Origin of the sequence: Mesorhizobium sp. M1342, assembly GCF_040317955.1 — a bacterium.
GTDB lineage: Bacteria > Pseudomonadota > Alphaproteobacteria > Rhizobiales > Rhizobiaceae > Mesorhizobium.
In genome coordinates this window covers 1-56461 of sequence record NZ_JAMYLI010000028.1, presented here as the reverse complement: position 1 = coordinate 56461, position 56461 = coordinate 1, and the positions used below count along the sequence as shown (strand labels likewise).

The window sequence follows — 56461 nt, the reverse complement described above, 5'->3', positions numbered from 1 at the left end:
GCGTCCGGGCACACCGATCGAGAGCGAATTCCGCCACAACGTTTTGGGATCACCGCTCGATCCGCGCTACACGTTCGGCTCCTTCATCGAGGGACCGTCGAACCGGGTGGCCTTCGCCGCCGCCAAGGCAGTGGCGGAATCGCAATCGAGCGCGGTGCGCTTCAATCCGCTTTTCCTTCACGCAACCGTCGGGCTCGGCAAGACACATTTGCTGCAGGCCATCGCCGCGGAATCGCTGAAGCAGAACCCCAAGTCGCGCGTCGTCTATCTCACGGCCGAGTATTTCATGTGGCGCTTTGCCACCGCGATCCGCGACAACAACGCGCTGACGCTCAAGGAACAGCTGCGCGACATCGACCTGCTCATCATCGACGACATGCAGTTTCTGCAGGGCAAGTCGATCCAGCACGAATTCTGCCACCTCATCAACATGCTGCTCGACAGCGCCAAGCAGGTCGTCGTCGCCGCCGACCGGCCGCCATCGGAACTGGAATCGCTCGAACCGCGGGTCCGTTCGCGCCTCAATGGCGGTGTCGCGCTTGAAATGTCGGCGCCCGATTTCGCCATGCGCCTCGGCATGCTCAAATTGCGCCTTGCCACGGCCAGGAGCGACGACGCGTCGCTCGACATTTCGGAGGAGATCCTCAATCACGTCGCCCGCACCGTGACCGGCAGCGGACGCGAGCTGGAAGGCGCCTTCAATCAGCTTTTGTTCCGTCAATCCTTCGAGCCGCAGATCACCATCGACCGGATCGACGAAATCCTCGGCCACATCTATCGCACCGGCGAGCCGAAGCGTGTCCGTATTGAGGACATCCAGCGCATCGTGGCGCGTCACTACAATGTGTCGAAGACCGAATTGCTGTCCAACCGGCGCACGCGCACCATCGTCAAGCCGCGGCAGGTCGCCATGTACCTGTCGAAGGTGATGACGCCGCGCTCGCTGCCTGAGATCGGACGGCGTTTCGGCGGCCGCGATCACACCACGGTGCTGCATGCCGTGCGCAAGATCGAGGACCTTTCCGGCAACGACAACACGCTGGCGCAGGAACTTGAGCTTCTGAGGCGGTTGATCAACGACCAGGCCTGATCCTCCGGGGATGGCAGAGCCGGAACAATACCGGAATTCAATGGCTTGCCAGTGCGGCGCTGGGCCTGGATCGGGCTCGTGGCGCCGCCTGGGAGCGATCTGGATTTCGGTTTTACGACACTGGCTAGCGGACTTCGGGCGCGTTATCCCCAGAAAGCCCGCCTAGCCGGCCTGAACCGGTGGCGCGGGCTTGCGTTTGCTGGTTTTTTCCTGTCAGTTTACGCAGATTCTGAGCCTGTTCAGACCTTTCGCGGGACGCCGCCCACTGGTGACCCGTCATTCATTCAAGCGAGCCTGTTTCGTCATGCGTGTTATCCTGGAACGGTCAAATCTCCTGAAGTCGCTCAACCACGTCCATCGTGTGGTCGAGCGGCGAAACACCATACCGATCCTGTCCAACGTGCTGCTCAGCGCCGAAGGCGCCAGCCTTGAAATGAAGGCGACCGATCTCGACCTCGAGGTGACCGAAGCGACGCCCGCCAAGGTGGAGCGCGGCGGGGCGACGACAGTCCCGGCACATCTGCTCTACGACATCGTGCGCAAGCTTGCCGATGGCGCCGAGGTGATGCTGAAGACGGACGAGGACGGCAACGCCATGACGGTGACGTCTGGCCGCTCGAGCTTCCGCCTTCAGTGTCTGCCGCAATCCGACTTCCCGGAGCTCTCGGCCGGATCCTTCTCGCATATCTTCCGTCTCGACTCGGTTGCCCTGAAAGGCCTGATCGAGAAGACCCAATTCGCCATCTCCACCGAGGAGACGCGCTATTACCTGAACGGCATCTACCTGCACACGCATGAGGTCGGCGGCAAGCTGAAGCTGCGCTCGGTGGCGACCGACGGCCACCGCCTGGCGCGCGCCGAGATCGATGCGCCAGCGGGTTCCGAAGGCATGCCGGGCATCATCATTCCGCGCAAGACGGTGAGCGAGCTGCAGAAGCTCGTCGACGATCCGGATGTCGCGGTCACCACCGAACTGTCGGACACCAAAATCCGCTTCACCATCGGCAGCGTGGTTTTGACCTCGAAGCTGATCGACGGCACCTTCCCCGACTATCAGCGGGTCATTCCGACCGGCAACGACAAGAAGCTCATCATCGACCGCCAGAGTTTTGCCGCCGCCGTCGATCGCGTCTCGACCATCTCTTCCGAACGCGGCCGCGCGGTGAAGCTGTCGATCAGCGAGGGTCAGGTGACGCTTGCGGTCAACAATCCCGATTCAGGCAGCGCCACCGAAGAGCTGTCCGCCGACTATTCATCCGATCCGATCGAGATCGGCTTCAACGCCAAGTACCTGCTCGACGTTGCCGCGCAACTGACCGGCACGGAAGCCAAGTTCATGCTGGCCGACGCCGGTTCGCCGACGCTGATCCACGACATGGCCGACGAGACCGCACTCTATGTGCTGATGCCGATGCGGGTGTAGCGGCACGGTGTCAGCACTTCGGTCCTGTTGTGGACCGGCGGCAAGCGCGATATTTACGGCAACTCCTAGAGCAATTCCAGGAAAAGTGTGAAGCGGTTTTCCGTACGGAGTTGCGTCAAAACAAAGAGATAGAGCGGTCCTGCGTTTCCGTGAAACGATGGAGCGCTCTATAGGCGGATAGCGGTTGCCGGGACAGAACCATATAAGTAAGCTAACACTTACTAATTTCCGCAACTATGCGGCGCTGACGATCGATCTGGCGCCAGGTGCCGTGGTTTTTTCCGGCGACAACGGCGCCGGCAAGACCAATCTCCTCGAAGCGATCTCCTTTTTGACACCGGGGCGTGGCTTGCGCCGCGCCCCTTACGCGGATGTCGCACGCGAGGGCGGCGACGGCGGCTTTGCATTGCATGCCCGGCTCGACGGACCTGACGGCCAAGTCGAGATCGGAACAGGCATTTCCGGCGGCGACACCGCCGGCGAAGGCGGCAGGCGGGTGCGCATCAACGGAGCTCCGGCGCGTTCGGCCGAGGACATGCTGGAATGGCTGCGCGTGGTGTGGCTGACGCCGGCCATGGACGCGTTGTTCACCGGGCCGGCCGCGGATCGCCGGCGCTTTCTCGACCGGCTGGTGCTGGCGATCGATCCCGGCCACGGGCAACGTGCGATCGATTACGAGAAGGCGATGCGTGGCCGTAACCGCTTGCTTACTGAAGGCTCTCGAGACGACCGCTGGTTCGACGCAATCGAGACGCAGATGGCCGAAACCGGTGTGGCGATCGCCGCCGCGCGAGCCGAGATGGTGCGCCTTCTGACCGCCATGATCGACAGGCTGCCCGACACGGGGCCATTTCCGCAGGCCGATATTGGCCTTTCGGGAGACCTGGAAGCCGAAATTGCGACCGCGCCGGCAGTCGATGTCGAGGAGCGCTTCCGCCGAACCCTTGTCGAGGGTCGTGACCGCGATCGCGCTGCCGGGCGCACGCTCGAGGGCCCGCATCGTTCGGACCTGATGGTTCGGCACCGCCCCAAGGCGATGCCGGCCGAGCTTTGCTCGACAGGCGAGCAAAAGGCGCTGCTGGTCGGCATCGTGCTGTCGCATGCAAGGCTGACCGGCGAAATGTCGGGCATGACGCCGATCCTGCTGCTCGACGAGATCGCCGCGCATCTCGACAGCCGGCGCCGCACGGCGCTGTTTTCCATCCTGGAGGAACTGAACTGCCAGGCGTTCATGACAGGAACCGATGCTGCGCTGTTTTCCAGTCTCCAGGGACGCGCGCAATTCCTGACTGTCGACCATGGGACGGTTGGGCCAACCGAAGACCACTGACAAGGTTTTTCAGTCCCTGTATGATCAGGCAATGACCACTGCCGCCCTGACCGCAGACGAGATCGAACGCTATGCCCGCCACATCGTGCTGCCGGAGATCGGCGGAGCCGGCCAGCAAAGGCTGAAACAGGCCCGGGTGCTGGTCATCGGCGCTGGCGGGCTGGGCGCGCCGGTGCTTGAATATCTCGCCGCCGCCGGCGTCGGCACACTAGGCGTGGTCGATGACGACACCGTTTCGCTGTCCAATCTGCAGCGCCAGGTCATTCACGGTACCGACACTGTCGGCCTGCTGAAAACCGATAGCGCCAAGGCGGCAATCGTTCGCATCAATCCCAACACAATTGTTGAAGCGCACGCAATCCGGCTGACCACGGACAATGCGCCCGCCCTCGTCGCCCGCTATGACATCGTCGTCGACGGTTCCGACAATTTCGAAACGCGCTATGCCGTGGCCGATGCCTGCGCGAGCGAAGGCAAGCCGCTGGTGCATGCCGCCGTCGGACGCTTCGATGGTTCGGTAACGGTGCTGAAGCCATTCGAAGACGGCAAGGACGGCAAACCCAATCCAGGCTATCGCGATCTGTTTCCCGAGGCGCCGCCGCCGGGCCTGGTGCCGTCCTGCGCCGAAGCCGGCGTGCTTGGCGCGCTGACCGGCGTCGTCGGCACGCTGCAGGCCATGGAGGCGATCAAGCTGATCACCGGCGTCGGCGAACCGCTGGTCGGCCGGCTGCTGCTCTATGACGGGCTGGCGGCGCGCTTCGACACCATCCGCTACAAGAGAAGCTGAATTCTTGGACCGGATCGAAGCTGCCTCCATCACGCGGATCCCGACCGATTTCGACCGCTGGGACGATGTGCTCGCATTGATCATGCGCGCTTTCGCCTCGATGGACGGCGTCATCGACCCGCCCTCCTCGGCCCACCTTTTGACCACCGACACTCTGCGGGACAAGGCGCGGTGGGAGACCGGCTTCGTGGCGCTCAAGGGCGATCGGATCGTCGGCTGCGTCTTTGCCCTTGAAAAGGTGACAGAGTTCTATGTCGGCAAGCTCGCGGTCGCGCCGGACTGCCAGGGACAAGGCATTGGCCGGCGGCTGATGCAGGCGGTCGAAGACCTTGCCCGCAGCCGCGGCAAGGCGGCAATCGAGCTTCAGACGCGGATCGAGCTGACCGGGAATCATGCGGCCTTTGCTCGCCTCGGCTTTCGCGAAACTGAACGGACGGCGCACGAGGGCTATGCCAGGCCGACCTCGATCACCATGCGCAAAGCTATCCCGTAAGGTTTATCTTACGGTTTGTGGGCCGCGACAGCGTCAGGTCCTGAGCGGCAGCACGCGGTCTGGTGGGCGGTGGCCGTCAACGAAGGCGCGGATATTGATGATGACCTTTTCACCCATGTCGATGCGGCCCTCGAGCGTCGCCGAGCCCATATGCGGCAAAAGCACGACCTTGTTCTTGGCGGCGAGCTTCAGCAGCTTGCTGTTCAAGGCCGGCTCATGCTCGTAGACATCGAGCCCGGCGCCGGCGATCTTGCCGTCCTGGATCAGCTTGACCAGCGCTTCCTCGTCGATGATGTCGCCACGTGCGGTGTTGACGACATAGGCAGTCGGCTGCAGCAGCGCCAGCCGCCGCGCCGAAAGCAGATGGAAGGTTGCCGGCGTCGAGGGACAGTTGACCGAGATGATATCCATGCGGGCCAGCATCTGGTCGAGGCTTTCCCAATAGGTCGCCTCCAACCCGTCTTCCACGGCCGGCAGCACGCGGTGGCGATTGTGATAATGGATCGACAGTCCGAAGGCCTTGGCCCGCCTGGCGACGGCGGTGCCGATGCGGCCCATGCCGACAATGCCGAGCCGCTTGCCCCAGATGCGCCGGCCCAGCATCCAGGTCGGCGACCAGCCGGCCCATTTCTTGTCACCGGTGAGCACATTGGCGCCTTCCGCCAGCCGCCGCGGCACCGCCAGCATCAGCGCCATGGTCATGTCGGCGGTGTCCTCGGTCAGGACATTCGGCGTGTTGGTGACGGTGATGCCCCTCTTGGCCGCGGCCGCGACATCGATCTTGTCGACGCCATTGCCAAAATTCGCGATCAGTTTGAGGTTGTCGCCGGCCTGGGCGATCAGTGCGGCGTCGATCTGGTCGGTTACCGTCGGCACCAGCACGTCGGCCTCCTTGACCGCCGCGACCAGTTCCGGCTGCGTCATCGGCCGGTCCTCGACATTCAGCCTTGCGTCGAACAACTCGCGCATGCGGGTCTCGACGGGGTCGGGCAGCTTTCGCGTGATGACGACGAGAGGCTTCTTTTTGCCTGCCATTGTTTCCCTCTCGAGTACTTGCCGCAATTCCGAACGCAAAACCGCTTCACACTTTTGCTGGAATTGCTTCTAACCCGATCTCGTTGAGACCTCTTTAACCAAGACCGGCGAAACTGAAAGCCGGTCGCGGTGCCGATTACTCCCTGTAACAAGCGGTGCCGCCGAAGACAAAGAAAAAGGGGCGCCGAGGCCGATGGGCAAGCGCCGAAAGGAATGAAAGTGTCTGGTTTCGCGTCGCTTCGCCTGACCCTCAGCGCAGCATTTCTCGGCGCTCTGCTTTATTCTCCGCTTGCGGGCGCGCAGAGTGCCGCAGCACCTGCCCAGGGCGTCGTCACGCTTGGTCCGAGCGGCCTGCCGCTGCCGCGCTTCGTCAGCCTGAAATCCGGCCGCGTCAACTCGCGCGTCGGTCCCGGGGCCAACTACTCGGTCGACTGGATGTATATGAAGGCCGGCCTGCCGATGGAGATCATCCAGGAATTCGACACATGGCGCCGCGTGCGCGATGCCGATGGTTCGGAAGGCTGGATCAACCAGTCGCTGCTTTCCGGCCGACGCACGGCAATCGTCGCACCATGGCAGCGCGGCAAGGGCGCCCAGATCGACCTTCTCAACAGTCCCGACAAGGACGCAAGAGTGGTCGCGATGATTGAACCTGGCGTCATGGGTACGATCAAATCCTGCGACGGCCAGTGGTGCGAAATGACGTTCGACGGCCACACCGGCTGGCTTGCCCAGTCGGTTGTCTGGGGCGCCTATCCCGGCGAACGGGTCAAGGACTGACAACTTCATCGCGAGGCTCGGAAGAACTCGGGATCAGAAATAGGCCGGCAATCACGGATACGGCAACAAGGTGCTTGCGCCTCCGCTTCATCAAACTCAATTGCAGCATTGTCATTCACGCCGCCGATCGCTCGCGTCCGTTGCGAATGCGGCAGCGATTGCGCCTCTCAGCGGGTTGCTCAACCGTGTCAGGAGCGTAATCCGGCTGGCTGGCAAATCCGGCAATCCATGCGACCGGTTCAGTATCACGCAATCGGCCGGTACCTGGCTCTGCCCGATCGCCGCCACTCCCAAGCCCGCGCTGGCGGCCGATTGCAACGCAGTCACCGAACCGCCGGTGAAGGCGAGGCGCCAGGCGGTATTGCTGCCATCGAGCGCGCGTTCCGCTGCCAGTCGGACGGTGCAGGATCCGGGCAATGCCAACAGCGGCAACGCGGCAGACGACCGCCAGACGTCAGGCGACCTTGCACACCAGACAAGCTGGTCTCGGTAGAGCGGGATGCCCTGGCGCCGGCTGATATCCATGCGCACGACGGCAAAATCGGCCTTGCCTGCGTCGTAGCGGGCCTGCATCTCGGCTGAGAGACCCACCGACACTTCCAGCAGCAATTCCGGAAAGACTTGGCTCAGACGCCCAAACGCCGACTCCAGAAGCGCACCGGCGGCGTGATCGCCGATGGCCGCCCGGAGCGTGGTGGTTTGCGTGCCAGCATCGAATGTAGCCACGGCCCGGTCATGAGCCTCGAGGACCTGCCGCGCCGAAGCAAGGAACCGCGCGCCTTCGGGCGTCAGCGAAACCGCGCGCGGCGTCCGCGCCAGGAGACGCCGCTCCATCGCTTGCTCGAGCTTGCGGACCCGCAGGCTGATCGCCGACTGGGTGGTCCCGAGAAGATCGGCCGCGGTGGTGAAGCTCTCGCAGTCGGCAACAAGCACGAAGCTGCGAAGCTGTTCGATGGCAAGATGCTTCATTTCGTACTCATATCATAGAGACAGCTACTATGACATTTCCAAATGCTCCTCGTCGAGTCATATGGATTCCGACGAAGCACGGCGGTTGCCGGCTGACCCGGAAGGAGAATGATTAGATGTCTCGCCTATCGCCAATAAACGAAGATTCCGACACGGAAGCCGGCAAGCTTCTGGCGGAAACGCGACGCCAGCTCGGACGCGTCCCGAACCTCTATCGCGTCCTGGCCAACTCTCCGGTCGCCCTCAAAGGTTATCTGCAATTTCGCGAGTCGCTGCAGAGCGGCCGTCTCAGTTCGAAATTGCGCGAGCAGATCGCCCTGATAACTGCTGAGGTGAACCGCTGCGAATACTGCGTTTCGGCCCACGCATTTCGCGGATCCAAGATCGGCATCTCCGATACGGAATTGGAGCTAAATCGCAGGGGCGATTCAAGCGATGCCAGAGTGGCGGCCACGCTGGCGTTGGCTGCGGATGTGGCGCGTAGCCGCGGAGCCGTCACCGACCAGGCATTCGGCGCCGCCAGGGCCGCGGGGCTCGACGACGAGGAACTGGCAGAGGTGATCGCGCATGTCGCACTCAACTTCTATTCCAACATCCTCAATCACTTCGCCCAGCCAGAACTCGACTTTCCACGGACAGTGCTTCTCAATGACTGACCTCGTGACCCTCGATCCGAGTTCGATGGCGACCATTCCGCGTCACCAGATCGTCGTTTCCTCCAGCTATGGTTTCGATGAGACACTGCAACGGCTTCGCGACGCCATCGCTGCTGCCGAGCTATGGATCATCCATGAGATCGATCCGCAGGCCCTGCTCAGGAAAGGCGGGATCTCCACCATTCGGCTCCGTCAACTGCTTTGGTTCCACCCGCGATACATGGCGCGCCTGTTGCTGACCGATCCTGGCGCCGTGCCCGAAGCGCCGTTCAAGTTCGTGGTCAGCGAACAAGCAGCCGGCGTGACGGTCTGCGCCTTGAACCCGATTTTGGTGTTCTCGCCATATCCCCGGCTTTTTGGTCTCGCCCATGAACTGTTCGACGCGACGGAGCGAATGCTCGAGACGGTTTCCACGATGCCGGTGTCGGGAGGCGATATCTAGCGGAGCCATGAGCGGTCCGGCCGCCTGCATCAGGCGTGGTCATCTAGTCCCGATGCGGCCGAGATGGTGTCCGGAAAGCCGGTCGACAGCTTCAGGCCATAGCCCAGCGCACGGTCGATGGCGATGTGGGCGATCCAGATCAGCAACCGCCATCGCATTGCCCCACATGTGCCCGGCGAGCAGCAACAGCGCGGGCACGGTCAGGGGGCCTCGCCGGTCATTCGCGGCGTTTGGGGCGCAGCCTCACCACGATGTCGACATTGGCGATCTCCATCCCTTCCGGAGGCTCCGGCAGGTTGGCAACCGTCACCGGACCGCTGTCGATGTCGAATATGCGGTTTTCGCCTTCGATGTAGAAATGGTGGTGGTCGGAGGTATTGGTGTCGAAATAGGTTTTCGCGCCCTCGACGGCGAGGATGCGCAAAAGTCCCGCCTGGGTAAACTGGTGAAGGGCATTGTAGACGGTGGCCAGCGACACCGGCACGCCGGCGGCAACCGCCTCCTCGTGCAGTTCCTCGGCCGACAGATGCCGGTCGCCCTTGGCGAAAAGCAGATCGGCCAGCGCAATGCGCTGACGCGTCGGCCTCAGGCCGGCTTCACGGACCCGCTTGTCCACAGCGACATTTTCCTTCCGGCCGTCCAGGTCCATCTTCTCGTCGAACCCCACAGTTCCGCCCCAAGACACGCCCAGAATGGCAAAAAAATGAACGTCTGCCGAAACCGGACCTCTCAGGACATATATTCTGTCGTCCGAATGCGATCAATAGCGCGCATTGACCCAGGCAGACGAGCAGGCTAAGCGCAAACGCCGGTTTCCGGCCTGAAACAGATTGTGTTAGGAAACCAACGACAAGGGCACCCGATAGCCCGGAACGATATGGGATGAGATTGATGGCGGGTAAATCCAGCTACGAGTACGACGAATTGCTGGCCTGCGCCCGCGGCGAACTGTTCGGACCGGGCAACGCCCAGCTTCCTTATCCGCCGATGCTGATGTTCGACCGCATCACCGAGATCAGCGAGACGGGCGGCGCCTTCGAGAAGGGTTTCATCCGCGCGGAGTTCGACATCAAGCCGGACCTGTGGTTCTTTGCCTGCCATTTCATCGGCAATCCGATCATGCCGGGGTGCCTCGGCCTCGACGCCATGTGGCAATTGACGGGCTTCTATCTTGGCTGGCTGGGCGAACCCGGCAAGGGGATGGCGCTGTCGACCGGTGAAGTGAAATTCAAGGGCATGGTCACGCCCTCGGTGAAGAAGGTCGAATATGGCATCGACTTCAAGCGCGTGATGCGGGGCCGGCTGGTGCTCGGCATCGCCGATGGCTGGCTGAAGGCGGATGGCGAACCCATATACGCGGCAACGGATTTGAAAGTCGGTCTGTCCAAGCAGTCGGCGGTTGGCTGACCGGCATCCCTGGCCAGCTCTCTGGCCAGCATCCCTGGAAGGAGTTGCGAATGAGACGTGTCGTAGTCACAGGCATCGGCGTTGTGTCGTCGATCGGCAACAATGCCAACGAGGTGCAGACCTCTCTGCATGACGCCAAATCCGGCATCAGCTTCTCCGATTCCTTCGCCGAACACGGCTTCCGTTGCCAGGTCTGGGGAGCGCCGACGCTCGATCCATCGGCCATGATCGACCGCCGTGCGATGCGCTTCCTGAGCCAGGGGGCTGCCTGGAACCATGTCGCCATGGATCAGGCGATCGCGGATGCGGGCCTCGGCGAGAGCGACATCACCAATGAGCGCACCGGCATCGTCATGGGATCGGGCGGACCATCCACCCGCACCATCGTCGAAGCTGCCGAAACGACGCTGAAGAATGGCAGTCCCAAGCGCATCGGTCCGTTCGCGGTGCCGAAGGCAATGTCATCAACCGCATCGGCAACGCTTGCCACCTGGTTCAAGATCCACGGCGTCAACTACTCGATCTCGTCGGCCTGTTCGACCTCGGCGCACTGCATCGGCAATGGCTACGAATTGATCCAGTGGGGCAAGCAGGACATCATCTTTGCCGGCGGCCACGAGGATCTCGACTGGACGATGTCGGACCTGTTCGACGCCATGGGCGCGATGTCGTCGAAATTCAACGACAAGGCATCGACCGCTTCCCGCGCCTATGACGCCAATCGCGACGGCTTCGTCATCGCTGGCGGCGCCGGGGTGCTGGTGCTGGAAGAGCTTGAGCATGCCAAGGCGCGCGGCGCCAAGATCTATGCCGAGATCGTCGGCTATGGCGCGACGTCGGATGGCTACGACATGGTTGCTCCTTCAGGCGAGGGCGCGGTCCGCTGCATGCGCCAGGCGCTGGCCACGGTTTCCACACCGGTCGACTACATCAACACCCATGGCACCTCGACGCCGGTGGGAGATTCCAAGGAAATGGGAGCGATCCGCGAGGTGTTCGGCCCAGAGATGCCGTATATCACCTCGACGAAGTCGCTGACCGGCCATTCGCTGGGCGCGGCCGGCGTGCAGGAATCCATCTATTCGATCCTGATGATGCAGGGCGGCTTCATCGGCGAAAGCGCCCATATCGAGACCCTCGACCCCGAATTCGAGGGCATGCCGATCGTGCGAAAGCGCATCGACGACGCCAGGATCGATACTGTCTTGTCCAATTCGTTCGGCTTCGGCGGCACCAACGCCACGCTCGTTTTCCAGCGCTATTCCGCATAAGGATTTGCCGGCCATGGACGGATTGATGAAGGGCAAGCGCGGGCTTGTCATGGGTGTCGCCAACGATCATTCGATCGCTTGGGGAATTGCCCGGAAATTGTCCGAACATGGGGCGGAACTCGCCTTCACCTATCAGGGCGATGCCTTCGGACGCCGGGTCAAGCCGCTGGCCGACAAGCTCGGCGCCTCGCTGGTGGTGCCGTGCGACGTCGAGGACAGCGCTTCGGTCGCCGCCACATTCGAGACCCTGGGCAAGGAATGGGGCGGGCTGGATTTCATCGTCCACGCCATCGGCTTTTCCGACAAAAACGAGTTGAAAGGCCTCTACGCCGACACCAGCCGGGACAATTTCGTCCGTACCATGGTGATCTCTTGCTACTCCTTCACCGAGGTCGCCCGCCATGCAGCCACCTTGATGCAGGACGGCGGATCGATGATCACGCTGACCTATGCGGGCTCCGTCCGCGTCATGCCGAACTACAATGTCATGGGCGTCGCCAAGGCAGGGCTGGAGGCGAGTGTCCGCTACCTCGCCAACGATTACGGTCCGCGTGGCATCAGGGTGAACGGCATATCGGCTGGACCCGTGCGCACGCTCGCCGGCGCCGGTATTTCCGATGCGCGCCATATGTTCTCCTACCAGCAGCGAAACTCGCCGCTGCGCCGCACGGTGACCATCGACGAGGTCGGCGGCTCGGCACTTTATCTGTTGTCGGATCTGTCTTCCGGGGTTACCGGCGAGATCCACTATGTCGATTCCGGCTATCACATCGTTTCCATGCCGACACTCGACGAATTGAAGCAGACCGACGGCGGACGAGACTAACGCCTGTCGCCCAAAGGTGCGCGGCGGTTTTGGAATGGCGACATTTGAAGACACGAAGCTTAAAGCGCGCCAACTGAATCCGTTTCAGCGCCAGGCGTATTGATCCGCTCAAGAAATACTTTCGGTCCAATAAAATTGGATTCATTCGCGGAAACTCATTTTAAGGAGATATCCGCTAGAAAGCCCCGTACTCAGGGGAACTTTCAATGCTCGCCGTCAGCAACCCGAAGCGAACACCGGTGTTCCGACTGCTCACCATAGCGAGTTCGGGTCTCGGCAGTTTCGTCCTCGGGCTCTGGGGCTTGAAGCTCGGTCTCGGCGATGGTTTTGCCGGCATCTCCGCGGATATGATGGTCTCGGTGATGGCCGCTCTTTGCGCACTGGCGGCCTCGGTCGCCGCGATGTCCTTTTTCGCCGGCGTCGATGAATCGGCGGATTTCGTCTTCACGGAAACCCATTTCGACAAGCTGACCGGCCTGGTGGCACGCCCGGCGATGGTCGGCAAGATTGCCGAGGCGGCATGCGCGACCAGCCGGACCGGCGAGCCGATGTTCCTCATCGATATCGACATTGACCGCTTCAAGCAGATCAATGACGCCATCGGCTACAGCCAGGGCGACGAGTTGATCCGCGCCTTCACCAAGCGCTTAAAGACGTGCGTGCCGCCGCGCGCTCTGATCGGACGCATCGGCGCCGGTGAATTCGCGATCCTGCTGCCCGACAATCAGGTGTCCGGATCGCTGGAAAGCACCGTCGAGAGGCTCATCGACGAGATGATGGAGCCCTATGATCTCGGTACGCACCTGCAATCGGTCAGCCTGTCGGTCGGCATCGTGGCGATGCCAAAGGACGGCGTCGATCCGGTCCTCATCCTGCGCCGCTCCAATCTGGCGCTGCAGAACGCGCGCGCCAGCGGCGTCGGCAACTGGTCGGTCTTCCATGCCGAAATGGGCAGGGTCGCCGACCATCGCCAATGGATCGAATCCGAACTGCATATAGCCTTCGAGCGTGGTGACTTCGACCTTCATTACCAGCCGCAGCTCGATCTCCCGACCGGCCGCATCGTCGGGTATGAAGCGCTTATCCGCTGGCGGCATCCGGAACGCGGCATGATCCCGCCGATGGAGTTCATTCCGATCGCCGAGGAAACCGGCATGATCGGCCCGATCGGCGAATGGGTGCTGCGCAAAGCCTGCAGCGACGCACAGCATCTGCCCGATGATTGCTTCGTCGCCGTCAACATCTCGCCCGTCCAGTTCATGACCAAGGACTTCGTCGGCATCGTGCGCGACACTATGACGAGCACCGGCATCAAGCCGTCGCGGCTGGAGCTGGAAGTGACCGAGACGGCGATGATGCAGGACCGCGACCGCGCCGCCGCCATCCTGAAGGAGCTTGCGGATATGGGCATCTCGGTCGCCGTCGACGATTTCGGTACCGGCTATTCCAATTTGAGCTACCTGATCGATTTCTCATTCGGCAAGCTGAAGATCGACCGGTCCTTCGTCAGCCGCCTCGACACCGATTCCAGCTCCGGCGCTGTCGTCTCGACCATCGTCGGGCTTTCGCGCGCGCTCGGCGTCAGCATCATTGCCGAAGGCGTCGAGACCGAAAGCCAGGCGACGCTGCTCAGGGCGGCCGGCTGCGAGGTGGTGCAAGGCTATCTTTACGGCAGGCCCGCCCCCCTCAAGATCAGGGTCGGCGACGTGCATGTCACCGATGAGGTCCGGCGCGTCGCCAATCTGCATTGAGTGCGACGCGATGCCTGCTTCTGTCTGAGCATGATCTTTTCCGAAAACCGGTATCCACTTTTCGGGATCATGCTTCAACGACGAGCGGAAAGCACCTTGAACATGCCGTCGCGGGCGAGTTCGGCATGGCTCGAAAAGGCAGCCGCCAGGATCGGCTCATAGGGAAGCTGACGGTTGGCGACCATGAGCAGCCGCCCACCCGGCTTCAAGGCCTTGGCCGCCGCGCGGATCATGCCGGCGCCGATCTCCGGCTCGGCCGCCCGGCTGCGATGAAAGGGCGGGTTCATCGCAATCGCGTCGTAGCGCTTCTCGACTGGTTCCTTCAACAGATCGATCCAGAAGAAATTCCTGGCGATCGACTGGCCGACTCCTGCCAGATTGAGCTTTGCGGCTTCGAGCGAGGCGAAATCGGCCTCATAGAGGTCGAGCGCCTGAACGCCGGGGGAGCAGGCGGCGATCTCGGCAGCCAGATACCCCCAGCCGGCGCAGAAATCGGCAACGCTGCCCCGCAGATCATTGGGCAGGTTCTCGACCAGCAATTTGGAGCCGGTATCGATCCGGTCGAAGGAAAACATGCCGGGCGCGGTGCGGAACCGGTTTTCAACCAGCAGAGCGGGATTGGCGGCGCGCAGTTCTTCCGCGACGGCGAGATCCGCGGGACGGCGTAACCAGAAGGCGATGCCGTGATATTTCGGCAGATGGCCCTCAAGGGGGACAAGTTCGTCAACGCGCTTGCGCAGGCTGGCAATGCCGTCATCCTTGCCGCCGGCAATGACGACCAAGGCGCCAGGCGCCACGCGCTCAAGCGCATCGGCGATGCGCACCTCGTTCAGGCCGCGATGCCGGCCGGCCAGCACAAGTGCCATATCGAAGCCGCCGCCTTCCGGTTGCGCGGTGACGCCGGAGGCCTGCAACGCACGAAAATCCGGCCGGAAGCCTTGCACGAGGTGAAGCGTCGCCTCGAAGCCTTCAGGCAGGCGAAATCCTGGCTCAGCGCCGAGAAACAGCACGCGCTCGCCCTTTACCGGCAAAGCAACAGCCTCGGCCTCAAAGGGATGGAAAAGCGTCTTCAACGGCTCGGCGGACATTGTTCGATCTCGACCTGTCTAGACGATCTGAAAGTGAAAACGGAGCTAAAATGAAAACGGGCGCGACATAAGCCGCGCCCGTTTCGATTCATGGTCTCAGACCAATCAGGCGGCGTTTTCTTCGCCTTCGGTCTTCTTGTCGCGGGCGAGTTCCTTGCCGGTGGCCTGGTCGACGACCTTCATCGACAGGCGGACCTTGCCGCGCTCGTCGAAGCCCATCAGCTTGACCCAGACCTTATCGCCTTCCTTGACCACGTCCGAGGTCTTGGCGACCCGGTCGTTGGCAAGCTGCGAGATGTGGACGAGGCCATCACGCGGACCGAAGAAGTTGACGAAAGCGCCGAAGTCCGCGGTCTTGACGACCGTACCTTCGTAAATCTCGCCGACTTCCGGCTCGGCGACGATGGTGTGGATCCACTTCTTCGCCGCCTCGATCTCCTTGGCGTTGGACGAAGCGATCTTGACCGTGCCGTCGTCCTCGATGTTGATCTTGGCGCCGGTCTTTTCGACGATCTCGCGGATGACCTTGCCGCCCGAGCCGATCACGTCACGGATCTTGTCGGTCGGGATGTGCATCACTTCGATGCGCGGTGCGAACTCACCCAGTTCCGAACGCGCGCCGGTCAGAGCATGCGCCATCTCGCCGAGGATGTGCTGGCGGCCATCCTTGGCCTGGTCCAGCGCGATCTTCATGATCTCCTCGGTGATGCCTTCGATCTTGATATCCATCTGCAGCGAGGTGATGCCGCTGGCGGTGCCGGCGACCTTGAAGTCCATATCGCCGAGGTGATCTTCGTCACCGAGGATGTCGGAGAGAACGGCGAAACGCTCGCCTTCCTTGATCAGGCCCATGGCGATACCGGCGACGGGCTTGGCCAGCGGCACGCCGGCATCCATCAGCGCCAGCGAGGTGCCGCAGACAGTGGCCATCGACGACGAACCGTTGGACTCGGTGATCTCCGAGACGACGCGCAGCGTGTAGGGGAACTGGTCAGCGCTCGGCAGCATCGGGCGAATGGCGCGCCAGGCGAGCTTGCCATGGCCGATTTCGCGACGACCCGGCGAACCCATGCGGCCGGTCTCACCGACGGAATAGGGGGGGAAGTTGTAGTGAAGGAGGAACTTCTCCTTGTACATGCCGGTCAGCGAATCGACATACTGCTCGTCCTCGCCGGTGCCGAGCGTGGCAACGACCAGCGCCTGGGTCTCGCCGCGGGTGAACAGCGCCGAACCGTGGGTGCGCGGCAGAACGCCGACTTCGGAGACGATCTTGCGAACCGTGCTCAGGTCGCGGCCATCGATGCGCGAACCGGTATCGAGGATGTTCCAGCGAACCACCTTGGCCTGGAGTTCCTTGAACACGCTGCCGATCTGCTCGGAAGTGTATTTGGCGTCTTCACCTTCGGCCGGGGCAAACGCTGCCTTGACCTTCGCCTTGACGGCGTCGACGGCGGCGTAACGCTTCTGCTTGTCGACGTTCTTGTAGGCATTGCTGAGTTCGTCGCCGACGATCTTCAGCATCTCGGCTTCAAGCGCGGAATAGTCCGGCGCGGTGAAGTCGCGCGGCTCCTTGGCGGCAACTTCGGCCAGCTTGATGATGGCGTCGATAACCGGCTGGAAGCCCTTGTGGCCGAACATGACCGCGCCGAGCATCAGCTCTTCGCCGAGTTCCTTGGCTTCGGACTCGACCATCAGCACGGCATCTGTGGTGCCGGCGACGATCAGATCGAGCTTCGATTCCTGCATCTCGTCGACATGCGGGTTGAGCACATATTCGCCGTTGATATAGCCGACGCGAGCGCCGCCGATCGGGCCCATGAAGGGAACGCCGGAGAGCGTCAGGGCGGCCGAAGTGGCAACGATCGACAGGATGTCCGGATCGTTCTCGAGATCGTGCTGGACGACGGTGACGACGATCTGGGTGTCGTTCTTGTAGCCGGAGGCGAAGAGCGGGCGGATCGGGCGGTCGATGAGGCGGGAAACCAGCGTTTCCTTCTCGCTCGGACGGCCTTCACGCTTGAAATAGCCACCCGGGATCTTGCCGGCGGCGTAGGTCTTTTCCTGGTAGTTGACGGTCAGCGGGAAGAAATCGAGGCCGGGCTTCGGCTCCTTCATCGAAACGACGGTGGCGAGAACCTTGGTCTCGCCGTAGGTGGCGAGCACCGCGCCGTCAGCCTGGCGTGCGATCTTGCCGGTTTCGAGGATGAGCGGACGGCCGCCCCATTCGATTTCCACTTTGTGGTGATTGAACATGTCTTGTCCTTAATATGAGGAAAGGGCCGCGCCGTTTCACGGTGCGCGGATGCCCTTTCCCTGGCTTCCTTTCTCGGGCAGCCACGGGCAAGACAACGGGAAGCTCGGGTGATTTCGGCGCGGTGCGCGCGCGAGCGTCCTGCAATCCTGCCCCATGACCGTCCATGGGCGGTTTCGAGTGCCCTCTGCACGATCGAAACCGGGTCTGGCCAGTCGATGCGACTGGCAGAATGCGCGACCGGCGGGCTCTCCTTCGAAAGCCCGCCGGTCAATTCGTCAACGGCGCAGACCGAGCTTCTCGATCAGCGTCTGGTAGCGCGCGTCGTCCTTGCGCTTGAGATAATCAAGCAGGCTGCGGCGCTGGGAGACGAGAGCAAGCAGACCACGGCGGGAATGGTTATCCTTCTTGTGGTCCTTGAAATGGTCGGTCAGGTTCTTGATGCGCTCGGAAAGGATGGCCACCTGGACTTCCGGAGACCCGGTATCGCCCTTGGCGGTTGCGAATTCACCCATCAATTCCTGTTTGCGCTCGGCAGTAATCGACATCGTGTTTTTCCTTATCTGTTTGAGGAAACGGGTCGCCCTCAGCCGGGATGTCGTCCAGCAGGGGCCGGTGCAAGCAAAACGTCATAGCGCTATGCTGCGGCGCATATAGTGCAATTCCCCGGAAAACACCAGCCCAATTCACAAGCCGGCTTTTCAGGCTAAAATGGCAGGTTTTAGCCTTGTCAAAGCCATTTCTTCCATTTGAAGAAGGCGATCAGCCCGAACGCGACAAGCGCCATGAACAGCAGCGACAAGGGATAGCCATAATAGGCCTTCAGTTCCGGCATGTTCCAGGGCGAAGACTCCGGATCGAAATTCATGCCCCAGATGCCGACCAGGAAGGTGAGCGGCATGAAGATGACCGAGACGATGGTGAGATAGCTGATGACGTCGTTGGTGCGCGCCTGGCTCAGCGACAGGTGCATCTCGATCAGGCCGGTCAGCATGTCGCGCTGGGTTTCGACCAGCTCGATCAACCGTAGCGCATGGTCGAGCGTGTCGTTGAGGAAGATCTTGGTCTCGGCCTTCACATAGGGCACATCGTTGCGGATCAGCGTCGCCAGCGCATCGCGCATCGGCCACAGCACGCCTTTCAGCACGTTGGCGTCGCGCCGCAATTCATGCAGCTGCCGCATCTGATGCTTGTGCGGCGAATGCAGCATCTGGTCCTCGATGCTGTCGACCGTATCGCCGGCGGCCTCGATCGGCGGAAAGTAGCTGTCGACGATGGCGTCGATCAGCGCATAGGCGAGGTAATCGGCACCGCGGGCGCGCAACCGGTTGGGCGCTGAGCTTTCGATGCGCTTGCGCACGGGATCGAACGGATCGCCTTCACGCTCCTGGAAGGTGACGACGAAATTATTGCCGAAGAAGACGGCGATCTGCTCATAGCGGTGCGAGGCGACGTCGTCGATCATCCTGACGACGACGAAGGCATGATCCTCGAAAAAGTCGACCTTCGGCCGCTGGCCGGTGTTGACGACGTCCTCCAGCGCCAGCGGATGCAGGCTGAAAATGCGGCCGATCTCCTCGATCAGCGGGATGTTGGCGAGGCCGGTACAATCGAGCCAGATAACCGGCCACTTGTCGCAATGGGTGTTGAGGTCGTCGATGCTGGCATTTTCGATAGTCTTGAATTTTTCGGGCGAGATCAGCGTCAGCCTGAGTTCGCTGCGCCGCGCCGAGGGATCGGCGATCAGCGTGCCGGGCGACGCACCGACCGGCGGCCGCCGCGTTTTCACTGGTGCCCGCGTCTTCACGGTCTCAGCCTTTGCCATATGCCCCTCGTGCGAGTCCTCGCCTCGACATTAGACGACAGGAGTCACCCGGCAAAGACCCGCTTGGGCTTGAACATGCCTTGCTCGATGGCACCGATGGCGACCAGCTTGCCGCGCGCCGTGGCGCAGGCTTCCTCGGCTACCACCGGTGCATCACGGCCGCGGATGATGACTGGATTGCCGAGGCGGACCTTGGTCGCCGCATCGTCGCTGATGGCGATCTGCGGCAGGCAGTCAAGGGCGGCCGATGTATCGACCAGAAGCGCATCGATGGCGTCGAAGTCGATTGGTACTTCCACCTTGTCGACAGCCTCTGTCGTGTCAGCGGCTTCCGTTGCGTCCGTGACGTCCGTCGTGCTGTCTTCGTCCTGGACACCGAAACGGGCGGCTTCCAGTTCGGCAATGGTGACGAAATCCTCCGCCGTGAACGGCTCGACCTCGACCCGGCGCAATTCGGAAATGTGGCCGAAACAGCCGATGTCGCGGCCCATGTCGCGGGCCAGCGCGCGCACATAGGTGCCCTTGCCGCATTCGACCTCGAAAACGGTATGGTCGGCGCCATGCTCGACAACGTCCAGACGGCCGATCTCGATCTCGCGCGCGGGTATGTCGACTGTCGCGCCGTCGCGGGCCAGATCATAGGCACGCTCGCCCGCGATCTTGATGGCCGAGAATTGCGGCGGCGTCTGCATGATGACGCCAGTGTATTTCGGCAGCAGGGCGAGCACTTGGGCTTGCGACGGGCGCAGGTCGGACTCTTTCGTCACCGGACCTTCGAGGTCATCGGTGGAGCGCTCCTGCCCCCAGGCAACGGTGAAGCGATAGATCTTTGCGCCGTCCTGCACGTAGGGAACGGTCTTGGTGGCCTCGCCAAGCGCGATCGGCAGCATACCGGACGCCAGCGGGTCGAGCGTGCCGGCATGGCCGGCCTTTTCGGCCTGGAACAGCCATTTGATCTTGGAGACGGCTTCGGTCGAGCCCATGCCGACCGGCTTGTCCAGGATCAGCCAGCCCGAGATCGGCCGGCCCTTCTTCTTGCCGCGGCGCGCCACTATTCGGTGTCCTTGTTGTCGTCTTTGCCCTGATCCGCGTTTTCCTGGTCCTCAGGACCCAGATCGCGCGCCACTTCAGGTGACTTCAACAGGTCATTGATCCTGGCAAAATTGTCGAAGGAGGTGTCGAGCTTGAAGCGGAACTCCGGCATGAACTTCATCTGCCGCAGCGCGCCGGAGACACGGCCACGGACGAATTTCGCATGCTTGTTCAGCGCCTCGACCACCGCATCGGTATCCTTGGCGCCGAGCGGCGAGACGAAAGCGGTAGCGACCTTCAAATCGGGCGACATGCGCACTTCCGAGACCGACACCACGGTGTTCTCGATCAGCGGATCGATGATCTCGCCGCGCTGCAGGGTTTCGGATAGCGCATGGCGCACCTGTTCGGCGACGCGCAGCATGCGCTGGGATGGGCTGGATGTGGTTGGACGGGGCATTTTTCTCTATCCTGAAAGCGTGAGGCGCGGGATGGGACCGTGCCGCATGTCTCATATGGGTCGTTCTCAATAGACCTCGGGCGGCGGCCTCTCGGCCACCGCCCGGTATGGACAAGTCACTCGAACTCAGAGTGTCCGGGTCACCATCTCGACGCGGAAGCACTCGATGACGTCGCCGACTCGCATGTCCTCGTAGTTCTGGAAGGCCATGCCGCATTCCTGGCCGCCGGGGACTTCCGAAACTTCGTCCTTGAAGCGCTTCAGCGTCTTCAGCGTGCCTTCGTGGATGACGACGTTGTCGCGGATCAGGCGCACGCCCGCACCACGCTCGACCTTGCCTTCGGTGACACGGCAGCCGGCGATCTTGCCGACCTTGGTGATGTCGAAGATCTCGAGGATCTGCGCGTTGCCGATGAAGGTCTCGCGACGCTCCGGCGACAGCAGGCCCGACAGAGCCGCCTTCACGTCATCCACAAGGTTGTAGATGATCGAGTAATAGCGAATCTCGATGCCAGCCGCCGCTGCAGCGGCACGTGCCTGGACGTTGGCGCGAACGTTGAAGCCGATGATCGCGGCACCCGAAGTCTCGGCCAGCGACACGTCGCTTTCGGTGATGGCGCCGGCGCCGGCATGGACGATGCGCGCACGCACCTCGTCGGTGCCGAGCTTGTCGAGCGCGGCGTTGATCGCCTCGATCGAGCCCTGCACGTCGCCCTTGATGACCAGCGGGAATTCCTTCAGCCCGCTTGTCTGCAATTGCGACATCATCTGCTCGAGCGAACCGCGCTGGCCGGCATGCTTGGCAACCGCCTTCTCGCGCGCCAGACGCTGGCGGTATTCGGTGATCTCGCGGGCACGGGCCTCGTTGTTGACCACGGCGAAGCGGTCGCCGGCCTGCGGGGTGCCCTGCAAGCCAAGCACTTCCACCGGCATCGCCGGCGGCGCTTCCTTGATCTGCACGCCACGGTCGTTGACCAGCGCGCGCACCCGGCCCCATTCGTTGCCGGCAACAAGGATGTCGCCCGGCATCAGCGTGCCGGTCTGCACCAGCACGGTGGCAACGGGACCACGGCCCTTGTCGAGCTGGGCTTCGATGACGACACCCTCGGCGGTACGATCCGGATTGGCCTTCAGGTCGAGAATTTCGGCCTGCAGCAGGATCGCCTCGAGCAATTTGTCGAGATTGGTGCCCTTGGTCGCCGACACTTCGACGTCCAGAACTTCACCGCCCATGGATTCGACGAAGACCTCGTGGCGCAGCAGTTCGGAGCGCACTTTCTGCGGATCGGCATCATGCTTGTCGATCTTGTTGATCGCCACGATGATCGGAACGCCGGCCGCCTTGGCATGGCTGATCGATTCGATCGTCTGGGGCATGACGCTGTCATCGGCCGCAACCACCAGGATGGCGATGTCGGTCGCCTGGGCGCCACGAGCACGCATCGCCGTGAAGGCGGCGTGGCCGGGCGTGTCGATGAAGGTGATCTTGTGACCGTTCTTCTCGACCTGGTAGGCGCCGATGTGCTGGGTGATGCCGCCGGCTTCGCCGGAGACGACATTGGCGTTGCGGATCGCGTCGAGCAGCGAGGTCTTGCCGTGATCGACGTGACCCATGATCGTCACGACCGGCGGACGCGAAACCAGGTCCTCGGCACTGTCGGCGATGTTGAACAGGCCTTCCTCGATGTCGGACTCGGCGACGCGGCGGACCGTGTGGCCGAATTCGGTGGCAACCAGCTCGGCCGTGTCGGCGTCGATGACGTCGCCCGGCTTCAGGATCTGGCCCTGCTTCATGAAGAACTTGACCAGGTCGACCGCGCGCTCGGACATGCGTTGCGCCAGTTCCTGGATGGTGATGGTCTCTGGCAGGATCACTTCGCGCATGACTTTCTCGCGCGGCTCATTGTGCATCGCGCGCTTGAATTTTTCCTGGCGGCGACGCATCGACGACAGCGACCGGGCTCGCGCGTCTTCGTCGGACAATGCTGAATTCAGCGTCAGCTTGCCGCGGCGGCGGTCTTCCTCGGCCTTGGTCGGCTTGGCCGGACGCGCCACTTCGGGCGTGACCGGACGGCGCACCGGGGCGCCGGCACCAACACGTTTCGGCTTGGCCACTTCCTCGTCATCGACTGTTGCCAGTTCGGCGGCCAATGGCGCGCGTCGACGGGCCTCTTCCTCAGCCCGACGGCGGGATTCTGCCTCGGTCTGCAACCGCGCCTCTTCCTCGGCCTGGCGGCGTGCGGATTCATCGCGTTCGCGCTTGCGGCGCTCTTCGTCCTCGGCGCGACGCTTGGCATCCTCGGCGGCGCGCTGGCGGTCCTCGACCTCGCGAACCTTCGAGCCCTCGAGCGCCCTGCGGCGCGCTTCCATTTCACTGCGCGACAGTTCGTTCAGCACCATACCGCTGCGTTCGACCGGGGCCGGCGGCGGTGGTGGCGCCTTCGGTGCTTCCGGCACGACGACGGGTGCGGCCACGACCGCCGGCTTCGGTGTGAAGACGGGGGCGGCAACAGGCTCCGGCTTGTCGCCGGGCATCGAGAACTTGCGCTTCTTGGTTTCGACGACGACCTGCTTGGTGCGGCCGTGCGAGAAGTTCTGGCGCACAGTGCCCTGTTCCATACCGGGGCGCTTCAGCGTCAAGGTCTTCTTCGGCGTCACACTCAGCGTATTGTCGTCACCCGATTTCGTATCGCTCATTCCATATCCTCTGCGGCATCATCTTCGTCAGCAACAGCCGCAAGCATTGCCAGATCGTCCGGGGAACCGCCCCGATACCGGTCGAGCGCAACCATGCGCTTCTGGACCGCCCTGCCCGCGTCTCCCGCGAGAACGGCAGCATGTATCACATTTGCACCCCCCAATGCCAAGCTCAACTCGGCCTCGGAGAAAAGTTTGTAGGCAAGGATAGCGGGCCCGCCGAGATGGACTGTCGCCCGTCGCGCCTGGCTGATCTTGCGCACGCCGTCGTCGGACGCCTCGGTCGCGTGGAGCACGAAAAGCGCCAATCCACCGCGGACAGCACTTTCGACCTTGGTGGCACCCAGCGAAATTGCGCCTGCCTTGCGGGCAAGACCAAGCATGCCCAGAGCGTGCCTGGAAAGTAGCCCGTCGATCATGCCGCCAAGATCGGGCGGCACGACCACCTGTGCCTTGAAGGCGCGGGCAAAGAGGTTCTTCGCCGCAGCCTTGTCGATATGTAGGCGGTCGGCGCTCACCCAGCAACCGCGGCCGGGCAGATTTCTCTTGATGTCGGGAACGACGGCCGAATCCGGGCCGACGACAAACCGGATCAGATCATCCGGTTCGGCTTGTTTGCGCGTAACGATGCAGGTGCGATCGTTCATCTCGTCCAAGGGCGGGTTCGGTGCGATGCGGTTTCACCTCACGCACCAACGGCTTCGTCAGCCGAGACTTCTTCGGCTGCAAGCTCGTCTTCGGTGATCCAGCCGGCCTTGAGGCGGGCGGCCAGAACCATTTGTTCGGCGTCTGCGCGGGTCACGCCATGATTGGCCAGCACGCCCGGATAGACCTTGGTCTCACCGTCCTTGCGTTCCTTCCAGCCGGTCAGGTCGTCGGCGGCATAGCCGGCGAAATCCTCGATCGTCTTCACGCCGTCCTCGCCAAGCGTCACCATCATGGCGGTGGTGACGCCGGGGATTTCGCGCAATTCGTCCGAAACACCAAGCGCCTTGCGCTTGTCATCGTGCTCGGCCTCGATCTTCTCCAGATATTCGCGAGCGCGGGTCTGGATTTCCGAAGCGGTGTCCTCGTCGAAACCGTCGATCGAGGCGATCTCGCCGGAATCGACATAAGCGACTTCCTCAACGCTGGTGAAGCCTTCGGAGGCCAGCACCTGGCCGACCATCTCGTCGACGTCGAGGGCTTCCATGAACAGCGACGAACGCTCGACGAATTCCTTCTGGCGGCGCTCGGATTCTTCGGCCTCGGTGAGGATGTCGATATCCCAACCGGTCAGCTGCGAAGCGAGACGCACGTTCTGGCCGCGGCGGCCGATGGCCAGCGACAGCTGGTCGTCGGGAACCACGACTTCGATGCGTTCGGCATCCTCGTCGAGCACGACCTTGGCGACTTCCGCCGGCTGCAGCGCGTTGACGATGAAGGACGCCGCCGAAGGCGACCACGGAATGATGTCGATCTTCTCGCCCTGCAATTCGCCGACGACGGCCTGGACGCGGCTACCGCGCATGCCGACGCAGGCACCGACCGGATCGATCGAGCTGTCGCGCGAGATGACGGCGATCTTGGCGCGCGAACCTGGGTCGCGGGCGACCGATTTGATCTCGATGATGCCGTCATAGATTTCCGGCACTTCCATGGTGAACAACTTGGCCATGAACTGCGGATGGGTACGCGACAGGAAAATCTGCGGGCCGCGCTGCTCGCGGCGCACATCGTAGACATAGGCGCGGACGCGGTCGCCATATTTGTAGTTCTCGCGCGGGATCAGCTCATCGCGGCGGATGATCGCTTCGCCGCGGCCGAGATCGACGATGACGTTGCCGTATTCGACGCGCTTGACGGTACCGTTGACGATCTCGCCGATGCGGTCCTTGTACTCGTCATACTGGCGGTCGCGTTCGGCCTCGCGGACCTTCTGCACGATGACCTGCTTGGCCGACTGGGCGGCGATGCGGCCGAAATCCATGGGCGGCAGCTGTTCGGCGATGAAGTCGCCGAGCTGAGCGTCGGGATTGCGCTCGCGCGCCGAGGAAATGGCGATCTGCGTGGCGTAGTCATCGACCTTCTCGACGACTTCCATCAGCCGCTGCAGCTTCATCTCACCGGTGTTCGGGTTGATGTCGGCGCGGATGTTGGTCTCCTGACCGTAACGCGAGCGCGCCGCCTTCTGGATCGCATCGGCCATGGCGGCGATGACGATCGACTTGTCGATCGACTTTTCACGCGCGACCGCGTCGGCGATCTGCAGCAATTCAAGTCTGTTGGCGCTTACAACCATCGTTTTTCTCCCGAGCCTGTTTGCCGGACCTTTGCGCCCGGCAGCTCAATCATAGTTCCTGTTCGTGTTCTTCCGTGGCGTCCGCTTCCGCACCCGACTCGTCGTCGTCCGGTTCGCCGCGGCGTTTCTTGGCTTCCTTGCGCGCCCTGTTGTCCTTCGACAGGGCATCGCGGATAAGATCGTCTGTCAGGATCAAGCGCACATCGGCAATCGCATCATAGGGGACGCGCACCGTCGGCTCCTCGCCATAGGCGGCCTTGTCGCGCTCGATCAGCACATCGTCTTCGCCGGCTTCGGCGATCTTGCCCTTGAAGCGCTTGCGGTCGGCGACGACCATCGATGTTTCCATCTTCACCAGATGGCCCGTCCAGGTCGTGAAATCCGATTTACGGACCAGCGGCCGGTCGATGCCGGGCGACGAGACTTCAAGATGATAGGCCTTTTCAATCGGATCGTCGACGTCGAGCGCCGGCGACACCGCGCGGCTGACCTCTTCGCAATCCTCGACGGTCATGGTGCCGTCCTCGCGTTCGGCCATGATCTGCAGCGTCAGCCCGTTCTGGCCCGACAGATGCACCCGCACGAGGCGGAAGCCGATGCCACGCAGGACCGGCTGGACGATCAGCGCGATGCGCGCATCGATGCCGCTTTCGCGGATGATGCGATCGTCGCCCTCGCTTGCCGTTGCAGTCATTGAAGCCCTGTCGTTCTACCAAGTTATCGGCAGGTAATAAAAAAGAGCGGGACCGGGTGGACCCACTCTTCGTCATACCGACCAAGAATTTGAGGCTGATATAAACGATCATGGCCTGTGTTTCAAGCCCGCTGTGCTGGTCGGGCAACGCCGCCATCGAGGCGGCCCGCGCCAGCGTTGCATGGGGCGCATGGCGCCTATGCGGCGATACCCATGGGATCGGCGCCGAAACGCACCTATTTATGTTGCGCCGCACAAATGTGGCCGTGCGTCACACGTGCGCGAAAGGACATGATCATGAGCAATCGCAAGATATTTTCTGCAATAGGCGACTTCTTCACCGTATTCGGCAGCGCCGTGGCCGCTTCACGGGCCGTGGAAGCCGGTCGCAGGCCGCGCGCCGACGACCTGCGCAACCTCGGCGTCGAGCCTGCCGCCTTCGATCGCATCGGCCGCCGCTTCTAGCTTTGACGCAATTCCGGACGGAAAACCGTTTCACACCTTTCCTGGAATTGCTCTAAGACCGCGAGCCTATTTCCGAATGAAGGTAAGATAGGCCGGCCGCCGGCCCTCACGAATGGCCTTGGCCTCGTAACGGGTGCCCGGCCAGCCTTCGTAGGGCCGGTGCCAGTCCGCCGCCTCGCAAGCCTGCCATGCGAACGCGCCATGCGCGCGGCAATGCAGCAGGGTCCAGTTGACATAGGTGTCGATGTCGGACGCAAAGCGGAATTTTGAACCAGGCTTCAGCACACGCGCGAACCGCCCGAGATTGACCGGGCTGACGAAGCGCCGCTTCCAGTGTTTCTTCTTCGGCCAAGGATCGGGATAGAGCAGATCGATGCCGTCGAGCGAGGCTTGCGGCAGCCAGTCGAGCAGCCTTGTGGCGTCGTCGTCATAAACCCGCAAATTGGCGAGCGGTTTCTCGCGCACCGCCATCATCATCTTGGCCATGCCGTTGACGAAGGGCTCGACGCCGATAAAGCCGATCGCTGGGGCCTCGGTCGCACGATGCAGGAGATGCTCGCCACCGCCGAAGCCAATCTCGAGGCGAACCGCGCGGACATCCGTCTCAAACAAAGCGCTGAGATCAGCCGGCAGCTCGGCCGCCAGATCGAGCCGATATGTGCCGAAGCCGCTTTCCAGCGCGGCCGCCTGCTGCGGGCGCATGGTCTTGCCGCGCCGGCGACCGAAAAAGGCTTCGGTCGCGCGGCTTGGTCTGTCCTTCGGATCCATGGCGGGACTTTGCGGTGCCGCTGTCAGGCGGCGACCGCGTCCTTGAGCGCCTTGGCGAGATCGGTCTTTTCCCAGGAGAAAGACCCATCGCGGCCGGCCTTGCGGCCGAAATGGCCGTAGGACGACGTCTTGGCGTAGATCGGTTTGTTGAGATCGAGGTGACGGCGGATGCCCGACGGCGACAGATCCATCACCGTGCGCAACGCGTCCTCGAGCTTTGCCTCGTCGACCTTGCCGGTACCGTGCAAGTCGACATAGACCGACAGCGGCTGAGCAACGCCGATGGCGTAGGAAAGCTGGATGGTGCAGCGGTCGGCGAGTTTCGCCGCCACGACGTTCTTGGCCAGGTAGCGCGCCGCATAGGCCGCCGAACGATCCACCTTGGTGGTGTCCTTGCCGGAGAAGGCGCCGCCGCCATGGGGTGCGGCACCACCATAGGTGTCGACGATGATCTTGCGGCCGGTCAGTCCGGCATCGCCGTCCGGCCCGCCAATGACGAACTTGCCGGTCGGATTGATGTACCACATGCAATCGTCGGCGATCTTGAGGTCGCCCAGCGCCTCTCGGATATAGGGTTCGACGACCTTGCGGACCTTCTTCGAATCCCAGCTCGCATCGAGATGCTGTGTGGACAGCACGATCTGCGTCGCCTCGGCGGCCTTGCCGTCGACATAGCGAACGGTGACTTGGCTCTTGGCATCCGGCCCGAGCTTGCCGGCTTCACCGCTGCCTTCGTGACGGGCGGCAGCCAGCAGTTCGAGGATCTTGTGGCTGTAGTAGATCGGCGCCGGCATCAGATCCGGCGTCTCGCGACAGGCGTAACCGAACATGATGCCCTGGTCGCCGGCACCCTCTTCGCCCTGACGGTCGGAGGCATTGTCGACGCCCTGGCCGATGTCAGGCGACTGGCCGTGCAGCAGAACCTCGATCTTCGCCGTTTTCCAATGAAAGCCGGCCTGCTCGTAGCCGATTTCGCGGATCGCCTTGCGGGCGACCGATTTGAACTTGGCCGGATTGACGACCGAATGCCCGGCGGCATCCTTGAGAATATTGCCGGCCTTGTCCCGCTTGAGCAACGTGTCGGGAACACGCACTTCGCCGGCGATCACGACACGGTTGGTGGTGGCCAGCGTCTCGCAGGCGACACGGACTTTCCACGGGTCCATGCCGGTCTTCTTGGCTTCGCGATACACCAGATCGACGATCTCGTCGGAAATCCGGTCACAGACTTTGTCGGGATGGCCCTCGGCAACGGATTCCGAGGTAAAGAAGTAGTTCTGCCGCGTCACGGGTGTCCCCTCTTGAAAAACGATCGGCAGGCTGCCGATTTTGGCGCGCCACGTGTTAGCGGGGCGAAGCGCCGCTCGTCAAGCGGTGCTTCGGTTCTGGCATGATGTCGATGCAGTTATCTTGTGCCACCGGCGGCAAGACGCCGCCAGTCCTGGCGTGATTGCCGATCAGTCGGGATCGTCGGTGGAGAGGGACTTGACCAGGTCTATGATCCTGCGGCGCACCTTGGCGTCCGCGATCTTGACAAAGGCCCGGTTGAGCTGGAGTCCTTCGGGACTGCCGCAGAATTCGACGGCGAAAGCCATCGACGCGTCCTCGGCAAATCCGCGGCCCGCCACGGGCTCCTGGCCGGGCGCATCCTCGAAAAAGAAGGCGACAGGCACGCCGAGTATGGACGCTATCGCCTGCAATCGGCTGGCGCCGACGCGGTTGGTGCCTTTTTCATATTTCTGAATCTGTTGAAATGTGATGCCGAGGTTTTCTCCCAGCTTTTCCTGGCTCATTCCCAGCATGTTGCGGCGAAGCCGGATGCGACTGCCAACATGGATGTCGATCGGATTCGGTTTCTTCTTGTTGTCTTCTGTCATTTTTTCCTCGCCGAATTTTTTCGGCTTTCTCTATTTTTTTCCTGCCCAAACAAAGCCGGAGGCAACTGCCCCAACAGAACGATCCACCGGCTTCGAGAAATTTTCAGGCACTTACAGTATGAGTTTCTAATGTGTGGGCTGTCAATTCACCCGTAGCCTTTGCCTTACGTTCAACAGCGCTGCCCCAACGGCAAACAGCAACATGATCAGCATTCCGTTAATGCGCCGTTGGCCGGGAGATATGAGCGCCTGTCCGGAAATCGGTATGTGGGCGTCGATGGCGCCGCGTGCGTCGATCGCAAGCGCATCGACGATGCGCCCACGCGGATCGACGACGGCCGAGATGCCGTTGTTGGCAGCACGCACCAATGGCAATCCATTTTCCACCGCACGGATCTGGGCCTGCCTGAAATGCTGATACGGACCCGGCGTGTCGCCGAACCACGCATCGTTGGTAACGTTCACAATAAGCTGCGCTGACGCAGCGTCAACTGCCACAAGATCGGGAAAGATCACCTCATAACAGATAAATGGCAGCGCACGGATGCCATCGGGCAGCGTGATGGCGTGGCGCTCATTGCCGGCCGCGAAACTCATCGGCCCGGCAACCAGTTGCTCGATGCCGAAACGCTGGAGCAGATCGGCGAAAGGCAGGTATTCGCCGAACGGCACCAGGTGAACCTTGTCGACGGCGTCAGCGATTTCACCCTTGTCGTCGATCGCCACCACGGAGTTGTAGTAACGGCTGTCGGCATTCGCGGCCGAACCGCCTTCCTCGCGAACGACGCCGGCAATCAGCATCTGGCCGGGTCCGAGCATGTCCCCCAGCGCCGTCAATGCGTCCGGACGCTCGGTGAAGAGGAACGGCACCGAGGTTTCGGGCCACAAGATCAGTTGCGGCTTTTGATGGCCTGGGTCCGGCGCCTTGGCCGAGAGCCCCACCAGGACCGCGAAGATGCGGTCGCGCACCGAGGCATCCCATTTTTCCGACAGGTCAACGGCCGGCTGGACGATGCGGACATCCAGGCTGCGTGAAGCTGGCGGTTCGGGAGCGGCAAGCCTGACATAGCCGAAGCCGACATGGGCGGCGGCGAGCACGACAAACAGTGCCGCGCCGAGGCGCAGATGCCGACGTGCCGCCAGCAGTGCCGGCAATGCGAAGACGAACACCGCGAGCGCGTTCATGCCGATCATGCCCGTCACCGAGACGCTCTGCATCAGCAGCGGCACGGGCATGGCCGCGTAGCCGACGGCATTCCAGGGAAAACCGGTGAACAGGAAATCGCGCAGCCATTCCGCCAGGCCGAAGCCGAAGGCAAGGGCGGCGATGCGGCCAATGTCGTTGCTCCACAGCAGCCGGGCAACGATTGCCGCAAAGCCGTAGAAAAAGGCGAGCATGAAAGGAATGCCGACCACCGCGAAGGGAAGCGCCCAGGCAAAACTGTCGGCCTCGACCAGCAGCGCCGAGCCGATCCACCAGAGGCCGGCGAGGAAATAGCCGAAACCGAACCACCAACCGACGGCGAAAGCCGGCCGCAGGCGCTGGAACAGGCTGCCGGAAGCTTCGCCGGTGGCGCCGTCGAGCAGCCAGACCAGCAGCGGAAACGAGACGAAACAGGCGGCGAAGAAATCGTAAGGCGCCTGCCCAAGCACGGCAAAAGCGCCTGCGAGAAACGCCACGAGCGCACGCCGCCAACCCCAAAGCAGAATTATCCGGCCGGTGAGGCGCTCCATGCATACTTCCGAGTCGCGAATCAGGACACAAGATTTAACAGGCTGCGCTCCGCGCTCCAAACGGCGGATGGGCTGGCTGAGATGCACAGCTTCGGCCCTGCCCTACCGGTGCCAACCCTCGATTTGGACGCCGCCCAGCCGCTCGGCCTCCTCGCGCGGAACCGAACGAATGGTCTGTGTGAAGGTCCAGACATGGCCCTCGGGGTCGCGTGCACGATACTGGCGCTCGCCGTAGAACTGATCCGCCGGCTCCTGGATTATATCAGCGTCGACCGCCCGCGCCTGCTCGCAATGCGCATCCAGGCCGCGCTTCAGCCTGACATAGATCGACTGCGTGTTCTTGCCCAAGACCGAAGCCGGGCTGGCAACATAATCGCTCCATTCGGAATCGACGATGATGTAGCTGTCGCCGAACCGCATCTCTGCATGGACGAGTTTTCCCTCGGCATCGCTGACCACCATGCTGCGCTCAAAGCCAAATGCTGCTTCAAGCCAGTCCAGCGCGGCACGAGGGTCCTTGTAGAAGACACCGGACCCCAGACTTGGATGCTTGAAGGGGTCCTCGACCGCCATCCCTAAGCGCCTGGATTCTGGTTTTGCCGCATGATGTTCATTCGAAAAGTCTGCAACTTTTCGGCATCATGCTTAAGCCCTGGTTTTGCCGCATGATGTTCATCCAAAAAGTCTGCAACTTTTCGGCATCATGCTTACGCCTGTTCGGTGCGCGCGGTGGCGCGCCGGCGGCGCTCACCCTTCTGGCTCTGCACGATGCGCACGCGCTTGACGCGGCGCGGATCGGCGTCGAGGACGTGGAACTCGAAGCCGGGTATGGCCTGCACCACCTCGCCGCGGGCCGGAACACGGCCAAGCGTGTTGAAAATCATGCCGCCGATCGTGTCGACATATTCGCCATGTTCACCGGCGGCGAAATCCCCGCCGATCATCTTGGCGACGTCGTCGATCTCGGCCTTGCCGTCGACGATGAACACGCCGTCGCCGCTCTGGGTGATCATCGGCTCGTCGTCGTCATGCTCGTCCTCGATGTCGCCGACCACCATCTCGACGATGTCTTCCAGCGAGGCGAGGCCGTCGGTGCCGCCATATTCGTCGATGACCAGCGCCATCTGGGTGCGCGTCGTCTGCATGCGGCCCATCAGGTCGGAGGCAAGCATCGACGGCGGCACGAACAGCACCGGGCGGATCAGATTGAGGTCGCCAATGGTGCGTGCGAGGTCGACCTGGGCAAGATCGAGAACCGTGGCAGCGGGGGTTTTCCTGGTCGTGCGGCCCTTCTTGACGCGCGCGATCTTGGTGATGTGGGCCAGCACGTCACGGATATGGACCATGCCGCGCGGATCATCGAGCGTCTCGGAATAGACCGGCATGCGCGAATGGCCGGATTGTTCGAAAGTGCCCAGGAGATCGCCGAGCGTCGTCGTGATTTCGACCCCCTGAATGTCGGCGCGCGGTACCATGACGTCCTCGACGCGCACTTCGCGCAGCCGCAGGATGTTGTTGAGCATGGCGCGTTCGCCGGGCGAGAAGGCGCCGGCATCGCTCGTCGTCTCGGCTAGCGCGCCGGCAATTTCCTCACGCAGGCTGGTTCCGTTGCGTTGCCTGAACAGGCCCAGAACGCGGTCGAACATTGAGGGACCGGCAGGCAACGTCTCGCTGGCAGCGCTGGCAGCGCTGCCAGCACCGGCAGCAGCAGAGGTACTGCTAGCGCCAGACGTAACGGTACTCGGACTTGATCCCTCTTCCGACGTGTCGGAAGCCTTGTTCGCACTGCCGGCGTCGGGGCGGGCGGCAGTCTCTGGTTTGTCGTTCATCGTCGTCCGGTCAATTGATCAGATGTAGTTACGCGTAGGGGTCGGGAATGGCAAGCCTTGCAAGCGCCGCGCGTTCGACGGCTTCCATCGCCTCGGCCTCGGCCTCGGTCTCGTGATCGTAGCCCAGCAAATGCAGCAGGCCGTGGATGACGAGATGGGTGATATGGTTCTCGACCGGCTTGTCTTCCAGTGCCGCTTCATGGGCGACCGTTTCGGCGGCCAGCACGATGTCGCCCAGCATCGGCGGCAACGGACCGCCTTGCGCAAACGGAAAAGCCGGGAAAGACAAGACGTTGGTCGGCTTGTCCTTGCCGCGCCAGCCGGCATTGAGGAGCTGGACATGGGCGTCGTCGGTAAAAACGAGGCTGAGTTCGGAACGGCCCGCCACGCCGGTTTCGGCAAAAGCCGCCTTGACCGCGCCATCGACCAGCCGCGTCAGGCTTACCTCGTCGGGCCAGTTGCCCGCCTCAACCGATATGTCGATGTCGACGGGAACATTCCCGTCGCCGGATATTATGTCCTCAGGCATGAAGCCGCATCGTCAACATCAATTCTCGGCGCCGAGGCCGCGCGCCAGCTTGGCGTCCCGGTCGTAGGCCCTGACGATTTCCGCCACCAGTGGATGGCGGACCACATCGCCGTCGTTGAAGCGCACGGTGACCGCGCCCGCCACACCGTCCAGCACGCGCAAGGCTTCGACCAGGCCCGATTTGGTGTTGGAGGGAAGGTCGATCTGGGTCGGGTCGCCGGTGACGATCATGCGCGAATTTTCGCCCAGACGCGTCAGGAACATCTTCATCTGCATCGGCGTGGTGTTCTGCGCCTCGTCGAGGATGACGGCGGCATGCGCCAGCGTGCGGCCGCGCATGAAGGCGAGCGGCGCGATCTCGATCACTTCGGCGGCAATGGCGCGCTCAACCTTGTCGGCGGGCATCATGTCGTAGAGCGCATCATAGAGCGGCCGCAGATAGGGATCGACCTTCTCCTTCATGTCGCCGGGCAGGAAGCCCAGCCGTTCGCCGGCCTCGACCGCAGGCCGCGAGAGAATGATGCGCTCGACCATGCCGCGCTCGAGCAGCATCGCCGCATGCGCCACCGCCAGATAGGTCTTGCCGGTGCCGGCCGGGCCGATGCCGAACACCAGTTCCGACCGTTCCAGCGCCCGCATATAGGCGTCCTGGTTGAGTGAACGGGCATAGATCGTCTTCTTGCGGGTGGCGATCTGGGCGGCGGAAACCTTGCCCTTACGCTCCAGCGTCGGCAGGGTCAGCTGATCGTCGGCGGCAATCGCCATGCGCACGGCGCCATCGACGTCGGACTGGCCGATATCGACGCCCTTCTGGAGAATGCCGTAGAGATTGTCGAGCGCGCGGCGCGCCTGCTCGGCGGCCGACGCCGAACCCTTGATGGTCAGCTGGTTGCCGCGTGAGCGGATGTCGACGCCAAGCTTCTGCTCCAGCCTGGCGAGGTTTTCGTCGAACTGACCATAAAGGGCGCTGGCAAGCTTGTTGTTGTCGAAAGTCAGAACGATGTGCGCCATGTCAGAAGCCCCAGATGCCGGTACCGGGGGCAGGTTCTTCAGCTCTGCTGCGCTCAACCGTCTCTCCTCATCTGCCGAGACCCTCAGGCCAATTCGGCGAACAGGCTATTGTAGCCCGTCTTCGTGATTCGCACCTGGATAATGTCACCGATTTCGCCGGCCTTTTCATCAACAATAACCGGCTGCAGCCAAGGTGAGCGGCCAACCTTCTGGCCGGCCTGACGGCCGGGCTTCTCGATCAGCGTGTCGATGGTGCTTCCAACGAGGCTCAAGCCGAAATCCTGCTGCTGCTTCACAAGCAGAGCCTGCAGCCGCTGCAAGCGCTCGTCCTTGACCGTTTCGGGCACATGATCGGACATTTCGGCGCCCGGCGTGCCGGGGCGCGGCGAATATTTGAACGAGAAGGCCGAGGCGTAATTCACCTGACGCACCAACTCCATCGTCGCCTCGAAATCCGCTTCTGTCTCGCCGGGGAAGCCAACGATGAAGTCGCCGGAGAGCGCGATGTCAGGCCGCGCGGCACGGATACGGTCGAGCAGCGCCAGATAATCCCTCGCCGTGTGCCGGCGATTCATCGCCTTGAGGATGCGGTCGGAGCCGGATTGCACCGGAAGATGCAGATAGGGCATCAACGCCGGCAGATCGCGATGGGCCGCTATCAGTTCGTCATCCATGTCGCGCGGGTGGCTGGTGGTGTAGCGCAGACGCGCCAGCCCGGGGATTTCGGCCAGCCTGAAGAGCAGGCGGCCAAGGCCCCACTCCTCGGTCTTGCCCCCTTTGGCCTCGCCCCGGCCATGCCAGGCATTGACGTTCTGGCCAAGCAGCGTCACTTCGCGCACGCCGGCTTCGGCCAGGCGCTCAGCCTCCGCGACAATCTGCGCCACCGGCCGGGAGACTTCGGAGCCCCTTGTGTAGGGCACAACGCAGAAGGTGCAGAACTTGTCGCAGCCTTCCTGCACGGTGAGGAAGGCGGTGACGCCGCGCTTGATGACCTCGGCGCGCTTGGGCTGCGGCAGATGCTCGAACTTGTCCTCGATGGCGTAGTCGGTCTCGACGATCTTTTCGCCGCCGCGCACCCGCGCCAGCACGTCCGGGAGCCGGTGATAGGTCTGCGGACCGATGACCAGGTCGACGGCAGGCGAACGGCGGATGATCTCGGCGCCTTCGGCCTGCGCCACGCAGCCGGCGACGCCGACCAGCATCTCACGGCCGGCCAGGGCACGCTCGGCTTTCATGTCGCGGATACGGCCGAGCTCGGAATAGACCTTTTCGGCCGCCTTCTCCCTGATATGACAGGTGTTCAGCAACACCAGGTCGGCCTCGCCAATGGCATCGGTCGCGGAATAGCCGTCGGCAGCCAGCGCATCGGCCATACGCTGTGAATCATAGACATTCATCTGGCAGCCATAGGTCTTGATGAAGACTTTTCTCGCTGCCGCGGGAAGCACCGCCGGCTGTCCAGCCGTAGTGCCGATGTCGTCGCTTTCTATCGTGTTCAAGTCCATAAGGCGGCTTCTAACGCCTTTCCGTGACAAAAAACAGACGATTCTCGGCGCGCCAGCAAGGGCATGCCGGAGCTACCGGCTCGGCCGCGGGTCGGCAAGCGCCGCCTGCATCATCTCACGCACCTGGCTTTCCATCAGTTTCGACGTCTCCTTGCGGTTCGAACCCTTGGAAAAGGCGATTGCCTCGCCGAAATGCACCTCGACGTCGAGCGCGCCCTCAGCGAGCAATACCTTGAGATGCGGCATCAGATCCTCATCGCCGATCCAGGCGGCAAGCGGGCGATGCCGGCGGCCGAGCGGCACGCCGTGCAGACGCGTATAGGCGATCGCCACCGGCTGGATGAACACCTGTTCCGCCGCGCCTTCGGAAATCGCCATCGAGGCGGCGCCGAACAGCGTGCTCTTGAACGGCAGGACCATATTGCCGTCGCCGGTCGAGCCCTCGGCAAACAGCACCATCGCATCGCCCTTGGCCATGCGGCTGGCAATCTCGCTTGCCTGGTCGCCCGACGATCGCTTGCGCTCGCGCTCGATGAACACGGTGCGCTGCAGCTTCGACAGCATGCCGATCAGCGGCCAGCCTTCCATATCCGCCCTGGCGATGAACTTTACGTCGGCAAAAGAGCCGAGCACCATGATGTCGGTCCAGGAGATGTGATTGGACGCAACCAGCAGCGGGCGCTTGTCGGACAGCGTTCCCTTGACATGGATGCGCATGCCGAGCGCCCTGACGATCAGCCTGTGCCAGATCTTGAGGATGAAGGTTTCCGGCCACCAGCCGGTCTTCATCGACAGGATCTGTAACGGCACGAGGACCAGCGAACCGGCGACAACGAGGCCCAGCGCCAGGAAAATCCTGATTTTCTTGATCATCGCCTCATCCCGGCCGTGTCGCTAGCGAAGATCGCGGCGCATGACAAGCGCGCCGGTCGGTCCGTGTTCGGCCGATCTGTAGTAATTCGGCCGCTTGCCGACCTCATGGAAGCCCAGCCGACGATAAAGCGCGATCGCCGCGACATTGGTCTCATCGACCTCGAGGAACAGCGCTTCGGCGCGCTGCGCGTGCAGTTCGCGCAACACCGCGTCCATCAATTGCCAGCCCAACCCCTGGCGACGATGCGATCGCGCCACCGCGACGGTCAGGATCTCGCCCTCGCCTGCCGCAAGCCTCGCCAGCACGAAGCCGACGGGCGGCTTGGAGCCCTGCCCGGTTTCGCGCGCGGCATAGCCGAACACGGTGTCCTGTTCGAGCAGGGCGGCGAATTCGCCATCGGTCCAGGGGCGGACAAAGTCCTCGCGATGCAGCAGCGAGACCGCCGGACTGTCGGCGATCCTCAGCGGCTCGAGCGCGTAGTCCCGGCGGCGTGGTTGGAGAAAAGGTATGCGCATTTATCTTTCTTGCCTTGATAGAATAAAGCCAGCCTGCGGCTTGGCGTCGGCGCCGCGCATATAGAGTGGTTTCGGCCGTTCGCCTGCGCCCTTGGCGGCAGCCAGGCGGGCGTAGGTGACAATGTCGGCGGTGGCTGTCCGAGGGCCGACATCAAATTCGCGCCCGGCCGATGCGCTGATGAGCGCTGCCGCGGTGCCGGCAAGCACCGGAGACGTTTCCATCGCCATGGCCACCACGTCAGCCAGCGTGGCCACGGCCGGACCGTAAGCCAAGGCTGACGTTTCGTCGTAAAAGGCGGCGTGGATCTCCTCACGGCCGGCATCGAGCGCCGCCAGCACGGCGCGACCGGGAAATGCGGCTGCTGCTTCGGCGGCCAGCGCCTCCAGGGTCGTCACCCCGATCGCCGGTATCTTCAGCGCCAGCGCCAGGCCACGCGCGGTCGAGACGCCGACCCGCAGACCGGTGAAGGAACCGGGGCCGACAGAGACGGCAATGGCGCCAAGACCGGCATAGTCGGTTGCGCTTGCCTCCAGCGCTTCGGCTGTGACCGCCATCAGGTGCTCGGCATGGCCCTTGCCGAGATCGAGCACCGAGCGGCCAAGCTCCCGCTTCGCCACAGCATCATAGACGCAAGCGGCGCAAAGGTTGGCGGCACAGTCGATGGCAAGCAATTTCATGAGGCAACCGGTTCGAAAAACAATTCCCTGTGCCCGCCACGGCCCGCCACCGCAAGGGGATAGTGCATAATTCGTTAAACGGCTTCGCTGGTAGACTATGCGGCCTGTTCGATGCGCAGCATGTGGTTGTCCCAGACATAGTCCGGTTCGGAGCGTGTCGCGCCGCTGCCCTCGACGATCTCGCCGGCGCCGGTGGTGGCCATGAAGCCGGTTCCATCGGGGGCCACGCCGCAGACCTCGACCAACGCGCTGTTCGCAACGACCCGGCCGCTGGCCGCATCGATCACGACAAGCGAGTTGCCTTCCGGCGAGGAAACGGCGACGGTTCCGGCAGCCCGATTGGCCGCGACCGAGCCTATGTAGTTGCGGAAGCCGGACAAAACGTCCTGCGGCATGTCGAGCAACTGCAGATCCTTGCCGCGCGCGGCGCGACCGACCAGCAATGGACGATCGCTGCCCGGTCCCCGGTACTGGCAGCCGAACCAGACGGTTCCGGCCGGATCGGTGTCCATGTGGCGGATCGACAGCTGATGCAGTGCGGCCGGCAATTCGTGTTTCTCGATGACATAGCCGGTGACGCGGTCGATCAGCACATAGGACGGCTTCATGGTGGCGATGTTGAGCTCGGCGCGGCCGTAGTCCGGATGGGTCTCGATGCCGCCATTGGCAACAGCGATCGTCCTGCCGTCGCCCAGCAGCAGAAGCTCGTGCGGACCCATGCCGTAGGTCGGGAACTCACTGATGCGGCTGAATTTCGCCCGCGCGTCGTAGACGCCGACGACGCCGGCAGCATTCTCGAAGTCGTTTTCGGTGGCATAAAGCAGCGCCCCGTCGGGCGAGAACACGCCATGGCCGAAGAAATGCCGGCCGGCGATGCTGGCGATGGTCAGCGGCGCGTCACGGCCCGAGTGATCGAAAACCACGGCGAAGGTGCCGGGCTGACGCGCGAAGACCACCGAGCGTTTCGATATGGGATCGAAGGTGACATCGTGGCCGCGATCGGGCAGGTCGATCGCATGCAGGAGCTTGCCGGCCTCGGACAGGACGGCAGCGCCAAAGCTGCCGTCGCGTTTGACGAAAGCGGTGGCGAAGACGGCGTCGGCCGCAAGCGTCGTTGCCCAGGCCGACGGCGCCATTGCCGCGGCAAAGCCGATACCCGCAGCCCTCAGGAAATCGCGGCGATCGATGAGGGAGGTTTTCAAGAGACTATCCTCCCCTGCACTGGCTCGCTCCAGGACACGGTGATTATTACGGATCGGAGCTGACGCTTGGCACCTACCGATTCTTGGAATGATCCATCGCAGACATTGGAAGTTGGCCGACGCCTCCGGAACTTCGTCATCCACGGGCGGAGCAGGAGCGAAGCTCCGTCGCGGAGACCCGAGGATCCATGCCGTGACCTTGACCGTCGGGTGCAACGGAGCAAAATTCTGGACCGCGGCAGCGCTTTGAAGTCGCGGCATGGATCCCGGGGTCTGCGCTGCGTCGCTTCGCTCCTTGCTTCGCCCCAGGATGACGAAGCTATGGGCGTTTCGGCCAATCTCAAGGTCATGCTCAGTCCCCATCCAGCGACGAGAAGCCGGCGGTCAGGCCGAATTCAGCGGTCAACCTGGTGCCGATCAAGGTCGACAGGCTGGAGGTGATCAGCGCGAAATGGTCGAGTTTGTCACGCAGTGTCGGATCGGCGAGCGCCTTGTCGATCGGGCCCTGAATGGACTTTGCGGTGGCGACACCGTTGACCAATTGGATATGGATCGATTGGGCCATCCAGCGCGCATCGGGCGGCAGGGCGTCGCCAAGCTTCGAGGCCTGGAACAGCGTGTCGATGCCGGAGAGATTTCCAGCCAGCGAATTGGTGGTGTTTTGCGAGCGCCAGTAGATCGCCTGTTTCGGCTTGTCCGCATCCGGCTTGCCGCCGAAAAACCCTTTCAGGCGCACGTCGCGGACCATTTCCAGCTCATTGATGAAGACGCCGACCAGTTCGGTCACCGCTTCGTTGCCGTCGCGGTAGAGCGGGTTCTGCGGCCCCGGATTGGCCCAAAGGGCTGGAAAGCCGTCCGGCTTGTTCCAGGCGGCGCTGACCTCGCCGGCCATGGTTTCGATGTTGCCGGCAACAGCAGTGCCATAAGCGCAGCGGTAGGGATCATCCTTGCCGGCAAGTGCATCGGCGCCGTCGCCGTAAAGAACGAATTCGAGCGCGCCCAGCCCCTGCATGGCAACGCTCTTGCCAGCCAGTTGTGCCGGATCGGTCGCGGTCGGATCCTTGTCGGACAGCGCCGCCTGTACCTGTTTCAGGCCGATGCTCTTGCGATCCGGCCAGAACAGCATGCGTTCCAGCCGGTTGTTCTCCTTGATCGGTCCGAAGGCGATGATTTCGGCTGACGACCAGGCATAGACGGTGGCGGAGAATTCGGCGCGTGCGGCATCGAGTTCTCCTTGCGAGGGCGCTTCGCAGAGCTTGTGCATCGCTTTCGTCAAGGCTTCCGCATGCTGATGCAGGCCGGCATAGGCCGGGCGGACAAAGCCATCGATCGCCCGCTGGATGATGTCGGAGGCTTTGACCGCCGCCGACGCCGGGACGACGCCCAGCAGAGCCAGCGGAAGAACGAGAAACAATGCAGAGCGCTTGAACATCACAGTGCCTCCAGGAATTTGAGCAGCGCATTGCGGTCGGCCGCATTGGCTGCGGCAAAGCGGTCGCGCGCTTTCTGCGCCTCGCCGCCATGCCACAGGATCGCCTCGGTCAAGCTGCGCGCGCGCCCGTCATGCAGGAAGAAGGAATTGCCGTTGACCGTCTCGGTCAGACCGATGCCCCACAGCGGCGGCGTGCGCCATTCATTGCCCGTCGCATCTCCCACGGCCTGGCCGTCGGCCAGATCAGGCCCCATGTCGTGCAGCAGGAAGTCGGAATAGGGCCAGATCAGTTGGAAGGCCTGCGCCTTGTGGGCCGTGCCGCGACGGGTGACGAATTTCGGCGTATGGCAGGCGATGCAGCCGATCTCGTAGAAGATTTTCTTGCCAATGAGCACCTGCGGCGTGTCGAGGTCGCGGCGCGCCGGCACGGCCAGGTTCTGCGAATAGAAGGTGACGAGATCCATCACCGGCGGCGGCGCCTCGACCGGGCCAAGACGCTGCTGCACGCCGTTCGGCATGGCGATGCATTTTGCCTCCGCAGCAGTGCAATCGCCCCAATGCTTCGGCTCTTCGGGCGTCGAGATGCCGATGTCGCCGGCAAAGGCATCCGCTGCCTGCTGGCGGATCGACGCGGTCTGCGCCTTCCAGCCGAAGCGGCCGAGCGTCAGTTCCCCGCTCAAGCCATCGCGCACGATGTTCGGCCTGCCGGAAATGCCGTCGCCGTCCCTGTCGTCCGGATCGGCGTGGGCGAGAATATCAGCCGGCGCGATCTGTTCGATCAGGCCCAGGCCGATCATCGGCGGCGTCAGGCGCGGCGACAGCGTGGTGCGTGGGTCAAGCGGCCCGTAGCCAAGGCCGTCAACCGAATAGCTCGGTTTGCGCAAGGAGATCACTGTGCCGTCCGTCAGCTCCACCTTACGTTCCTGATAGTCGATGTGCATCCCGCCTTCACCGGGCAGGCCGGGCACGGCGAGCTCCTGCAATTGCCTGCCATAGACCGGGTCGGGGAAGTTAGGCACCTCGTGGTCGGCAAGCGCCTCCCTCTCTTGCGCGCTGCTGGCGTCGCGGGCCAGCCGAAGGAACATCGACGTGGTGCCGGCGTCGCCTTGCGGCGGGCGGCCGCGGCCATCCTTCAGATGGCAGTTCTGGCAGGCGCGTTCGTTGAACAGCGGGCCGAGCCCGTCCGAAGCCTGCGTCGAGGATGGCGACGAGACCCAATTCTTGCGGAAAAGGGCATTGCCGAGCTTGAAGTCGCCCTCTTCCTCGAAGGTGATGTTGGCCGAGGATTGCGAGAAGGAATCGCGGCTGACGTCCTTTCGGGACGTGCCGGCGCCACCTTGCATCAGTTCGAACTGCTCTGGCCTGGAAAAATCCGTGGTCGGCCTGGTGACGGCGATGACGCGCGCCTGATCCTTCGCATTGAGGTCGGTGCGCGTGACGGCGAGGCCGGCTGGCTGAATATCACCCGCCATCGCCGAAGAGGTGAGTGCCAACACGAGCATGACATAGTGCCGACGCGCCAATCCGGCTGACGTCTTTGGAAGGGACGGCGAGCCATCGGCCCGCCGCGAGCGGCGCACGAATTCTAGCAGGCGCCGCATTCCCGCATGCCCTTACTCCGCCTCGTCCGCCGATGCGGCGTTGAGCTGGCCGTATTTCTCCTCGCCGATCGAGGCAAGCAGGTCGAGTTGCGTCTCGAGAAAGTCGATGTGGCCCTCCTCGTCGGCGAGCAATTCCTCGAACAGCTTCATCGTCACGTAGTCGCCGGCGTCGTTGCAGATTTCGCGCGAACGCTTGTAAGCGGTACGTGCGTCATATTCGCCGGCAAGGTCGGATTCGAGCACTTCCTTGACGTTCTGCCCGATGCGCAGCGGCGCCACGGACTGCAGGTTCGGATGGCCTTCGAGGAAGATGATGCGGGCGACGAGTTTGTCGGCATGGTGCATCTCCTCGATCGATTCCGCCCGCTCCTTCTTTGCCAGCTTGGCGTATCCCCAGTCCTCAAGCAGACGGAAATGCACCCAGTACTGATTGACGGCCCCGAGTTCCAGAAAAAGGGCCTCGTTAAGCCGCTCGATGATCTGCGGATCGCCTTTCATGAATTCTGCTCCCGTATTGGACGCGCAGGCCTCTGACGCGATCCAGGTGTGAAACGACATCCACGCCGCTCGCCTCCGAGCGGGCGTGGTAATTTTCGGTGACCCGAATGATCGTTTCCACCACATTTGGGAAGCAGCCGCAACAGCGACCGCGCTTTTGCATGGCATGATAGATCTTCGCCGGCACGATCAGCTGCCAGGGATCCTGGTCCAGCAGCCCGACGATCGTCTGCTCGATCTCCTTCTCGGTGATGATATTGCAATGACAAATCAGCATTGGCTTGCTCGGCTGGCTGACGGCGTCTCCCGCGCCGTGTGGCTTGATTTTCTAGCGGAGGCCGTTCCAGAGCCGGTTTTCCGGCTCCCGGATCAGTCACCTGTCTTTCGACCCTTACTTGAACACCTTGTCCGGCGCGTCGAGGCTATCGGACCCTTCGAAGGCGATGGTGCTGAGCTTCAAGGAGCCGACGGCGCGCTCAATCGACTTGGTCTGATCGATCAGCGCATCGATCGCCGCCTGCACGGTGGCGTTGCCCTCAATGTTGCCCTCGGCGATCTGCTGGTCATAGGCCTCGCCGGCCAGTGCACGCGCCTTGATCGCCTCCATCTTGGCGACCGAAACATCGAGCTTGTCAGACAGTTCCTTGTCGATCGCCGGATCGGCCGCCTTCACCATATCGGCCACCGAGGGACCCGAAACGACGGTGCCGTCGAGACGCGTGTAGCTCGCATGATAGGCCGCGCGAATGCCGATGGCGTCGTAGAGATGCGAATTGTACGTGTTGTCGGAGAAGCAATCGTGCTCCTCTTCCGGATCATGCAGCAGCAGGCCGAGCTTGATGCGCTCGCCGGCCAGTTCGCCGTAGGACAGCGAGCCCATGCCGGTGAAGATGGTCGAGATCGCCGTGTTCGGCTCGCCATCGACGAGAGCCTTGCGGGCGGCGCCGTCTTCCTTCCAGTTGCCGACCATCTCCTGAAGATCCGAAACCAGAAGGTCGCTGGCCGATTTCAGATACTCGGCGCGGCGATCGCAATTGCCGCCGGTGCAGTTCTGGAGGTCGTAGTCGGTATAGGGGCGCTCGCCGGCACCCGGCCCGGTGCCATGCAGGTCCTGGCCCCAGAGCAGGAATTCGATGGCGTGGTAGCCGGTGGCGACATTGGCCTCGATGCCGCCGGCTCCCTGCAGCGTGCCGGAGAGGAATTCCGGCGAAAGCTTCGATGCATCGACCTTCTTGCCGTTGATCTCGATCTCCTTGTTGGCGATCACATTGGCCGTGTAGAGCGCATTCGCGTCCGATTCGGTGCCGTAGCTCTTGGCGACGTAGTCGATCAAACCTTCATCCAGCGGCCAGGAATTCACCTTGCCTTCCCAGTCGTCGACGATCTTGCTGCCGAAGCGGTAGACCTCGGTCTGCTGGTAGGGAACGCGCGATGCCTTCCAGGCGTCACGGGCAGCGTTGAGGGTTTCCGCCGATGGCGTGGCGAGCAGCGCGTCGACCGCCTTGTCGAGCGCCTGCGCGGTGGTCAGCGAATCCTCATATTTGGCGAGCGCGATGTCGGAATAGGTCTTGATGACGGCCTTTGCATCGGTTTCCGCCTTTGCCGGCAACACGAATACCGCCGCCGTCAGCAGGGCAGTGGCGCCGATCGCCGCAAGCCTGCTGCCATATCGTGCTGTCATAATCACTCTCCAGTTTCTCGGAAATTCTGTAAACGGCGCGCACAGCAACCGGCGCCAGGCCATCTGCGGGCCATTGGGCGCAAGAGATGCCGCGCTAGCGCGCGGTTCGCGGAAGAAAGACACCAAAATGCCTCCAATCGAAAGGGTTCAAGGCCCAGACATTAAAGGGATGCGCTGACGCGCGAGCTTCCATAAAGCTGCGACATCGTCGGATGTCAATGACAATCCGTAGAAAAGTCAATTGAAACAACAGTTTAGAATTATTCTAAACTACGACTGTCAACTTATGCGTCTTTCTGCACCGGTCTTGCCGTTGAACTGTACGATTGACAGCTGCCATTCCGGGTGCGACCCGCAAAAGCTCTCTTGCGGCGGCACCAGACAATTGCCACTTGGCGAGACATCCTAGGATAGAAGCGGGATTGGAATGCGATGAAGAACGGTGTGGTCATTGTCGGCGCGGGTCATGCGGGCGTGCAAGCGGCCGCCAGTCTGCGCGAAGACGGCTATGACGGGCCGGTGATCCTCGTCGGGGATGAGGACGAACTTCCCTATCACAAGCCGCCGCTGTCGAAGACTTTCATCAAGGATGCCGAGGCCAAGCCGCAACCCTTGCGCGGCGAGGCCTTTTACACCGGCAGCGCCATCGATTACCGGCCTGGCGTCAGGATCGATCGCATCGATGCCGAGCGCCGCAGCCTGGAGATATCAGGCGGTGGCGCGCTTGCTTTTGATCACCTGATCCTGGCGACCGGCTCGCGCCCGCGCACCCTGCCGTTGCCCGGCTCGGACCTGTCCGGCGTGCTGTCGCTGCGCTCGCTGGCCGATGCGCGGCTGATCCGCGACCTCAGCGCGCAAAGCGACGAAATCGTCATCCTCGGCGGCGGTTTCATCGGGCTGGAGATAGCAGCCACACTGCGGGCCACCGGCCGCACGGTGACAGTGGTGGAGGCCGTGGACCGGCTACTCGGCCGCGCCGTGGCGCCGGTGGTGGCGAGCCACGTCCGGCAACGGCTGGAAGCGACAGGCGTGCGCATTCTCACCGGCACCTCGATCGCCAGGCTCGATGGCGAAAACGGTCATGTCACGGCCGCCATCACCTCGTCAGGCGAAAGGCTGCCGGCGCGCATGGTCATCGTCGGCATTGGTGCCATGCCGAATGTCGAACTGGCGCAGTCTGCAGGCCTCGGCATCGCCAACGGCATCCGCGTCGATCATCAGATGCGCACGTCGATGCCGGAGATTCTTGCCATTGGCGATGCTGCCTCCTACCGTCACTGGTTCACCGGCGGCGACGTGCGGCTGGAATCGGTGCAGAACGCCACCGATCAGGCGCGGCTTGCCGCGCGCACGATATCAGGCCACACCGACGCCTATTCGGCGGTGCCATGGTTCTGGTCGGACATCGGCGACATGAAATTGCAGATGGTCGGCCTGACCGCCGGCGGCGACAGCCATGTCGTGCTGGGCGACCTGCCCGAAAACAAATTCTCGATCTACCACTATGCCGGCGACCGGCTGCTCGGCATCGAATCGGTCAACCGCCCCGGCGACCACATGCTTGGCCGCAAGATGCTCGGCGCCGGCTTTTCGCCGACGCCGGAAACGGTTGCTGAGGGACCTGACGGTTTGAAGGCGGCGCTGGCCGCGTTTCAGCAGGATGAGCCTGCCAGGGCTGCGGGCTAGCCCCCGCTTACCCTCCCTTGTGGGGAGGGTCGCTGTGAAGCAGCGGGGTGGGGTCTGCGCGAGGCGCCCCACCCGGACCTTCGGTCCGACCTCCCCACAAGGGGGAGGTAGAAGTTCAGGCGGCGCAGACTTCGCGGATCGAGCTTTCCAGGATGTCGAGTGCTTCGTTCATGACTTCGTCCTGGATGGTGATCGGCGCCAGGAAGCGGATGACGTTGCCGTAGACACCGCAGGTCAGCAGGATCAGGCCCTTGTCGAGCGCCTTCAACCGGATCGCATTGGCGATCTCGGCCGACGGCAGGCCCTTCTTGACGTCGTTGAACTCGACCGCGTTCATGAAGCCGAGGCCTCTGATGTCGACGATCTCGGGCACGTCGTCGCGGATCGACTGCAACCGCTGCTTCAGCCTTGCGCCCAGCGTGTTGGCGCGGTCGCACAGGTTTTCGTCCTCGATCACGTCCAGCACGGCGTGCGCGGCGGCAACGCCGATCGGGCTGCCGCCATAGGTGCCGCCTAGCCCGCCGGGGCCGGGCGCATCCATGATTTCGGCGCGGCCGGTGACCGCCGCCAGCGGAAAACCGCCGGCCAGGCTCTTGGCCATGGTGGTGATGTCAGCCGCCACCTCATGGTGATCCATCGCAAACATCTTGCCGGTGCGGGCAAAGCCGGTCTGCACTTCGTCGGCAATCAGCAGCATGCCGTGCTGGTCGCAAAGCTTGCGCAGCGCAACCAGGAAGTCACGCGGCGCCTCGTAGAAGCCGCCCTCGCCCTGAACCGGCTCGATGATGATGGCGGCGACGCGGGCCGGATCGACATCGGCCTTGAACAGCCGGTCGAGCGCCGCCAGCGAGTCGGCGACCGAGACACCGTGCAGCGGCACCGGGAACGGCGCATGATAGACATCGCCCGGCATGGCGCCGAAGCCGACCTTGTAGGGCACGACCTTGCCGGTCAGTGCCATGCCCATGAAGGTGCGGCCATGGAAACCGCCGGCGAAGGCGATGACCGCCTGACGGCCGGTGGCATTGCGGGCGATCTTGATGGCGTTCTCTACCGCCTCCGCCCCGGTGGTGACGAAGATCGTCTTCTTCTCGAACTTGCCGGGCAGCATGCCGTTCAGCCGTTCGGCCAGGCGCACATAGCTCTCATAGGGCACCACCTGGTGGCAGGTGTGGGTGAAGCGGTCGAGTTGTGCCTTGACCGCTTCGATCACCCTGGGATGGCGATGCCCGGTGTTGACGACGGCGATGCCCGACGAGAAATCGATATAGCGACGCCCCTCGACATCCCAGATTTCCGAATTTTCAGCCCGGTCGGCATAGATCTGCGTGGTCATGCCGACACCGCGGGAAATCGATTGGTTCTTGCGTTCGGAAATGGCTGAATTCTTCATCGTATCCCTCACCGGGCCGGCGCCCGTCCTGTTTGATGCCGTTGAGACATCTTCTGACCTTATTTCACGTTTTCCTCAAGTCGGCACCACCGGCAGGCGATTGGGCCTGCGGTGGGCAGATCCCGGCGCTTAACCAGTCAGGCGATACACGTACGAGACCGGTTTCCTTTTCCCGGGGATCGACTATCCTCTGGATGTCCACGAGGCATCGCGACCAGCGAGCCGCCGCGGCCGGGGGAGCCCATGAGCAGGAACGTGACTTCGCCCGTCTCGCAGCCGTCGGTCCAAGCTCCCGGTCTTTTGTCTTTTCCAGCCGCCCCGGCGCTTTTCGCCTGCACGGCTGCGCTGCTTTTGGTCGGCTGCCAGAAGCAGGAAGCGGTGGACAAGAAACTGCAGATCATGGTGCGCACCGAAACGGTGGCGATGGCCGACTATGCGCCAAGGACCTCGCTGACCGGGGTGATCGCGGCGCGTACGCTGAACAATCTGTCGTTCCGGGTCGGCGGTCGCGTCGCCGAACGGTTTGTCGATGTCGGCCAGCATGTCGATCAAGGCACGGTGCTTGCCCGGATCGATCCGCAGGAGCAGGAATCCGATTTGCGCTCGGCGCAGGCCGATCTCGACGCGGCACAGGCGCAATTGACCCAGTCCGCCGCCGCCTTCGAACGGCAGAAGACGCTGCTCGCCCAGGGTTTCACCACCAGGCGCGATTATGACGCCGCGGACCAGGCCCTGAAGATGGCACAAGGCAGCGTCGATGCCGCGCAGAGCGCTTTCTCCAACGCCCAGCAAAACCTGTCCTTCACCGAACTCAAGGCCGGTGCCGCCGGCGTGATTACCGCCCGCCAAGTCGAAACCGGCCAAGTGGTGCAAGCCGCGCAAACCGTCTTCACCGTCGCCGAGGACGGGGACCGCGACGCGGTATTCAACGTGCAGGAGACGCTGATCGCCAAGACACCGGCATCGCCTGCGGTGACGATCACGCTGTTGTCCGATCCGCAGGTCAGGGCGACGGGCAAGGTCCGCGAAATCTCGCCTGCGGTCGACCCGGCTTCGGGCTCGATCCGGGTCAAAGTCGCCATTCCCGACACGCCCGCCGGCATGCCGCTGGGGGCAGCCGTCATCGGCTCGGTAAGCGCCAAACCGGCGAAGGCGATCCTGCTGCCTTGGCAGGCGCTGACGTCCAGCGGCGGCAAGCCGGCGGTCTGGATCGTCGATCCCTCGACCAAGGCGGTGACGATGGCGCCGGTCGAAGTGCTGGCGTTCAATTCGGGCACGGTCGTGATCGCCAAGGGGCTGGACGCGGGCCAGAGCGTCGTCACCGCTGGAGGACAGCTGCTCAGCCCTGGACAGACGATCGAAATATCGGGAGCGGGCCAATGAGCCGAACGCCACGCATCCTGCTCGGCGTGCTCATGCTCGGCGCGCTGGCATCCTGCTCCAAGTCGGAGGAAAAGCCGCCAGAGATCATCCGACCGGTGCTGTCGATGGTGATCGAGCCGCGCACCACGCAAATCTTCGGTTTTGCCGGATCCGTCGAACCGCAGGTCAGCGCCGACCTGGCCTTCCGCCTGCTTGGCCGGGTCGTCTCGCGCGACGTCCAGGTCGGCGACATCGTCAGCAAGGGCACGACGATAGCGGCACTCGATCCGACCGCGCTGGAGTTGGGCCTCCAGGCGGCCAAGGCGGAACTGTCCAATGCCGAGGCGCAGCTCGCCAACGCCGCCGCCAGCGAGGAACGGCAGCGCCAGTTGCTCGCCTCGGCCAACGCCACGCAAGCTGTCTTCGATGCCGCGCAGCAGGCGCGCAAAGCTGCGGAGGCAGGTGTCGAGCGGGCCAAGGCTTCGCTTGCCAAATCGCAGGAGCAGCTCGGCTATGCCAGGCTGTTCTCTGATTTCGACGGTGTCGTCACCGCGGTCGGCGCCGAAGTTGGCCAGACGGTCTCGCCCGGCCAGACCGTCGTCACCGTGGCGCGTTCGGACCTGCGCGAGGCGGTGGTCGACATTCCCGATCAATTGACCGGTGATCTTGAGGCCGGCACGCCCTTCCAGGTGATCCTGCAGTCGCTGCCGACGATCCAGACCGGGGCCAAGCTGCGCGAGATCGCACCGCAATCCGAGGGCTCGACCCGCACGCGGCGCGTCAAGCTGACGCTCACGGATCCGCCACAGGCCTTCCGGCTCGGCTCGACGGTAACGGCGACCCGCGTGACCAAGGTGGCACCGACGATCGAACTGCCGATGTCGGCGCTGTTCGAAAAGAACGGTTCCGCGAAAGTGTGGATCGTCGACCCGCAGACATCCAGCGTGAACGCACGCGACATCAAGATCGCGTCGAAGAATGGCGTTATCTTCACCGTGGCCGAAGGGCTTGACGCGGGCATGCGTGTCGTCACGGCGGGCGTCCACAGCCTGAGCGAAGGCCAGAAGGTGAAAGTGCTCGAGGGAGGCGCCTCATGAAAGGCTTCAATCTCTCCGACTGGGCGCTCAACCACCGCTCCATGGTCTGGTATTTTATGCTGGTCTTCGTCGTGGCTGGCGTGTTCTCCTACCTCAATCTCGGCCGTGAAGAAGACCCCAACTTCACCATCAAGACGATGATCATCCAGGCCAACTGGCCGGGCGCCTCGGTCAAGGAAACCGTGCAGCAGGTGACCGACCGTATCGAGAAGAAACTCGAGGAACTCGACAGCCTCGACTACACCAAGTCCGTCACCACGGCCGGCCAGACCGTCATCTTCGTCAACCTGAAGGACACCACCAAGGCACGCGATGTCGTGCCGAACTGGATTCAGGTGCGCAACATGGTCAACGACATCGGGGCGCAGTTTCCGCAGGGGGTGCAGGGACCGTTCTTCAACGACCGCTTCGGCGACGTCTATGGCAACATCTACGCCTTCACATCGGACGGGCTGACGCCGCGCCAGTTGCGCGACTATGTCGAGGACACCAGAACAAAAATCCTGACCGTGCCCAACGCCGGCAAGGTCGACCTGGTCGGCGCCCAGGACGAGGCGATCTATCTCGAATTCTCGACCCGCCAGATCGCCGCCCTCGGCCTCAACCAGCAAGCGATCGTGGCGAGCCTGCAGGCGCAGAACGCGATTACGCCGTCCGGCCTCATTCAGTCCGGGCCGGAGCGCATCAGCGTGCGTGTCGGCGGGCAGTTCACCTCCGAGGACAGCCTGCGCGCCATCAATCTGCGCGTCAATGACCGCTTCTTCCGCCTCAGCGACGTGGCGACGATCACGCGCGGCTATGTCGATCCGCCTACGGCGCTATTCCGCTTCAACGGCCAGGACGCGATCGGGCTCGCCATCGGCATGAAACCCAACGCCAACCTGCTCGAATTCGGCGAGGCGCTGCACAAGGAGATGGACAAGGTGCTGGCCGACCTGCCGGTCGGTGTCGGCGTGCATCTGGTGGCCGACCAGCCGGTCATTGTCGAGGAGGCCGTCTCGGGCTTTACGCGCGCGCTGTTCGAGGCGGTCGCCATCGTGCTCGCGGTGTCGTTCATCAGCCTCGGCATGCGCGCCGGCTTCGTCGTGGCGCTGTCGATCCCGCTGGTGCTGGCCATCACCTTCACGGTCATGGCCTATCTCGGCATTTCGCTGCAGCGAATTTCCCTGGGTGCGCTGATCATCGCGCTCGGGCTTCTGGTCGACGACGCGATGATCGCGGTCGAGATGATGGTGGCGCGGCTGGAGGTCGGCGACAATCTGCGCAAGGCGGCGACTTATGTCTACACATCGACCGCCTTTCCGATGCTGACCGGTACGCTGGTGACGGTCGCCGGCTTCATCCCGATCGGCCTCAACAACAGCGCCGCCGGCGAATATACCTTCACCCTGTTCGTGGTCATCGCCGTTTCGCTGCTGGTGTCATGGGTCGTGGCGGTGCTGTTTGCGCCACTGCTCGGCGTCACCATCCTGCCGGCGACGATGAAAACCAAGCATCACGACCAGCCCGGCCGCTTCACCTCGCTTTTCCGGCGCGTGCTTGTCGGCTCGGTGCGCCATCACTGGCTGACCATCATCGTCACCGTGCTTTTGTTTGCCGGCTCGATCGCCGGCTTCGGGCTGGTGCAGCAGCAGTTCTTTCCGCCATCGGACCGGCCGGAGCTGATCGTCGACTGGAACCTGCCGCAGAATGCCTCGATCGCCGATACGCGCGACCAGATGGAGCGGTTCGAGCAGCGGGCGCTGGTCGGCAATCCCGACATCGACCATTTTTCGTCCTATATCGGCCAGGGCGCGGTGCGTTTCGTGCTCGCCTATGACGTGCAGCCGGCCAACCCCTATTTCGGCCAGACCGTCATCGTCACCAAGAGCATCGCGGCCCGCAACCGGGTCAAGCCGGCGCTTGAAAAACTGCTGCGCGAGGAGTTCGTCGGCACCGACGCCTTCGTCAAGCCGCTCGAACTCGGGCCCCCGGTCGGCCGCCCGGTGCAGTATCGCATCGGCGGTCCCGACATCCAGACGGTGCGCGAACTGGCGCAGCAATTCGCCGGTGTCATCTCCGCCAATCCAAAGCTTGCCGCGCCTACCTTCGACTGGAACGAGCCGCAACGCGTGCTGAGGGTCGACGTGCTGCAGGACAAGGCACGCCAGCTTGGCATCACCTCTTCCGACATCGCCAGCGCGCTCAACAGCACCGTCGGCGGCGCTACCATCACGCAGGTGCGTGACGCCACCTACCTGATCAATGTCGTGGCGCGCTCGCGTGGGTCCGAACGCGGCTCGATCGAAACGTTGCAGAACATGCAGCTGCCGACCAGTACCGGCGAGGCGATCCCGCTCGCGGCCGTCGCCAACTTCCGCTACGATCTGGAGCAGCCAACGGTGTGGCGACGCGACCGCATCCCGACCATCACCGTGCGCGCCGGACTGGTCGGCGACGTGCTGCCGGCCACCGTCGTCAACGAATTGAAGCCGTCGGTCGATGCCTTCACCGCCAAGCTACCGCCGGGCTATTCGATCGCCACCGCCGGCTCGGTCGAGGAGAGTGCCAAAAGCCAAGGACCGATCGCCGCCGTCGTGCCGTTGATGCTGTTCGTCATGGCGACGATCCTGATGGTGCAATTGCAGAGTTTCCAGCGCCTGTTCCTGGTGGTGGCGGTGGCGCCGCTCGGCCTGATCGGCGTTGTGGCGGCCCTGGTGCCGAGCGGCGCGCCGCTCGGCTTCGTCGCCATCCTCGGCGTGCTGGCGCTGATCGGCATCCTGATCCGCAACTCGGTCATCCTGATCGTGCAGATCGAGGATCTCGTCCGGGAAGGCAAGGACCGCTGGGCGGCCGTCATAGAGGCGACGGAACACCGCATGCGGCCAATCGCGCTGACGGCGGCGGCCGCAAGTCTCGCCCTGATCCCGATCGCGCGCGAAGTGTTCTGGGGCCCGATGGCCTATGCCATGATGGGCGGCATCATCGCCGGCACGGCGATCACGCTGCTGTTCCTGCCAGCGCTTTATGTGACGTGGTTCAGGATCAAGGAGCCGAAAGCCCAGGAAGAGCTACCCGTGGAGAGCGGCGAACCGGTGCAAGCTCAGACTTAAGGCTTTGCCGGGTCATTCGTTGTCGTTGGAGGGTACGGGGCGTGACTTGGCGCGTTGCCACGGCGACGATTTTGAGGTGCGCCAGGCATGCCAACCTTTCGGCAAATCGGCCAACTCCACGATGGTTTCATCCAGTTGAACCACCTCTTGCAGGCCTACGAGCATTACCTCGCGTTCATCCCAATCTCGAGTGTCGCTGCTGTAGAATTGCCAACTGCCACCTTCGTCGTTGTAGCTGTCGTCGTCGTCATCTTCATGCACAACGTATGCGATCCAGTCGCCACGTTTAAATAGGCTCTTGTCCGACAACACCGCGAGGTTGGGCGGATCCGCAAACTTCCATTCCTCCATCGGAATCCCTGAAGACGGTTGGTTCTGCACACAGGAAGACGAATTCAGGCGGTTCTCACAAACCCGTCGCTCGCTCTCAGCAGGTTGCGAGTATAGTCCTTCGTCACGCGACGTTCGACGAGATCCGCCGCCGCCAGGTTCTCAACCGCCTCGCCGCTTTGCATCACCATCAGCCGCTCGCACATATGGGTGATGATGGCGAGGTCGTGGCTGACCATCAGGAAGGTCAGCTTGCGCCGCTTGCGTACCTCTTCCAACAGGTTGAGCACTTCCGCCTGCACCGAGGCATCGAGCGCCGAGGTCGGCTCGTCGAGCAGCAGGATCGAAGGTTCGAGGATCAGGGCACGGGCAATCGCCACGCGCTGGCGCTGGCCGCCCGATAGTTGGTGCGAATAGCGGAAGCGAAAGCCGTTTCCCAGCCCGACCTCGTCGAGCGCCCGCTGGATGCGCTTTTCGCCATCGGCGAAGCCGTGGATGGCAAGCGGCTCCTGCAGCAGGCGGTCGACGGTCTGGCGCGGGTGCAGCGAGCCGTACGGATCCTGAAAGACCATCTGCACTTTGCGGTAGAAGGCCTTGTCGCGGCGTGGCCCGAGCGTCTTGCCGTTGACGGCGATGCTGCCCGATGCGACCGGCGCAAGGCCGGCGATGGCCCGAAGCAGCGTCGATTTGCCGGAGCCGGATTCACCGACCAGGCCAAAGGATTCACCCGGCTGCACGTCGAGGCTGACGCCCTTCAGTGCGCGAAAACGGTCGAAGATCACTTCCAGCCTGTCGACGGCAATCGCAGAAGTCATGCCGCCCACTCCGGCTTGCGGTCGAGCACCGGCAGCGGGTGGCGGTCGGCACCGATCTTGGGCATGCAATTGAGCAAGCCGCGCGTGTAGGGATGCTGGGCATGGCCGAGTTCGGACGCCTTGAGCTGCTCGACCACCTTGCCGGCATACATGACGATGACGCGGTCGCAGAAGGATGAGACCAGGCGCAGATCGTGCGAGATGAAGATCAGCCCCATGCCGCGCTCACTGACCAGCCGGTCGAGAATGCCGAGCACATCAAGCTGCACGGTGACGTCGAGCGCCGAGGTCGGCTCGTCGGCGATCATCATTTCCGGACCGGCGATCAGCATCATGGCGATCATGGCGCGCTGGCCCATGCCGCCGGACACTTCATGCGGATGCAGGTTGAAGACGCGAGAGGGATCACGGATCTGCACCGCCTCCAGCATGGCCAATGCGCGGTCGCGCGCCTCGGCCTTGCCGACCTTTTCATGCGTGCGCAGCGTTTCGACGATCTGGCGGCCGATGCTCATCACCGGGTCGAGCGAGTATTTCGGATCCTGCAGGATCATGGCGATGCGCTTGCCGCGCAGCGCCCGGCGTTCGCGCGGCGAGACGCTGAGCAGGTCGATGCCGTCGAAGGCGAGCTTGTTGGCCGATATCCGCGCCTGCGGCGGCGTCAGGCCCATGATGGCGCGGCCGGTCTGCGATTTGCCGGAGCCGGATTCTCCGACGATGCCGAGCCGTTCGCGGCCGAGCGAGAAGGAGACGCCGCGAACCGCCTCGATCAGCCCGGTGCGGGTCGGGAAGGTGACGCGCAAATCGTCGACCTCGAGCAGCGTCTTCGTTTCCCTGCTCATTGGTCACCACTGCGGGGATCGAGCGCGTCGCGCAGGCCGTCGCCGAGCAGGTTGAAGCCGAGGCTGACGATGAGGATGGCGAAGCCCGGCGCACCGGCCACCCACCACTGGTCGAGCACGAAGCGGCGCCCCGACGCGATCATCGTGCCCCATTCCGGCAGCGGCGGTTGCGCGCCGAGGCCGAGGAAACCGAGCCCGGCGGCGGTCAGGATGATGCCGGCCATGTCGAGCGTCACCCTGACGATCAGGGACGAAATGCAAAGCGGCATGATATGGCGCAGCACGATGCGGAAGGGCGAGGCGCCCATCAGCTGCACCGCCTTGATGTAATCGGAATTGCGCACCGTCAGCGTCTCTGCCCGCGCGATGCGGGCATAGGGCGGCCATGAGGTGATGGCGATGGCCAGCACCGCATTCTCGATGCCGGGGCCAAGTGCTGCAACAAACGCCAGCGCCAGGATCAGCTTGGGAAAGGCGAGAAAGATGTCGGTGATGCGCATCAGGATGGCATCGGTCCAGCCGCCGGCATAGCCGGCCACCGTGCCGACCAGAAGGCCGATCGGTGCCGCGATGATGGCGACCAGGATGACCACATAAAGGGTCCAGCGCGAGCCGTAGAGGATGCGCGACAGGATATCGCGGCCGAGATCGTCGGTGCCAAACCAGTGCTCGGTGCTCGGCGCCAGCAGGCGCGCGTTCTTCAGGTCGCCGAACGTCGGAGAATAAGGCGCCAGCACACCGGCAAGGGCGGCAACGATCAGCAAGGCAATGATAATGAGCAGGCCGAGAAAGGCCAGCCGGTTGGCGGAAAAGCGCCGCCACGCCACATAGGCGCGGCCGAGCCTCGCCTGGGTGCGCGAGGCCGGCCGCTCGCTGAGCAGCCAGTCGCGACGAGAGAGAGGACGGGCGTCGGAGGCGGTCATGATGATGCCTCTTGGAGCTGTCGACCCCCACTCCGGCCTGCTTCGCAGACCACCTTGTATCTACACGAGAGAGATTTCGTGGGATTAGAGCGATTGAGCCAAGGTCCGGGCGGCCGCCCGGACCTTGGCTTGGC

54 protein-coding genes (1 of these 54 cut by a window edge) are annotated in these 56461 nt (G+C 63.1%); 17 read left to right on the top strand and 37 right to left on the bottom strand.

Annotated features, from left to right (window positions below; genetic code table 11):
• The 5 genes from dnaA to NKH06_RS25495 all read left to right on the top strand — a co-directional run.
• Window positions 1–1090, top strand: the 3' portion of a protein-coding gene (dnaA, locus tag NKH06_RS25515; protein ID WP_023811386.1) for a chromosomal replication initiator protein DnaA. Its footprint begins 386 nt before the window's first position; the window shows 1090 of its 1476 coding nt (coding positions 387–1476); its start codon lies beyond the left edge, outside the window; the stop codon is at window positions 1088–1090.
• Between the two features lie 304 nt (window positions 1091–1394).
• Window positions 1395–2513, top strand: a complete 1119-nt coding sequence (gene dnaN / locus NKH06_RS25510; protein WP_023811387.1) for a DNA polymerase III subunit beta — start codon at window positions 1395–1397, stop codon at window positions 2511–2513.
• Window positions 2514–2697: 184 nt separating this feature from the next.
• Window positions 2698–3843: a DNA replication/repair protein RecF gene (gene recF / locus NKH06_RS25505; RefSeq protein WP_023811388.1), complete on the top strand. Its 1146-nt coding sequence runs from the start codon at window positions 2698–2700 to the stop codon at window positions 3841–3843.
• A gap of 31 nt (window positions 3844–3874) precedes the next feature.
• Window positions 3875–4630, top strand: coding sequence for a molybdopterin-synthase adenylyltransferase MoeB (locus NKH06_RS25500; protein ID WP_023811389.1), 756 nt, complete (start codon window positions 3875–3877; stop codon window positions 4628–4630).
• 4 nt (window positions 4631–4634) lie between these two features.
• Window positions 4635–5123 (top strand): GNAT family N-acetyltransferase, encoded by a 489-nt coding sequence (locus NKH06_RS25495; RefSeq protein WP_023811390.1) that lies wholly within the window; start codon window positions 4635–4637, stop codon window positions 5121–5123.
• Between the two features lie 33 nt (window positions 5124–5156).
• Here the strand turns inward: NKH06_RS25495 and NKH06_RS25490 are convergent, their stop codons facing one another.
• Complete coding sequence (locus NKH06_RS25490; protein ID WP_023811391.1) at window positions 5157–6158, bottom strand: 2-hydroxyacid dehydrogenase; 1002 nt, start codon at window positions 6156–6158, stop codon at window positions 5157–5159.
• Between the two features lie 219 nt (window positions 6159–6377).
• On the opposite strand from NKH06_RS25490, the gene NKH06_RS25485 reads away from it, so the two are divergent.
• On the top strand, window positions 6378–6938 hold the full coding sequence (locus NKH06_RS25485) for an SH3 domain-containing protein (RefSeq protein WP_023811392.1): 561 nt from the start codon (window positions 6378–6380) through the stop codon (window positions 6936–6938).
• A 111-nt stretch (window positions 6939–7049) separates the two neighbouring features.
• On the opposite strand, the gene NKH06_RS25480 is transcribed toward NKH06_RS25485, so the two are convergent.
• A complete protein-coding gene (locus NKH06_RS25480; protein ID WP_023811393.1) occupies window positions 7050–7907 on the bottom strand; it encodes a LysR family transcriptional regulator in 858 nt (285 codons plus the stop codon).
• A 116-nt stretch (window positions 7908–8023) separates the two neighbouring features.
• On the opposite strand from NKH06_RS25480, the gene NKH06_RS25475 reads away from it, so the two are divergent.
• Both NKH06_RS25475 and NKH06_RS25470 read left to right on the top strand, forming a co-directional pair.
• Window positions 8024–8563, top strand: coding sequence for a carboxymuconolactone decarboxylase family protein (locus NKH06_RS25475; protein WP_023811394.1), 540 nt, complete (start codon window positions 8024–8026; stop codon window positions 8561–8563).
• Between the two features lie 4 nt (window positions 8564–8567).
• The gene (locus tag NKH06_RS25470; RefSeq protein ID WP_352439651.1) at window positions 8568–9005 is read left to right on the top strand and encodes a DUF302 domain-containing protein; all 438 of its coding nucleotides are present in this window, start codon (window positions 8568–8570) and stop codon (window positions 9003–9005) included.
• Window positions 9006–9034: 29 nt separating this feature from the next.
• On the opposite strand, the gene NKH06_RS25465 is transcribed toward NKH06_RS25470, so the two are convergent.
• Complete coding sequence (locus tag NKH06_RS25465) at window positions 9035–9163, bottom strand: DUF4260 family protein (RefSeq protein WP_245486205.1); 129 nt, start codon at window positions 9161–9163, stop codon at window positions 9035–9037.
• A gap of 59 nt (window positions 9164–9222) precedes the next feature.
• Window positions 9223–9654 carry an iron response transcriptional regulator IrrA gene (gene irrA, locus NKH06_RS25460; protein WP_024503471.1) on the bottom strand — a complete coding sequence of 144 codons (432 nt, stop codon included), beginning with the start codon at window positions 9652–9654 and terminating at the stop codon, window positions 9223–9225.
• 242 nt (window positions 9655–9896) lie between these two features.
• Between irrA and fabA the strand changes: the two genes are divergently transcribed.
• From fabA to NKH06_RS25440, 4 genes are all read left to right on the top strand, one after another.
• Window positions 9897–10412: a 3-hydroxyacyl-[acyl-carrier-protein] dehydratase FabA gene (fabA, locus tag NKH06_RS25455; RefSeq protein WP_013527885.1), complete on the top strand. Its 516-nt coding sequence runs from the start codon at window positions 9897–9899 to the stop codon at window positions 10410–10412.
• A gap of 50 nt (window positions 10413–10462) precedes the next feature.
• On the top strand, window positions 10463–11683 hold the full coding sequence (fabB, locus tag NKH06_RS25450) for a beta-ketoacyl-ACP synthase I (protein ID WP_023811398.1): 1221 nt from the start codon (window positions 10463–10465) through the stop codon (window positions 11681–11683).
• A 13-nt stretch (window positions 11684–11696) separates the two neighbouring features.
• Window positions 11697–12509: an enoyl-ACP reductase FabI gene (gene fabI / locus NKH06_RS25445; RefSeq protein ID WP_023811399.1), complete on the top strand. Its 813-nt coding sequence runs from the start codon at window positions 11697–11699 to the stop codon at window positions 12507–12509.
• Between the two features lie 206 nt (window positions 12510–12715).
• Window positions 12716–14260 (top strand): putative bifunctional diguanylate cyclase/phosphodiesterase, encoded by a 1545-nt coding sequence (locus NKH06_RS25440; RefSeq protein WP_023811400.1) that lies wholly within the window; start codon window positions 12716–12718, stop codon window positions 14258–14260.
• A gap of 74 nt (window positions 14261–14334) precedes the next feature.
• On the opposite strand, the gene NKH06_RS25435 is transcribed toward NKH06_RS25440, so the two are convergent.
• From NKH06_RS25435 to rimP, 10 genes are all read right to left on the bottom strand, one after another.
• The gene (locus tag NKH06_RS25435; RefSeq protein WP_352864056.1) at window positions 14335–15348 is read right to left on the bottom strand and encodes a class I SAM-dependent methyltransferase; all 1014 of its coding nucleotides are present in this window, start codon (window positions 15346–15348) and stop codon (window positions 14335–14337) included.
• Window positions 15349–15453: 105 nt separating this feature from the next.
• Window positions 15454–17601 (bottom strand): polyribonucleotide nucleotidyltransferase, encoded by a 2148-nt coding sequence (pnp, locus tag NKH06_RS25430; RefSeq protein ID WP_023811402.1) that lies wholly within the window; start codon window positions 17599–17601, stop codon window positions 15454–15456.
• Between the two features lie 276 nt (window positions 17602–17877).
• Window positions 17878–18189 carry a 30S ribosomal protein S15 gene (rpsO, locus tag NKH06_RS25425; protein WP_269470859.1) on the bottom strand — a complete coding sequence of 104 codons (312 nt, stop codon included), beginning with the start codon at window positions 18187–18189 and terminating at the stop codon, window positions 17878–17880.
• Between the two features lie 140 nt (window positions 18190–18329).
• Window positions 18330–19424 (bottom strand): magnesium/cobalt transporter CorA, encoded by a 1095-nt coding sequence (corA, locus tag NKH06_RS25420; protein ID WP_023811403.1) that lies wholly within the window; start codon window positions 19422–19424, stop codon window positions 18330–18332.
• Between the two features lie 44 nt (window positions 19425–19468).
• Window positions 19469–20476, bottom strand: coding sequence for a tRNA pseudouridine(55) synthase TruB (gene truB, locus NKH06_RS25415; RefSeq protein WP_352439654.1), 1008 nt, complete (start codon window positions 20474–20476; stop codon window positions 19469–19471).
• Window positions 20476–20916 (bottom strand): 30S ribosome-binding factor RbfA, encoded by a 441-nt coding sequence (rbfA, locus tag NKH06_RS25410; RefSeq protein WP_352439655.1) that lies wholly within the window; start codon window positions 20914–20916, stop codon window positions 20476–20478. Before rbfA ends, truB begins: the two co-directional genes overlap by 1 nt.
• 126 nt (window positions 20917–21042) lie before the next feature.
• Window positions 21043–23613, bottom strand: coding sequence for a translation initiation factor IF-2 (infB, locus tag NKH06_RS25405; RefSeq protein ID WP_352894493.1), 2571 nt, complete (start codon window positions 23611–23613; stop codon window positions 21043–21045).
• On the bottom strand, window positions 23610–24260 hold the full coding sequence (locus NKH06_RS25400) for an RNA-binding protein (RefSeq protein WP_352894518.1): 651 nt from the start codon (window positions 24258–24260) through the stop codon (window positions 23610–23612). The genes infB and NKH06_RS25400 overlap by 4 nt, the downstream gene beginning before the upstream one ends.
• 38 nt (window positions 24261–24298) lie before the next feature.
• Window positions 24299–25894 (bottom strand): transcription termination factor NusA, encoded by a 1596-nt coding sequence (gene nusA, locus NKH06_RS25395; RefSeq protein ID WP_013527896.1) that lies wholly within the window; start codon window positions 25892–25894, stop codon window positions 24299–24301.
• Between the two features lie 49 nt (window positions 25895–25943).
• Window positions 25944–26588: a ribosome maturation factor RimP gene (gene rimP / locus NKH06_RS25390; RefSeq protein ID WP_027161761.1), complete on the bottom strand. Its 645-nt coding sequence runs from the start codon at window positions 26586–26588 to the stop codon at window positions 25944–25946.
• Window positions 26589–26885: 297 nt separating this feature from the next.
• Here rimP and NKH06_RS25385 point away from each other — a divergent pair, with 297 nt between their 5' ends.
• Complete coding sequence (locus NKH06_RS25385) at window positions 26886–27053, top strand: hypothetical protein (RefSeq protein WP_013527898.1); 168 nt, start codon at window positions 26886–26888, stop codon at window positions 27051–27053.
• Window positions 27054–27119: 66 nt separating this feature from the next.
• Here NKH06_RS25385 and trmB read toward each other — a convergent pair whose 3' ends face one another.
• From trmB to NKH06_RS25295, 18 genes are all read right to left on the bottom strand, one after another.
• Window positions 27120–27821, bottom strand: a complete 702-nt coding sequence (gene trmB / locus NKH06_RS25380; RefSeq protein ID WP_352894490.1) for a tRNA (guanine(46)-N(7))-methyltransferase TrmB — start codon at window positions 27819–27821, stop codon at window positions 27120–27122.
• Between the two features lie 23 nt (window positions 27822–27844).
• Window positions 27845–29110, bottom strand: coding sequence for a methionine adenosyltransferase (gene metK / locus NKH06_RS25375; protein ID WP_023811409.1), 1266 nt, complete (start codon window positions 29108–29110; stop codon window positions 27845–27847).
• Window positions 29111–29278: 168 nt separating this feature from the next.
• On the bottom strand, window positions 29279–29698 hold the full coding sequence (locus tag NKH06_RS25370; protein WP_023811410.1) for a helix-turn-helix domain-containing protein: 420 nt from the start codon (window positions 29696–29698) through the stop codon (window positions 29279–29281).
• A 141-nt stretch (window positions 29699–29839) separates the two neighbouring features.
• Window positions 29840–31432 carry an apolipoprotein N-acyltransferase gene (lnt, locus tag NKH06_RS25365; RefSeq protein ID WP_352894485.1) on the bottom strand — a complete coding sequence of 531 codons (1593 nt, stop codon included), beginning with the start codon at window positions 31430–31432 and terminating at the stop codon, window positions 29840–29842.
• Between the two features lie 102 nt (window positions 31433–31534).
• Entirely contained in the window at window positions 31535–32005 is a 471-nt protein-coding gene (locus NKH06_RS25360) for a VOC family protein (protein ID WP_352894483.1), read from the bottom strand.
• Window positions 32006–32139: 134 nt separating this feature from the next.
• The gene (locus NKH06_RS25355; protein WP_352461276.1) at window positions 32140–33261 is read right to left on the bottom strand and encodes a hemolysin family protein; all 1122 of its coding nucleotides are present in this window, start codon (window positions 33259–33261) and stop codon (window positions 32140–32142) included.
• A gap of 28 nt (window positions 33262–33289) precedes the next feature.
• Complete coding sequence (gene ybeY, locus NKH06_RS25350; protein WP_023811413.1) at window positions 33290–33790, bottom strand: rRNA maturation RNase YbeY; 501 nt, start codon at window positions 33788–33790, stop codon at window positions 33290–33292.
• Window positions 33791–33808: 18 nt separating this feature from the next.
• Window positions 33809–34801 carry a PhoH family protein gene (locus NKH06_RS25345; protein WP_023758127.1) on the bottom strand — a complete coding sequence of 331 codons (993 nt, stop codon included), beginning with the start codon at window positions 34799–34801 and terminating at the stop codon, window positions 33809–33811.
• 83 nt (window positions 34802–34884) lie between these two features.
• On the bottom strand, window positions 34885–36306 hold the full coding sequence (gene miaB / locus NKH06_RS25340; protein WP_023811414.1) for a tRNA (N6-isopentenyl adenosine(37)-C2)-methylthiotransferase MiaB: 1422 nt from the start codon (window positions 36304–36306) through the stop codon (window positions 34885–34887).
• Between the two features lie 72 nt (window positions 36307–36378).
• A complete protein-coding gene (gene olsA / locus NKH06_RS25335; protein WP_023811415.1) occupies window positions 36379–37179 on the bottom strand; it encodes a lyso-ornithine lipid O-acyltransferase in 801 nt (266 codons plus the stop codon).
• 21 nt (window positions 37180–37200) lie between these two features.
• Window positions 37201–37695 carry a ribosomal protein S18-alanine N-acetyltransferase gene (gene rimI / locus NKH06_RS25330; RefSeq protein WP_023811416.1) on the bottom strand — a complete coding sequence of 165 codons (495 nt, stop codon included), beginning with the start codon at window positions 37693–37695 and terminating at the stop codon, window positions 37201–37203.
• Window positions 37696–38373 (bottom strand): tRNA (adenosine(37)-N6)-threonylcarbamoyltransferase complex dimerization subunit type 1 TsaB, encoded by a 678-nt coding sequence (gene tsaB / locus NKH06_RS25325; RefSeq protein ID WP_023811417.1) that lies wholly within the window; start codon window positions 38371–38373, stop codon window positions 37696–37698. It abuts the gene before it with no gap.
• Window positions 38374–38468: 95 nt separating this feature from the next.
• The gene (locus tag NKH06_RS25320) at window positions 38469–39575 is read right to left on the bottom strand and encodes a DUF1513 domain-containing protein (RefSeq protein WP_352894478.1); all 1107 of its coding nucleotides are present in this window, start codon (window positions 39573–39575) and stop codon (window positions 38469–38471) included.
• Window positions 39576–39927: 352 nt separating this feature from the next.
• Complete coding sequence (locus NKH06_RS25315) at window positions 39928–41007, bottom strand: imelysin family protein (RefSeq protein ID WP_352894476.1); 1080 nt, start codon at window positions 41005–41007, stop codon at window positions 39928–39930.
• A complete protein-coding gene (locus NKH06_RS25310) occupies window positions 41007–42608 on the bottom strand; it encodes a di-heme oxidoreductase family protein (protein WP_352894475.1) in 1602 nt (533 codons plus the stop codon). The genes NKH06_RS25315 and NKH06_RS25310 overlap by 1 nt, the downstream gene beginning before the upstream one ends.
• Before the next feature lie 12 nt (window positions 42609–42620).
• Window positions 42621–43106 carry a bacterioferritin gene (gene bfr, locus NKH06_RS25305; protein WP_013527914.1) on the bottom strand — a complete coding sequence of 162 codons (486 nt, stop codon included), beginning with the start codon at window positions 43104–43106 and terminating at the stop codon, window positions 42621–42623.
• Window positions 43072–43383, bottom strand: a complete 312-nt coding sequence (locus tag NKH06_RS25300) for a (2Fe-2S)-binding protein (RefSeq protein ID WP_023811421.1) — start codon at window positions 43381–43383, stop codon at window positions 43072–43074. Before NKH06_RS25300 ends, bfr begins: the two co-directional genes overlap by 35 nt.
• A gap of 114 nt (window positions 43384–43497) precedes the next feature.
• Window positions 43498–44787 (bottom strand): imelysin family protein, encoded by a 1290-nt coding sequence (locus NKH06_RS25295; protein WP_352894471.1) that lies wholly within the window; start codon window positions 44785–44787, stop codon window positions 43498–43500.
• A gap of 432 nt (window positions 44788–45219) precedes the next feature.
• Here NKH06_RS25295 and NKH06_RS25290 point away from each other — a divergent pair, with 432 nt between their 5' ends.
• Window positions 45220–46473 carry an NAD(P)/FAD-dependent oxidoreductase gene (locus NKH06_RS25290; RefSeq protein ID WP_352610759.1) on the top strand — a complete coding sequence of 418 codons (1254 nt, stop codon included), beginning with the start codon at window positions 45220–45222 and terminating at the stop codon, window positions 46471–46473.
• Window positions 46474–46588: 115 nt separating this feature from the next.
• Here the strand turns inward: NKH06_RS25290 and NKH06_RS25285 are convergent, their stop codons facing one another.
• Window positions 46589–47866, bottom strand: a complete 1278-nt coding sequence (locus NKH06_RS25285) for a 4-aminobutyrate--2-oxoglutarate transaminase (RefSeq protein ID WP_352610760.1) — start codon at window positions 47864–47866, stop codon at window positions 46589–46591.
• Window positions 47867–48109: 243 nt separating this feature from the next.
• On the opposite strand from NKH06_RS25285, the gene NKH06_RS25280 reads away from it, so the two are divergent.
• From NKH06_RS25280 to NKH06_RS25270, 3 genes are read left to right on the top strand one after another with little or no spacing between them, the layout of a single operon-like run.
• Window positions 48110–49249: an efflux RND transporter periplasmic adaptor subunit gene (locus NKH06_RS25280; RefSeq protein ID WP_023811425.1), complete on the top strand. Its 1140-nt coding sequence runs from the start codon at window positions 48110–48112 to the stop codon at window positions 49247–49249.
• Window positions 49246–50325 (top strand): efflux RND transporter periplasmic adaptor subunit, encoded by a 1080-nt coding sequence (locus NKH06_RS25275; RefSeq protein WP_352719685.1) that lies wholly within the window; start codon window positions 49246–49248, stop codon window positions 50323–50325. The genes NKH06_RS25280 and NKH06_RS25275 overlap by 4 nt, the downstream gene beginning before the upstream one ends.
• Window positions 50322–53417 carry an efflux RND transporter permease subunit gene (locus NKH06_RS25270; protein WP_352719683.1) on the top strand — a complete coding sequence of 1032 codons (3096 nt, stop codon included), beginning with the start codon at window positions 50322–50324 and terminating at the stop codon, window positions 53415–53417. The genes NKH06_RS25275 and NKH06_RS25270 overlap by 4 nt, the downstream gene beginning before the upstream one ends.
• 12 nt (window positions 53418–53429) lie before the next feature.
• Here NKH06_RS25270 and NKH06_RS25265 read toward each other — a convergent pair whose 3' ends face one another.
• From NKH06_RS25265 to nikC, 4 genes are read right to left on the bottom strand one after another with little or no spacing between them, the layout of a single operon-like run.
• Entirely contained in the window at window positions 53430–53768 is a 339-nt protein-coding gene (locus NKH06_RS25265) for a hypothetical protein (protein WP_128304325.1), read from the bottom strand.
• Window positions 53769–53812: 44 nt separating this feature from the next.
• Window positions 53813–54562, bottom strand: a complete 750-nt coding sequence (locus NKH06_RS25260) for an ABC transporter ATP-binding protein (protein ID WP_352719681.1) — start codon at window positions 54560–54562, stop codon at window positions 53813–53815.
• Window positions 54559–55404 (bottom strand): ABC transporter ATP-binding protein, encoded by an 846-nt coding sequence (locus NKH06_RS25255; protein WP_031213315.1) that lies wholly within the window; start codon window positions 55402–55404, stop codon window positions 54559–54561. The genes NKH06_RS25260 and NKH06_RS25255 overlap by 4 nt, the downstream gene beginning before the upstream one ends.
• The gene (gene nikC / locus NKH06_RS25250; protein ID WP_023811431.1) at window positions 55401–56327 is read right to left on the bottom strand and encodes a nickel transporter permease; all 927 of its coding nucleotides are present in this window, start codon (window positions 56325–56327) and stop codon (window positions 55401–55403) included. Before nikC ends, NKH06_RS25255 begins: the two co-directional genes overlap by 4 nt.
• Window positions 56328–56461: the final 134 nt, after the last annotated feature.

What these genes read in the sequence shown, in the direction of transcription:
- dnaN (WP_023811387.1), top strand. Translation starts at nt 1,395, where the DNA reads ATGCGTGTTATCCTGGAACGGTCAAATCTCCTGAAGTCGCTCAACCAC.
- NKH06_RS25500 (WP_023811389.1), top strand. Translation starts at nt 3,875, where the DNA reads ATGACCACTGCCGCCCTGACCGCAGACGAGATCGAACGCTATGCCCGC.
- NKH06_RS25490 (WP_023811391.1), bottom strand. Translation starts at nt 6,158, where the DNA reads ATGGCAGGCAAAAAGAAGCCTCTCGTCGTCATCACGCGAAAGCTGCCC.
- NKH06_RS25480 (WP_023811393.1), bottom strand. Translation starts at nt 7,907, where the DNA reads ATGAAGCATCTTGCCATCGAACAGCTTCGCAGCTTCGTGCTTGTTGCC.
- NKH06_RS25475 (WP_023811394.1), top strand. Translation starts at nt 8,024, where the DNA reads ATGTCTCGCCTATCGCCAATAAACGAAGATTCCGACACGGAAGCCGGC.
- NKH06_RS25465 (WP_245486205.1), bottom strand. Translation starts at nt 9,163, where the DNA reads ATGCGATGGCGGTTGCTGATCTGGATCGCCCACATCGCCATCGACCGT.
- irrA (WP_024503471.1), bottom strand. Translation starts at nt 9,654, where the DNA reads ATGGACCTGGACGGCCGGAAGGAAAATGTCGCTGTGGACAAGCGGGTC.
- fabA (WP_013527885.1), top strand. Translation starts at nt 9,897, where the DNA reads ATGGCGGGTAAATCCAGCTACGAGTACGACGAATTGCTGGCCTGCGCC.
- fabB (WP_023811398.1), top strand. Translation starts at nt 10,463, where the DNA reads ATGAGACGTGTCGTAGTCACAGGCATCGGCGTTGTGTCGTCGATCGGC.
- fabI (WP_023811399.1), top strand. Translation starts at nt 11,697, where the DNA reads ATGGACGGATTGATGAAGGGCAAGCGCGGGCTTGTCATGGGTGTCGCC.
- NKH06_RS25440 (WP_023811400.1), top strand. Translation starts at nt 12,716, where the DNA reads ATGCTCGCCGTCAGCAACCCGAAGCGAACACCGGTGTTCCGACTGCTC.
- NKH06_RS25435 (WP_352864056.1), bottom strand. Translation starts at nt 15,348, where the DNA reads ATGTCCGCCGAGCCGTTGAAGACGCTTTTCCATCCCTTTGAGGCCGAG.
- pnp (WP_023811402.1), bottom strand. Translation starts at nt 17,601, where the DNA reads ATGTTCAATCACCACAAAGTGGAAATCGAATGGGGCGGCCGTCCGCTC.
- corA (WP_023811403.1), bottom strand. Translation starts at nt 19,424, where the DNA reads ATGGCAAAGGCTGAGACCGTGAAGACGCGGGCACCAGTGAAAACGCGG.
- rbfA (WP_352439655.1), bottom strand. Translation starts at nt 20,916, where the DNA reads ATGCCCCGTCCAACCACATCCAGCCCATCCCAGCGCATGCTGCGCGTC.
- infB (WP_352894493.1), bottom strand. Translation starts at nt 23,613, where the DNA reads ATGAGCGATACGAAATCGGGTGACGACAATACGCTGAGTGTGACGCCG.
- NKH06_RS25400 (WP_352894518.1), bottom strand. Translation starts at nt 24,260, where the DNA reads ATGAACGATCGCACCTGCATCGTTACGCGCAAACAAGCCGAACCGGAT.
- nusA (WP_013527896.1), bottom strand. Translation starts at nt 25,894, where the DNA reads ATGGTTGTAAGCGCCAACAGACTTGAATTGCTGCAGATCGCCGACGCG.
- rimP (WP_027161761.1), bottom strand. Translation starts at nt 26,588, where the DNA reads ATGACTGCAACGGCAAGCGAGGGCGACGATCGCATCATCCGCGAAAGC.
- NKH06_RS25385 (WP_013527898.1), top strand. Translation starts at nt 26,886, where the DNA reads ATGAGCAATCGCAAGATATTTTCTGCAATAGGCGACTTCTTCACCGTA.
- trmB (WP_352894490.1), bottom strand. Translation starts at nt 27,821, where the DNA reads ATGGATCCGAAGGACAGACCAAGCCGCGCGACCGAAGCCTTTTTCGGT.
- NKH06_RS25370 (WP_023811410.1), bottom strand. Translation starts at nt 29,698, where the DNA reads ATGACAGAAGACAACAAGAAGAAACCGAATCCGATCGACATCCATGTT.
- lnt (WP_352894485.1), bottom strand. Translation starts at nt 31,432, where the DNA reads ATGGAGCGCCTCACCGGCCGGATAATTCTGCTTTGGGGTTGGCGGCGT.
- NKH06_RS25360 (WP_352894483.1), bottom strand. Translation starts at nt 32,005, where the DNA reads ATGGCGGTCGAGGACCCCTTCAAGCATCCAAGTCTGGGGTCCGGTGTC.
- NKH06_RS25355 (WP_352461276.1), bottom strand. Translation starts at nt 33,261, where the DNA reads ATGAACGACAAACCAGAGACTGCCGCCCGCCCCGACGCCGGCAGTGCG.
- ybeY (WP_023811413.1), bottom strand. Translation starts at nt 33,790, where the DNA reads ATGCCTGAGGACATAATATCCGGCGACGGGAATGTTCCCGTCGACATC.
- NKH06_RS25345 (WP_023758127.1), bottom strand. Translation starts at nt 34,801, where the DNA reads ATGGCGCACATCGTTCTGACTTTCGACAACAACAAGCTTGCCAGCGCC.
- miaB (WP_023811414.1), bottom strand. Translation starts at nt 36,306, where the DNA reads ATGGACTTGAACACGATAGAAAGCGACGACATCGGCACTACGGCTGGA.
- olsA (WP_023811415.1), bottom strand. Translation starts at nt 37,179, where the DNA reads ATGATCAAGAAAATCAGGATTTTCCTGGCGCTGGGCCTCGTTGTCGCC.
- rimI (WP_023811416.1), bottom strand. Translation starts at nt 37,695, where the DNA reads ATGCGCATACCTTTTCTCCAACCACGCCGCCGGGACTACGCGCTCGAG.
- tsaB (WP_023811417.1), bottom strand. Translation starts at nt 38,373, where the DNA reads ATGAAATTGCTTGCCATCGACTGTGCCGCCAACCTTTGCGCCGCTTGC.
- NKH06_RS25315 (WP_352894476.1), bottom strand. Translation starts at nt 41,007, where the DNA reads ATGTTCAAGCGCTCTGCATTGTTTCTCGTTCTTCCGCTGGCTCTGCTG.
- NKH06_RS25310 (WP_352894475.1), bottom strand. Translation starts at nt 42,608, where the DNA reads ATGCGGCGCCTGCTAGAATTCGTGCGCCGCTCGCGGCGGGCCGATGGC.
- bfr (WP_013527914.1), bottom strand. Translation starts at nt 43,106, where the DNA reads ATGAAAGGCGATCCGCAGATCATCGAGCGGCTTAACGAGGCCCTTTTT.
- NKH06_RS25300 (WP_023811421.1), bottom strand. Translation starts at nt 43,383, where the DNA reads ATGCTGATTTGTCATTGCAATATCATCACCGAGAAGGAGATCGAGCAG.
- NKH06_RS25295 (WP_352894471.1), bottom strand. Translation starts at nt 44,787, where the DNA reads ATGACAGCACGATATGGCAGCAGGCTTGCGGCGATCGGCGCCACTGCC.
- NKH06_RS25290 (WP_352610759.1), top strand. Translation starts at nt 45,220, where the DNA reads ATGAAGAACGGTGTGGTCATTGTCGGCGCGGGTCATGCGGGCGTGCAA.
- NKH06_RS25285 (WP_352610760.1), bottom strand. Translation starts at nt 47,866, where the DNA reads ATGAAGAATTCAGCCATTTCCGAACGCAAGAACCAATCGATTTCCCGC.
- NKH06_RS25280 (WP_023811425.1), top strand. Translation starts at nt 48,110, where the DNA reads ATGAGCAGGAACGTGACTTCGCCCGTCTCGCAGCCGTCGGTCCAAGCT.
- NKH06_RS25275 (WP_352719685.1), top strand. Translation starts at nt 49,246, where the DNA reads ATGAGCCGAACGCCACGCATCCTGCTCGGCGTGCTCATGCTCGGCGCG.
- NKH06_RS25270 (WP_352719683.1), top strand. Translation starts at nt 50,322, where the DNA reads ATGAAAGGCTTCAATCTCTCCGACTGGGCGCTCAACCACCGCTCCATG.
- NKH06_RS25265 (WP_128304325.1), bottom strand. Translation starts at nt 53,768, where the DNA reads ATGGAGGAATGGAAGTTTGCGGATCCGCCCAACCTCGCGGTGTTGTCG.
- NKH06_RS25260 (WP_352719681.1), bottom strand. Translation starts at nt 54,562, where the DNA reads ATGACTTCTGCGATTGCCGTCGACAGGCTGGAAGTGATCTTCGACCGT.
- NKH06_RS25255 (WP_031213315.1), bottom strand. Translation starts at nt 55,404, where the DNA reads ATGAGCAGGGAAACGAAGACGCTGCTCGAGGTCGACGATTTGCGCGTC.
- nikC (WP_023811431.1), bottom strand. Translation starts at nt 56,327, where the DNA reads ATGACCGCCTCCGACGCCCGTCCTCTCTCTCGTCGCGACTGGCTGCTC.